General features: G+C 40.0%; 56 protein-coding genes and 2 tRNA genes. 13 read left to right on the top strand and 45 right to left on the bottom strand.

The window, feature by feature from the left end; all coding sequences use genetic code 11:
* Window positions 1–151 precede the first annotated feature (151 nt).
* The 4 genes from trxB to LS71_RS07425 all read right to left on the bottom strand — a co-directional run bounded on the left by trxB (window position 152) and on the right by LS71_RS07425 (window position 3006).
* Window positions 152–1087: a thioredoxin-disulfide reductase gene (gene trxB, locus LS71_RS07440; RefSeq protein ID WP_034355174.1), complete on the bottom strand. Its 936-nt coding sequence runs from the start codon at window positions 1085–1087 to the stop codon at window positions 152–154.
* 74 nt (window positions 1088–1161) lie between these two features.
* Window positions 1162–1800 (bottom strand): imidazole glycerol phosphate synthase subunit HisH, encoded by a 639-nt coding sequence (gene hisH / locus LS71_RS07435; RefSeq protein ID WP_034355171.1) that lies wholly within the window; start codon window positions 1798–1800, stop codon window positions 1162–1164.
* Window positions 1793–2029, bottom strand: a complete 237-nt coding sequence (locus LS71_RS07430; RefSeq protein ID WP_034355167.1) for a hypothetical protein — start codon at window positions 2027–2029, stop codon at window positions 1793–1795. Before LS71_RS07430 ends, hisH begins: the two co-directional genes overlap by 8 nt.
* Window positions 2030–2037: 8 nt before the next feature.
* Entirely contained in the window at window positions 2038–3006 is a 969-nt protein-coding gene (locus LS71_RS07425; protein WP_052058054.1) for a 3'-5' exonuclease, read from the bottom strand.
* A gap of 61 nt (window positions 3007–3067) precedes the next feature.
* On the opposite strand from LS71_RS07425, the gene purH reads away from it, so the two are divergent.
* Window positions 3068–4603: a bifunctional phosphoribosylaminoimidazolecarboxamide formyltransferase/IMP cyclohydrolase gene (purH, locus tag LS71_RS07420; protein ID WP_034355165.1), complete on the top strand. Its 1536-nt coding sequence runs from the start codon at window positions 3068–3070 to the stop codon at window positions 4601–4603.
* Between the two features lie 90 nt (window positions 4604–4693).
* Here purH and LS71_RS07415 read toward each other — a convergent pair whose 3' ends face one another.
* The 4 genes from LS71_RS07415 to LS71_RS07400 all read right to left on the bottom strand — a co-directional run bounded on the left by LS71_RS07415 (window position 4694) and on the right by LS71_RS07400 (window position 9698).
* Window positions 4694–5431, bottom strand: a complete 738-nt coding sequence (locus LS71_RS07415; RefSeq protein ID WP_034355161.1) for a hypothetical protein — start codon at window positions 5429–5431, stop codon at window positions 4694–4696.
* Between the two features lie 54 nt (window positions 5432–5485).
* Complete coding sequence (locus LS71_RS07410; RefSeq protein WP_138109889.1) at window positions 5486–7492, bottom strand: TonB-dependent receptor; 2007 nt, start codon at window positions 7490–7492, stop codon at window positions 5486–5488.
* Between the two features lie 233 nt (window positions 7493–7725).
* Window positions 7726–9342 carry a hypothetical protein gene (locus LS71_RS07405; protein WP_138109888.1) on the bottom strand — a complete coding sequence of 539 codons (1617 nt, stop codon included), beginning with the start codon at window positions 9340–9342 and terminating at the stop codon, window positions 7726–7728.
* 281 nt (window positions 9343–9623) lie between these two features.
* Window positions 9624–9698, bottom strand: a tRNA-Asn gene (locus LS71_RS07400).
* Window positions 9699–9885: 187 nt separating this feature from the next.
* On the opposite strand from LS71_RS07400, the gene LS71_RS07395 reads away from it, so the two are divergent.
* The gene (locus LS71_RS07395) at window positions 9886–11238 is read left to right on the top strand and encodes a GNAT family N-acetyltransferase (protein WP_034353594.1); all 1353 of its coding nucleotides are present in this window, start codon (window positions 9886–9888) and stop codon (window positions 11236–11238) included.
* 19 nt (window positions 11239–11257) lie between these two features.
* On the opposite strand, the gene LS71_RS07390 is transcribed toward LS71_RS07395, so the two are convergent.
* The 5 genes from LS71_RS07390 to LS71_RS07370 form a co-directional block, all read right to left on the bottom strand.
* Window positions 11258–11749 carry a hypothetical protein gene (locus tag LS71_RS07390; RefSeq protein WP_034353591.1) on the bottom strand — a complete coding sequence of 164 codons (492 nt, stop codon included), beginning with the start codon at window positions 11747–11749 and terminating at the stop codon, window positions 11258–11260.
* 100 nt (window positions 11750–11849) lie between these two features.
* Entirely contained in the window at window positions 11850–12542 is a 693-nt protein-coding gene (locus LS71_RS07385; RefSeq protein ID WP_034353609.1) for a CheB methylesterase domain-containing protein, read from the bottom strand.
* A 5-nt stretch (window positions 12543–12547) separates the two neighbouring features.
* Entirely contained in the window at window positions 12548–13378 is an 831-nt protein-coding gene (locus tag LS71_RS07380; protein WP_238700380.1) for a CheR family methyltransferase, read from the bottom strand.
* A 17-nt stretch (window positions 13379–13395) separates the two neighbouring features.
* Window positions 13396–14853: a Do family serine endopeptidase gene (locus LS71_RS07375; RefSeq protein ID WP_052057903.1), complete on the bottom strand. Its 1458-nt coding sequence runs from the start codon at window positions 14851–14853 to the stop codon at window positions 13396–13398.
* Window positions 14854–14925: 72 nt separating this feature from the next.
* Complete coding sequence (locus LS71_RS07370; RefSeq protein WP_034353587.1) at window positions 14926–18024, bottom strand: DNA translocase FtsK; 3099 nt, start codon at window positions 18022–18024, stop codon at window positions 14926–14928.
* Window positions 18025–18317: 293 nt separating this feature from the next.
* On the opposite strand from LS71_RS07370, the gene LS71_RS07365 reads away from it, so the two are divergent.
* Genes LS71_RS07365 through LS71_RS07340 form a run of 6 tightly spaced genes read left to right on the top strand, consistent with a single transcriptional unit; the run spans window position 18318 to window position 25294 of the window.
* Complete coding sequence (locus LS71_RS07365; protein ID WP_034353584.1) at window positions 18318–19790, top strand: hypothetical protein; 1473 nt, start codon at window positions 18318–18320, stop codon at window positions 19788–19790.
* The gene (gene abc-f / locus LS71_RS07360) at window positions 19787–21757 is read left to right on the top strand and encodes a ribosomal protection-like ABC-F family protein (protein WP_138109886.1); all 1971 of its coding nucleotides are present in this window, start codon (window positions 19787–19789) and stop codon (window positions 21755–21757) included. The genes LS71_RS07365 and abc-f overlap by 4 nt, the downstream gene beginning before the upstream one ends.
* Window positions 21758–21813: 56 nt before the next feature.
* Window positions 21814–22746: a branched-chain amino acid transaminase gene (locus tag LS71_RS07355; protein WP_034353582.1), complete on the top strand. Its 933-nt coding sequence runs from the start codon at window positions 21814–21816 to the stop codon at window positions 22744–22746.
* Between the two features lies 1 nt (window position 22747).
* Window positions 22748–23842 (top strand): prohibitin family protein, encoded by a 1095-nt coding sequence (locus LS71_RS07350; protein WP_034353580.1) that lies wholly within the window; start codon window positions 22748–22750, stop codon window positions 23840–23842.
* Between the two features lie 3 nt (window positions 23843–23845).
* A complete protein-coding gene (gene hisIE, locus LS71_RS07345; protein WP_034353578.1) occupies window positions 23846–24541 on the top strand; it encodes a bifunctional phosphoribosyl-AMP cyclohydrolase/phosphoribosyl-ATP diphosphatase HisIE in 696 nt (231 codons plus the stop codon).
* 9 nt (window positions 24542–24550) lie between these two features.
* Window positions 24551–25294: a DUF2393 domain-containing protein gene (locus tag LS71_RS07340; protein ID WP_052057901.1), complete on the top strand. Its 744-nt coding sequence runs from the start codon at window positions 24551–24553 to the stop codon at window positions 25292–25294.
* Here the strand turns inward: LS71_RS07340 and LS71_RS07335 are convergent.
* The 31 genes from LS71_RS07335 to LS71_RS07190 all read right to left on the bottom strand — a co-directional run bounded on the left by LS71_RS07335 (window position 25263) and on the right by LS71_RS07190 (window position 50439).
* Window positions 25263–26420: a metallophosphoesterase gene (locus LS71_RS07335; RefSeq protein ID WP_034353575.1), complete on the bottom strand. Its 1158-nt coding sequence runs from the start codon at window positions 26418–26420 to the stop codon at window positions 25263–25265. The two genes, LS71_RS07340 and LS71_RS07335, sit on opposite strands and share 32 nt — an antisense overlap.
* Window positions 26421–26795: 375 nt before the next feature.
* Complete coding sequence (rplT, locus tag LS71_RS07330) at window positions 26796–27149, bottom strand: 50S ribosomal protein L20 (protein WP_034353572.1); 354 nt, start codon at window positions 27147–27149, stop codon at window positions 26796–26798.
* Window positions 27150–27220: 71 nt separating this feature from the next.
* Entirely contained in the window at window positions 27221–27415 is a 195-nt protein-coding gene (gene rpmI, locus LS71_RS07325; protein WP_034353570.1) for a 50S ribosomal protein L35, read from the bottom strand.
* Window positions 27416–27435: 20 nt separating this feature from the next.
* Window positions 27436–27960: a translation initiation factor IF-3 gene (gene infC / locus LS71_RS07320; RefSeq protein ID WP_034353568.1), complete on the bottom strand. Its 525-nt coding sequence runs from the start codon at window positions 27958–27960 to the stop codon at window positions 27436–27438.
* Window positions 27957–29771 (bottom strand): threonine--tRNA ligase, encoded by a 1815-nt coding sequence (gene thrS, locus LS71_RS07315; protein ID WP_034353566.1) that lies wholly within the window; start codon window positions 29769–29771, stop codon window positions 27957–27959. The genes infC and thrS overlap by 4 nt, the downstream gene beginning before the upstream one ends.
* On the bottom strand, window positions 29772–30329 hold the full coding sequence (gene frr, locus LS71_RS07310; protein ID WP_034353563.1) for a ribosome recycling factor: 558 nt from the start codon (window positions 30327–30329) through the stop codon (window positions 29772–29774).
* A 9-nt stretch (window positions 30330–30338) separates the two neighbouring features.
* Window positions 30339–30740, bottom strand: a complete 402-nt coding sequence (secG, locus tag LS71_RS07305; protein WP_034353560.1) for a preprotein translocase subunit SecG — start codon at window positions 30738–30740, stop codon at window positions 30339–30341.
* Window positions 30741–31011: 271 nt separating this feature from the next.
* Window positions 31012–31815, bottom strand: coding sequence for a UDP-N-acetylmuramate dehydrogenase (locus LS71_RS07300; protein WP_034353557.1), 804 nt, complete (start codon window positions 31813–31815; stop codon window positions 31012–31014).
* The gene (fliQ, locus tag LS71_RS07295; RefSeq protein ID WP_034353555.1) at window positions 31815–32081 is read right to left on the bottom strand and encodes a flagellar biosynthesis protein FliQ; all 267 of its coding nucleotides are present in this window, start codon (window positions 32079–32081) and stop codon (window positions 31815–31817) included. The genes LS71_RS07300 and fliQ overlap by 1 nt, the downstream gene beginning before the upstream one ends.
* A 40-nt stretch (window positions 32082–32121) precedes the next feature.
* Window positions 32122–32220 (bottom strand) — tRNA-Sec (locus LS71_RS09400).
* A gap of 112 nt (window positions 32221–32332) precedes the next feature.
* Complete coding sequence (locus LS71_RS07290) at window positions 32333–32899, bottom strand: FKBP-type peptidyl-prolyl cis-trans isomerase (RefSeq protein ID WP_034353552.1); 567 nt, start codon at window positions 32897–32899, stop codon at window positions 32333–32335.
* Entirely contained in the window at window positions 32896–33747 is an 852-nt protein-coding gene (locus LS71_RS07285; RefSeq protein ID WP_034353601.1) for a tol-pal system YbgF family protein, read from the bottom strand. Before LS71_RS07285 ends, LS71_RS07290 begins: the two co-directional genes overlap by 4 nt.
* Before the next feature lie 23 nt (window positions 33748–33770).
* Window positions 33771–34247 carry an OmpA family protein gene (locus LS71_RS07280; RefSeq protein WP_034353550.1) on the bottom strand — a complete coding sequence of 159 codons (477 nt, stop codon included), beginning with the start codon at window positions 34245–34247 and terminating at the stop codon, window positions 33771–33773.
* A 61-nt stretch (window positions 34248–34308) separates the two neighbouring features.
* Window positions 34309–35565 carry a Tol-Pal system protein TolB gene (tolB, locus tag LS71_RS07275; protein WP_034353548.1) on the bottom strand — a complete coding sequence of 419 codons (1257 nt, stop codon included), beginning with the start codon at window positions 35563–35565 and terminating at the stop codon, window positions 34309–34311.
* Window positions 35566–35574: 9 nt separating this feature from the next.
* The gene (locus LS71_RS07270) at window positions 35575–36270 is read right to left on the bottom strand and encodes an energy transducer TonB (RefSeq protein ID WP_034353545.1); all 696 of its coding nucleotides are present in this window, start codon (window positions 36268–36270) and stop codon (window positions 35575–35577) included.
* Between the two features lies 1 nt (window position 36271).
* On the bottom strand, window positions 36272–36673 hold the full coding sequence (locus LS71_RS07265; protein ID WP_034353543.1) for an ExbD/TolR family protein: 402 nt from the start codon (window positions 36671–36673) through the stop codon (window positions 36272–36274).
* A gap of 22 nt (window positions 36674–36695) precedes the next feature.
* The gene (locus LS71_RS07260; RefSeq protein ID WP_034353541.1) at window positions 36696–37259 is read right to left on the bottom strand and encodes a MotA/TolQ/ExbB proton channel family protein; all 564 of its coding nucleotides are present in this window, start codon (window positions 37257–37259) and stop codon (window positions 36696–36698) included.
* 5 nt (window positions 37260–37264) lie between these two features.
* Complete coding sequence (gene atpC, locus LS71_RS07255) at window positions 37265–37657, bottom strand: ATP synthase F1 subunit epsilon (protein WP_034353538.1); 393 nt, start codon at window positions 37655–37657, stop codon at window positions 37265–37267.
* A gap of 9 nt (window positions 37658–37666) precedes the next feature.
* Entirely contained in the window at window positions 37667–39067 is a 1401-nt protein-coding gene (atpD, locus tag LS71_RS07250; RefSeq protein WP_034353535.1) for a F0F1 ATP synthase subunit beta, read from the bottom strand.
* 18 nt (window positions 39068–39085) lie between these two features.
* Complete coding sequence (gene atpG / locus LS71_RS07245; protein ID WP_034353532.1) at window positions 39086–39982, bottom strand: ATP synthase F1 subunit gamma; 897 nt, start codon at window positions 39980–39982, stop codon at window positions 39086–39088.
* A 13-nt stretch (window positions 39983–39995) separates the two neighbouring features.
* The gene (gene atpA, locus LS71_RS07240; RefSeq protein WP_034353529.1) at window positions 39996–41510 is read right to left on the bottom strand and encodes a F0F1 ATP synthase subunit alpha; all 1515 of its coding nucleotides are present in this window, start codon (window positions 41508–41510) and stop codon (window positions 39996–39998) included.
* A gap of 20 nt (window positions 41511–41530) precedes the next feature.
* Complete coding sequence (locus LS71_RS07235; protein ID WP_034353528.1) at window positions 41531–42052, bottom strand: F0F1 ATP synthase subunit delta; 522 nt, start codon at window positions 42050–42052, stop codon at window positions 41531–41533.
* Window positions 42052–42570, bottom strand: a complete 519-nt coding sequence (locus LS71_RS07230) for a F0F1 ATP synthase subunit B (protein WP_034353525.1) — start codon at window positions 42568–42570, stop codon at window positions 42052–42054. The genes LS71_RS07235 and LS71_RS07230 overlap by 1 nt, the downstream gene beginning before the upstream one ends.
* Window positions 42571–42579: 9 nt before the next feature.
* Window positions 42580–43005: a FoF1 ATP synthase subunit B' gene (locus LS71_RS07225; RefSeq protein WP_034353522.1), complete on the bottom strand. Its 426-nt coding sequence runs from the start codon at window positions 43003–43005 to the stop codon at window positions 42580–42582.
* A 76-nt stretch (window positions 43006–43081) separates the two neighbouring features.
* Window positions 43082–43942, bottom strand: coding sequence for a ParB/RepB/Spo0J family partition protein (locus LS71_RS07220; protein ID WP_034353519.1), 861 nt, complete (start codon window positions 43940–43942; stop codon window positions 43082–43084).
* Window positions 43943–43947: 5 nt separating this feature from the next.
* On the bottom strand, window positions 43948–44733 hold the full coding sequence (locus LS71_RS07215; protein ID WP_034353599.1) for a ParA family protein: 786 nt from the start codon (window positions 44731–44733) through the stop codon (window positions 43948–43950).
* A gap of 14 nt (window positions 44734–44747) precedes the next feature.
* Window positions 44748–45428, bottom strand: coding sequence for a biotin--[acetyl-CoA-carboxylase] ligase (locus tag LS71_RS07210; RefSeq protein ID WP_034353515.1), 681 nt, complete (start codon window positions 45426–45428; stop codon window positions 44748–44750).
* On the bottom strand, window positions 45422–46336 hold the full coding sequence (locus LS71_RS07205) for a methionyl-tRNA formyltransferase (RefSeq protein ID WP_034353512.1): 915 nt from the start codon (window positions 46334–46336) through the stop codon (window positions 45422–45424). The genes LS71_RS07210 and LS71_RS07205 overlap by 7 nt, the downstream gene beginning before the upstream one ends.
* Complete coding sequence (gene proB / locus LS71_RS07200; RefSeq protein WP_034353509.1) at window positions 46333–47127, bottom strand: glutamate 5-kinase; 795 nt, start codon at window positions 47125–47127, stop codon at window positions 46333–46335. The genes LS71_RS07205 and proB overlap by 4 nt, the downstream gene beginning before the upstream one ends.
* 17 nt (window positions 47128–47144) lie before the next feature.
* Window positions 47145–48197 (bottom strand): GDP-L-fucose synthase family protein, encoded by a 1053-nt coding sequence (locus tag LS71_RS07195; protein WP_034353506.1) that lies wholly within the window; start codon window positions 48195–48197, stop codon window positions 47145–47147.
* A 79-nt stretch (window positions 48198–48276) separates the two neighbouring features.
* The gene (locus tag LS71_RS07190; RefSeq protein ID WP_034353503.1) at window positions 48277–50439 is read right to left on the bottom strand and encodes a TonB-dependent receptor; all 2163 of its coding nucleotides are present in this window, start codon (window positions 50437–50439) and stop codon (window positions 48277–48279) included.
* Between the two features lie 119 nt (window positions 50440–50558).
* On the opposite strand from LS71_RS07190, the gene LS71_RS07185 reads away from it, so the two are divergent.
* Entirely contained in the window at window positions 50559–52163 is a 1605-nt protein-coding gene (locus LS71_RS07185; protein WP_238700379.1) for a nickel ABC transporter substrate-binding protein, read from the top strand.
* 75 nt (window positions 52164–52238) lie between these two features.
* Here LS71_RS07185 and LS71_RS07180 read toward each other — a convergent pair whose 3' ends face one another.
* Window positions 52239–52739: a DUF4149 domain-containing protein gene (locus tag LS71_RS07180; protein ID WP_034353498.1), complete on the bottom strand. Its 501-nt coding sequence runs from the start codon at window positions 52737–52739 to the stop codon at window positions 52239–52241.
* A 346-nt stretch (window positions 52740–53085) separates the two neighbouring features.
* Between LS71_RS07180 and LS71_RS07175 the strand changes: the two genes are divergently transcribed.
* From LS71_RS07175 to LS71_RS07160, 4 genes are all read left to right on the top strand, one after another.
* Window positions 53086–55113, top strand: a complete 2028-nt coding sequence (locus tag LS71_RS07175) for a sulfatase-like hydrolase/transferase (RefSeq protein ID WP_238700378.1) — start codon at window positions 53086–53088, stop codon at window positions 55111–55113.
* Between the two features lie 123 nt (window positions 55114–55236).
* The gene (locus LS71_RS07170) at window positions 55237–55542 is read left to right on the top strand and encodes a hypothetical protein (protein ID WP_138109883.1); all 306 of its coding nucleotides are present in this window, start codon (window positions 55237–55239) and stop codon (window positions 55540–55542) included.
* 146 nt (window positions 55543–55688) lie between these two features.
* On the top strand, window positions 55689–56645 hold the full coding sequence (locus tag LS71_RS07165; protein WP_238700377.1) for a CDP-glycerol glycerophosphotransferase family protein: 957 nt from the start codon (window positions 55689–55691) through the stop codon (window positions 56643–56645).
* The coding region (locus tag LS71_RS07160; protein WP_138109881.1) for a YidC/Oxa1 family membrane protein insertase at window positions 56638–57671 on the top strand (1034 nt) is incomplete at its 3' end. The genes LS71_RS07165 and LS71_RS07160, both read left to right, overlap by 8 nt.

The raw sequence follows: 57671 nt of genomic DNA, 5'->3' as shown, positions 1-57671 counted from the left end.
CGGTGTTTATAGAATCTAACCTCAAAAACTAAGTTGATAGATTAGCTAAAGCTAAGCTATAACTTTATCCTTTAGGCGCAATGAGCGGCTCTGCCGTGAAATTGTAAGACCGCACAGCGCGTAAGCGCAATAAGTGCGGACATGATAGAATCTATTTATGTTCTAAATACGCAATTGCTTGCAATGCAGCTGTTGCGCCATCACCTGCGGCGCATACGACTTGTTTTGCCGCCTGCGTGCGCACATCACCTGCGGCAAATAGCCCACTTACACTTGTTCTCATTGATAAATCAACCTTGATACTTCCCCACTCATCGCACTCACAGAGCATAGAGCCATCATCTTGTTTGAGTGTGGCAGTATTCACATCATAGCCCACAAAGATAAAAACGCCCATTACATTAATTTCTTGTGTCGTATTAGAATCTGTATGCTTAATAAGCACGCCTGTAACGCCTGCCTTATCGCCTTTAATCTCCTCAATCACCGCAGGAGTGATAATTTCAATTTTGCTATTACTTCTCACATGCTCAATCGTGCTTGGCGCGGCGCGGAATTCATTTCTTCTGTGGATTAAATACACTTTAGAGCAAATGCGACTTAAATACACAGCCTCTTCAAGCGCAGTATCGCCGCCACCTAGCACGACCACTTCTTGGTCTTTGTAAAAAAAGCCATCGCAAGTAGCGCAAGTGCTAATGCCTCTTCCCCAAAATTCGCTCTCTCCTTTGAGGTTTGCCCTCTTTGGGCTACCACCTGCGGCAAAAATGACTGCCCTTGCTTCATCTACACTGCCATCACTTAGGTGGATTCTAAAAATCTTATCTTGCTTTGTGATTTGGCTTACCTCGCTCATTTTGTGCTGCAATCCGAAGCGAAAACACTGCTCCTGCCAAGGCTCCATAAACTCCATACCGCTCACAATGTCCTTGACACCGGGATAATTTTCTATCTCACTGCTGCCTGTGATTTGCCCACCGGGCATACCTTTTTCAAAAAGCACTACATTTTTAATTCCGCCGCGTGTTGCGTATAAACCTGCGCTAAGCCCAGCTGGACCACCACCAATAATTGCTAAATCAATCATCTTTACTCCTTAATTTATAAAAATTATCCATTATTAAATCTTATTAAAATTATCCAAAAGTAAATGTATTACCTTTAGAGTTCAAGAAAGTTTTTAAGCAAGCAAAGCCCTACATTATGGCTTTTCTCCGGGTGAGGTTGAATACCAAAGAGATTATCTTTATTCACTATCGCTCCAAAGGGGTAGCCATACTCGCAATAAGCTAAGATAAATGCCTCGCTAGTTTTAATATGAAAGCTATGCACAAAATAAAAAAAACTCCCATCTTTAATGTCCCGCAAAAGTGGCGATTGCTTGCCAAGTGTGGTAAAATAGCAATTATTCCAGCCGATATGCGGCACTTTAAGCCCTGTATTGTTAAAGCCCACTACTTCACCGCTTATAAGCCCAAGCCCCTTGTGCTCGCCAAATTCAAAGCTTTTTTCAAAAAGAAGTTGCAAGCCTAGACAGATGCCTAGTATGAATTTGCCACTTTGTGCAAACTCACAAATAGCCTCGCTTAGCGAAGTGCTATGAAGTGCATTCATCGCACTACCAAATGCGCCAACGCCGGGCAAAATAAGTTTATCATACAATTTTAATCGCTCTGGGCTAGATTCTATACATACCTCAAAAGGCGGCATACTAGGCATTTGATTTTGTATGAAAGCAAGGGCGTTTTTCACGCTGCCAAGATTGCCCGCGCCATAATTGATAATACCAATTTTATTCATGCGCTAAACCTATGAGCCACTGCTGATTGCGCGCGATAATGTCTTTTTGCTTAGATAAAAGCCCATCGCGCACATTTTCTAAATCCCTGCAGCTCATCACGCTCATAACCGATATTGAAAGGGTAGTGGGGGATTTTGCAGGCAGCTGATTAAGCAATGCCTCAATTTCTTGTATTAAATCTTCTTTGGTGGTGATTTCGCCATTTTTTGTGGTGTAGGGTGTGTGCATACATAGCCTTATATAGAATCTAGCGTTATAGAATCTGTGTGCTGTGCGTTTGTGCGTGCATAATCTGCAATATGCCTTTTAAGCGTGGCAGTAAAAATCTGCGAATAGGGCTTATCTTTAGGTAGTCTTTCATGCAAAATTTCTAAAAGCGCGTAATAATCGCTCTCAAGTAGCACGCCCCTTAGCACCTCGTATTTAAGATAGAGCCAATAAGTATTAAGCACATCGCTATGGCAGTAGTGATTAATCACCTCAAGGGCTGCTTTTTTAGATTCTATGTCTGTAGATTCTGTATTTTTATCGCTTATACTCTCGCCCAAATAGGTTTCATACACTTGCGCGCCGCTCATATCGTATTTGCCCACTAAATCAAGCATTTTGCATAGCGCGTCTAAATTAAGATTGCGCGCCGCGCCAAAATGCCCCAAACTCTCATATAAATCCGTATGGAAATCCTCACAATATCGCACGCGGTAGTTATCCCATTTGCTCTTATTAAGCGCTGGATTTTTCTGCTCAAAATACGCCCACGCACCTATATTATACCGCATAGCGCGTAAGAGCATAGTAGGTATGTCAAACCCCCTGCCATTAAAGCTTACAAGCTTTGGATTATTTTTATTGATAAATTGCCAAAATTCGCTTAGAAGGGTAGATTCTAAAGTATCTAAAAATGTCCTTGAAGTAGGCTCATTTATAGAATCTACGCCCTCAGATGGTGTAGATTCTATAAAAGCAGATTCTATAAATGCATTGCCAAAATTGCCCACTTTCACAAATCTGCCATATTCATCACAAATTACACTCGCAATGCTTATCACGCGATGAAAGCAAATAGGCAAAAACTCACTCCCGCTTTTTTCATATTGGGCTTTGAATGCTGCTTGCGCGATTTGCAAGGGAGTGCCTTCATAGCCAAAAGTGCTGCTTAACAGGTGAAAATCAGGGATAGTCTCAATATCAAAGACACAAGTCATTTTATTGCCTTCTTAAAAAATATGGTTAAAATACTACCAAAATTTCCCAACAAGGACAGGTATGTATGCGTTATTAAGCGTGAGCGACAAAGAGGGCATTGTAGAATTTGCACAAGATTTAAGTGATTTGGGCTTTGAGATTTTAAGCACAGGAGGGACATTAGAGACACTTACAAAAGCTAGCATAAAAGCCATTGATATAAGCCACTATACACAGAGTGAGGAGATGTTTGATGGGCGCGTGAAGACTTTACACCCCAAAATCCATGGGGGGATTCTCTATCGCAGGGGGCTAGATAAAGATGAAAAGATAGCTAAAGAAAAGGGCATTGGCGCTATTAATCTTGTGTGCGTTAATCTCTATCCTTTTAAGCAAACTATTGAGGCAACTGAGGATTTAGAGCAGATTATTGAAAATATTGATATTGGCGGTCCAACGCTTGTGCGCGCCGCGGCAAAAAATTATAATGATGTGCTGGTGGTTACACACAAAGATGATTATGCTAAAATTATATATGCCTTGCGTAATGGAGAAAATACGCTAGCCTTGCGCCAAGAGATGATGATTAAAGCCTATGAGCATACGGCAAATTATGATGTGATGATTGCAAATTATATGAATAAGCGTTTTAATGGAGGCTTTGGCGCGTATCATTTTATCGCAGGCAGGCAGGTTATGCAAACGCGCTATGGGGAGAATCCACATCAAAAAGGCGCGCTATATGAATATGACAGATTCTATAATACGCATTTTGTGATTAAAAAAGGCGAGCCAAGCTTTAATAACATCGCAGATATGAATGCAGCCATTAAGATTGCTACAAGCTTTGGGGAGCAGGCAAAGGCTGTGTGCATTGTAAAGCATGGTAATCCCTGTGGCTTTGCGCTTAAGGAGGATTTATTACAATCTTATATCCACGCGCTAGCTTGCGATAATGTGAGCGCGTATGGCGGCGTGGTAGCGTGTAATGGCGTGGTGGATATTAAGCTAGCAGAGGAGATAAATAAGATTTTTGTAGAAGTGCTTGTAGCCGGAGATATTACAAGCGAGGCTTTAGCAGTGTTTCAATCTAAAAAGCGTATGAAAATTTTTACGCAAAATAGCGCTTTTTTAAGCCTGCCTTGCGATGAATATGACTTTAAGCATGTGCAGGGGGGATTTTTACTCCAAGATAGTGATAAGTTTCAAGCAAATGAGGTCCAAAACGCTACATTAGTCACACAAATTGCCGCTACAAAGGAGCAAATGCTAGATTTAAAGATTGCCTATATCATTGCTGCGCTTACTAAGTCAAATAGTGTGGCTTATGTCAAAAATGGCGCACTTGTGGGCATTGGTATGGGTATGACAAGCCGCGTTGATGCCACAAAGGCAGCCATTGCAAAGGCAAAGGATATGGGGCTAGATTTGCAAGGCTGTGTATGCGCTTCGGAGGCGTTTTTCCCATTTAGAGACAGCATAGATATGGCGCATAGCATAGGTGTAAGCGCGATTATCCAGCCCGGTGGGAGTATCCGCGATGATGAAGTGATAGCGGCTTGTAATGAATATAATATGGCGATGTATTTTACGCACATAAGGCACTTTTTGCATTAAGTGCGTATAGAATCTAGCGAGATTCTATAACACAATCGCTGCACAGCATGGGCGGTCTGCAGGCATTAAAATGGACATTTAAAGAAGTTGCTAAAAATACAGCCCATATACGCCAAGTGTAGTAGTAACAAGTAGCCCAACAAACATCGCTAAAAAATACTTTTTACCATTTTTCTTAAAATCACACATCAAAAGCCCTGTGACATAAGTAATAAACATAAACACCACAAAGCTAAAGGCAAGCACATTAAACGCCACGCCCGCACGCGCAAAATGTAGCGCGACAAGATTACCTAGCCAATCGTTTGTGTAGAGTTTGACTTTGGGCGGATTATTTAGCTCAAGCTCGATTCTATACGCAGGACTACCTAGCGTGTAGCCATTTTTATGCCTAGCCTTTTGGAAATTCGTGCTAGCGGGGAGTTTAATCTCATTATCGATAAGAAATTTTATAAACTGATTTTTGAGGCGCTCCACATCAAAGCCGCTAGGCTCTTGGAGCTTTATCTCTTGTAAATTTGCTTTTTGTGTATTTTTGCTTTCTTGCGCGCCTGTAGATTCTGTGGTAGATTCTATAAAATCACTATTTTGCTTAGCTGCTGTGCTTGCAGTCGTAGCATTTATAGAATCTATCTTGCTAGATTCTATAATCTCTGTAAGTGCTGCTTTTTGCGCACTACTCAAAGCAACTTCATACACTTTATTATCACCAAAATAGCCTAGAATCCCCACAATACCTGTGATTTTATACATAAGCGCCATAGGGATAAAAAAGAGGCTAATATACAAATGCCACGCCAAATAATTTTTTCTTTTAAAAAGTTTCACTTTTATCCTTTTGTATTGGCTTTATGCTGCATTGTGCCTTAAGTATTTATAGCATTAGAATCTATAGCTAAGCGTTAGGCTGTAGTTTCTTAAGCGTCCGATTCTGTGCTGATTGCCACCCTCTGCTGGTCGATTATACCCATAAGTATCATAAAGCGTATTTAGCACATTTTCTGCCTTAAAAGCAAGGCTTAGATTATTACTAAACTCCGCACGCAAGCCTAAATCCCATAGTGTATAGGGCTTTTGACTAAATTCAAGCGTTGTGCCTGTGGTGCTAAACCATACTTGACTTTTGTGTGATACAAGGGTGTTAAAGTAAAGATTTGCCACGCTGTTACGCCATAAAATCATATCAAGGCTGGCGTTAAGATTAAACTTTGGCGTATAAAACACGCGTTGAGAATCTAGCACCTCTCCGGTAAAGGGATTAGTTGCTTTTTTGTAATCTGCATTAATGTAAGCGAAATTTAGCATAAAAAAGCTATCGCGCAAAAATTGGAATTTACTCTCAAGCTCAAAGCCATGTGAGACCATATCGCCCATATTGCCAATAATACTCGTGGTCTCATCAATCATCATATATTCTTGGCGATTTTGTGCGTAGATATAAAAATAATCTGCGTTTATGTAGATTCTATCCTGCCAAAATAGCCCTTTATAGCCAAACTCTGTGGTGTAGGTGTATTCTGGCTTGTAGTAGCGTAAAAACGCTTGATTATTTATTACATTGGGGAAGCCACCAGCTTTAAAATCTCTAGCTGCTGAAGTGTAGAGCTTATGTGCGTCTGCAAGTGTGTAAGATAGCGTAATGCGTGGCGATAATTGATGTTTGTCTGTATTGTCTGCAAAGCTTGGAATTGCGCTATTGCCTTGTGTGTAGTCAATAAAACTTTTATAATAGCTATATCTTAAGCCTAATCCCACATCAAAGTGTGCGGGCAAAGCGATTTTGTGGTCAGTAAAAAGGGCAGCATTTAGGGTGCTTAAGTTATTTTTATCATTTTGTCTGTTGGCGTGTTTAATGTGATTGTGTATGTAGTCATTATATGAGATATACGCGCCATAGAGCGAGCTTGAGCCATTTTCATAAGTTTGTGTAGCCTTTAGCTCGTTGGCAAAACTGCGTTGATTTTGGTCGATGATAAAATTATTATTATTAACAGATAATGCCCTATCTTGCACACTAAAAACATTTTTAATATTAAAATTATCTGTGTAGTAGCCGCCCTTTATAGCTGCGGTTTGTATAGTGCGATTAAGCGTAGGGATAGGGCTAGTGCCAAAGTTATGCACGATATTGTTTTTGTCATTGCGCTCGTTATCAGTAAGGTATATTAAATCATGCAATGTGCTTTTGTCTAAATAATAATCCGCTCCTAAAAACCACTTGCCATCATCATAGAGCAGTGAAACGCGCGCGAGATTAACATCTTGCGTATCGGCTAGCTTGTTGGTGCTTAAATCTTTAATCTGCCCTAAATAATCTGCATGCTTAAAGCTCACTTTGGCATATAATTTATCTTGCACAATGGCTCCACTCGCACTGCCGCTGATTGACCTATCTAGCTGCCCCATAGTAAAAGTAGCACGAGCGCGTGGAGTGTTGGTTGCCATATTTGAGTTAATGGATAACACGCCTGCTTGTGCGTTTTCACCAAAGAGCGTGCCGCTCATGCCTTTAAATAATTCTACAGAATCTACATCAAGCAATTCTTGGGAGATAAAAAATATATCTTGAGGCACGCCATCAATATAAAGTCGCACGCTAGGATTATAAAAATATCCTGTATTAAGCCCACGCAGGCTTATTTGAGGCACAGAATCGCTCCCTTCGCTTGATATATAAAGCCCTGAAAATACCGAAGCTAAATCTTTAGAATTAGTAATTCTAAGCTTTTCTAATGCCTCGCCATTAATGGAGGAAATATTATCATTTTCATAAAATATTTCTCTTTGGGTTTTGGTATCACTTACAATAGAAGTGCCAAGATTTACACTTTTAGCAACCTTTGTATCTACCTCTTTTCTCTCTGCCCCCCCCCCCATTAGTTTGCTCATCAGCTATTAAAAATGAACAAACTAAGGAGAGGAATAATCCCACTAAAGGGATTTTATAAATTTTATTTACACGCACAGCCAGCTCCTTAACAAATTAAAAATAAAAATTAATGCAAATTTAAAGCCAAAAAAACGCGCGAATTATTAAAATTTTTGACTTAAAAAACCATAAAATAAAATATATTCTTACTTTTAGATTTTATATTGTGGGTAGATTCTATAAGCCCCAAAAGTTAAAGTGCAAGATTTTGCACTTTAAAGACATAGGTTTCTAACGGCAGATGAAACATATTTGCATTGCCTAATAGTGCGCTTTGAGCACCGATAAATTTAAAATTTATCCCCTTAATCACAGAGCGGATACTGATGTAGGGAATGCTTGAAAATGTGCTTGTGAATATAAGGGAGTGCGATGAGGCAAGCTGCGCAATATAAGCACTATCAGCATAAATGCTTGTGGTGTTATTAAGGATAAGTAAATCGCCTACTTGCGGCTTGGTGATTGTAAGGTTATTATAATAACTATAAGGGCTTATAGAATCTAGCACGATATCTTTGCCATTTGGCATAGCGCTCATTACATCAAAATCTTTTACATTGTAGATTCTATTAAGGTATTCAATAAAGTAGCGCACATACCAGTCTGGGTAAATATCTCGCCCCCTGCCCGTGCCATCAAAATATATACGCGTGTGTGGGTTTTGGGCGATGTATTTGGCGCTAAAATCAAGAAGCTCATTAAACTGCACAGCCATTGCTTTAAGATTTATCATCGTATAAAATCCCATAGGCAACGAGCTGCTAAAAAATCCAAGCAGTCCAAATGCGATGCAAAGTTTCATCACAAGGCGCTTAATATAGCCTTGCGTAAATAAATAATACATAATCGCCACGCCGCTCCATATATAGCAAGGCAGCAAATAATATACTTCAAAAATCCCAAGCGCAAAATATACAAGCATATACGCCAAACACGCGCACAAAAGCCCATCAAAAAGCGCCCTAATCTTATCGCGCCCGCGTAAAATAAGGTAGATTCTATAGCACACAATCGCTAGAGTAAGAGCGATGATTAGCCCATCATTAAGGATAAAATTTATCCAGCCTTGTATTTTTACCACAAGGGTATTAGTAAATGGCGTGGCTCTGTTATAAACCTTTGTCATTTGCGGGAGGATAAATAGGGCATATATTAAAGCATAAAGAGCCGCGCTACTCATAATGCCTAGCGCATAGAAGCGCAGCGCTTTTTTGTGGGAATTTATAGAATCTGCTTGAATGGGCGATACATTTGGAGAGTGTGTAGATTCTGTGTTTATAGAATCTACGAAGCTTATGCGCAGCGTGGAGATAAAGAGCATAAAGCCAAAGACAAATGCTGCAATAAACATTGGTTCTTTAAGATAAATGCATAGATTAATCATCAAAATGCCTAGCATAAAAAGGCTTAGCGTAGGAGCGCGCAGGTAGAGCATTGAAGTTATAATAAAAATGCTTAAAAACACGACAAGCAGCCGCTCAGGATAGCAAATCCCAAAAGTAACTATCACAAATCCCATGCTTAGCATAAAAAATGCGATAAGTAGGATATTAAGCCAAATTTTTTGGCTTACAAAAGAGAGCATATAAAACCAAGTGAGCGCAAATATAAGCGCTAGTAGTGCATTAAAAGCAAAAAATATATAAGGCGAGGTAGAGAATTGCATAAGCACATTAAGGTCAAGGCTTGCAAGTGGGAAAAAGCGCCCCATGCTAGGATTGTAGCCATTCCATACGGGTTTATGTTCATAAATTTCAAGCCACATCCAAATATCATCAAGATTAAATCCATAGCGGCTAAAGGACACCAAAAACACGCAATAAGCGCATACAAAAAGTAAAAATAAAATAACACTAAGTCTGCGAGTGGAGCAGAGCTTCTTTAGATTATCCCCCCCCCCCGTTAAAATGCCTATTCATACATACTCCTTTATAGTCAGATGCGCGATTATAGCATATCTTATCATTTTTGAACACAAGGCAGGGTTTAAGTGCTTTAAAGTGCGTGGTTAGGTCGGGAAGTTCAGTAAAACTAGTAAAAGGGTTGTGTGATGTGTAGAAAATGCGAGATGACATGCTTTGTAGGCTTCTATGGCTCCGGATGCAGGATTCGAACCTGCGACCAAGTGGTTAACAGCCACCTACTCTACCGCTGAGCTAATCCGGAATATATAAAGCTGGTGATTATATAGAAAAAATTGCCTCTTGTCAAGCCTTGTGGGCTTTAGCTCTTTAAAATCGCGCATATATTTGTAATTTATATGTGAGTATGGATTATACTTCTAGCATTGCTTCTTGCCATACTTTGCCTTGCTATCGCATTGCGCTTTTAAAACATTTACAAAGGATAAAATATGAAAAAGTCTCAAATTAGGCAAAGATTAGTTATGAAAATGCTTGATACTAGCCATATTGAGCAGTTTAATGAATTGCTTAGATATGCCTTTCAGGTCACTGATAGCGATTTGCTTTTCACAGGCTGGAGTGATGATTCTATTAAACGTTCAAAGTATCCCATTTTGCAGCACGCAAAAGTGCTAGGCTGGTTTGATAAGGGGCAAGATTCTAAAAAAGTTACAGATTCTCCAAACTCACAGAATCTAGATTCCAAAAAACTCACAGAATCTCCAAACGACAAGCTCGTCTCCCAAATCGCGCTATATCCTATGAAAATGAATATCTACAATCAAATCTATGCGATGGGCGGCATCACGGGCGTGGCGACTTACCCGGAGTATTCGGGCATTGGGCTTATGGCGGATTTGATGAAAGAGATACTAAAGATTATGCGTGATAGCAGGCAGAGTATCGCGTGTCTGTATCCGTATTCGATACCATATTATCGTTCGCGCGGCTTTGAGATTGTGAGCGACAAAATGACTTTTAGCATTAAGGATAATCAGTTCCCAAAGCCGCCTGCGGTAAATGGCATGATGCAGCGTGTGTGCGAAAATCACCCCGATTTGATTGCGCTGCATAATGAGTTTGCAAGTAAGACGCATGGCTGCCTTGTGCGCGATAGTCTGGCGTGGAATGAATACTGGCGATGGGATGTCGAGGATACGATTGTGGCGATTTATTATGATGAGAGTGATAAGCCCACGGGCTATATCGTCTATTTGCTGGAGAATGATATTTTTAAGATTAAGGAGATGATTTACTTGAATGAGGAGGCGCGGCATGGGCTTTGGGGCTATATCGAGGCGCATAAGAGTATGTTTGAGCGAATTGAAGGCGCGAATTATAGCAATCATAGCCTTGCGTTTCTGCTTGAAGATGGGCATATTAAGGAGAGCATTAGCCCGTATATTATGGCGCGCATTGTCGATGTGACGCAGTTTTTGGAGCGCTATCCTTTTGATAGTGTGGAGAGCAGTTTCACGCTCTGCCTTGTGGTAAGCGACCCGCTTTTAGAGTGGAATAATATGGCTTTTGTGCTGCATTTTAGCGCGCAGGGCTTTAAGGTGGAGATGGTAGAAAGGGGGTTTATAGAATCTTTAGAATTTATGGAATCTAAAAAGGCAGATTCTATAAAATCCGCAGAGATTATAAAACTAGACATTCAAACGCTAAGTGCAATGCTACTTGGCTACAAACGCCCTTTGTATTTGCGTAGCATAGGACGCCTAGAAGCAAGCGATAACGCCATTAACAAACTAGAAGAAATCCTGCCAGAAGGCAAAGCCTACTTTAGTGATTATTTTTAGATTCTGTGATTAAACAAAATTAATGTGCTAGGAGGCGAGCTAAAATCACGGCTATAAGACATATTATCAATGCTAAATGATGATAAAATCTACGCATTGGGTCAGCCTTTTTTAGCACTAAAATATAAAAAAATGATATAGGTGTGAAAATAAATAGCAGTGAAATAGTTAGCAATTTTAGCGTTAATATGCCATAAAAATTCAAATTTTTAGAATCTATTAAGAAATCTTTAATCTCTAAAAGCCCCTCTTTAAATACCATAAATATTCCTTGCAAGATTCCATTACTTGTATCAATATAAAAGCTAGCAAGTCCCGCCCCGCTAAGCATTAAGCCTAAAAACGCACTCCCTAGCAAAATCACGCTAGGCTTTAGAATCTCACGCTTTAATGACTTAAATTCGCTCTCATTTCGATTTTTTTTAAAAAAGCTAAACACAAGCACATCATACGCCAAATAGCCCACCACCACGCACGCACACAGCAGATGAATAATCCCTAATATTGTCATTTTGCTAACCATTTTTTAGAATCTAGATTCTAATATACTCAATGCAAGTCATACTTTAGCAATTATTTTAAAATTTTAGAATTTTCAAGATTAAAATAGACTATTTCTGTGGCAAGATAGCAGGCTCTTCATCATCTTTAAGTAGCGCTTTAAGCGGCTTTTGCGCGTAATCAATAATGCGGTGAATAATCATATCAAGGCTTAGAATCTCACTCACAGCTCCCATTTCAATAGCCTTTTTGGGCATACCGAACACCACGCAATCTTCCTCATTTTCTGCGAGTGTATGCGCGCCATTATCGTGCAGCTCCTTTAAGCCTATACAGCCATCATCGCCCATTCCTGTGAGTATGATGCCTAGTGCAGAGCGCCCTGCGGCGTTATTAGCACTGCGGAATAAAATATCCACGCTAGGCTTATGCCGCGATATACGCTTTTCCTCATCAAGCGAGCGCGCATAGTATGACCCCATAGCAAAATCAATCACCATATGCTTATTCCCACCTGCTACATACACATGATTATCCTTAAGCGGCACTTTGCTTGTAACCTCACAGATACTAAGCTCAGAGAGTGTATCTAGTCTTTTAACAAATGAAGAACCAAAAGTGGGAGGGATATGCTGCACCACCGCTATGGGAGGGAGCTTTGCCGGCAGGCGAGAAAAAATATAAGAGAGCGCATCAACTCCGCCTGTAGAAGCGCCAATCACCACAAGCTTGCCGCGTATGATTTTGCAAGGATTACTTTTTAAAATAGTGTCTGGGTGATATTTAGTCGTTTCCATAAGCAGCATTATCACGCCTTTATTTTCACAAAAGTTTTATTGCCAAGCTTTTCAAATTTATCCACAAAATGATAGAGACTTTCTGAATGCCCTAGATAAAATGTCCCATCAATGCGAAGCGTGTCAATAAGGCGCGCTAGAATATCTTGCTGGTCTTGCTGCTTAAAATAAATAAGCACATTGCGGCAAAATAATATATCAAACTCATCTCGCATAAAAGGATAGCGCTTATCAAAGAGATTAACTTGCTTAAAAGTAATCATTGACCTTAGTTTATCTTTTACTTTTAAAATCCGCACAGCTTGCGTCTTGCCCTCATCTACTGCGTCAAAATACTCATTCACATCACACCAATTTGGGAATTTTTCTACATTAAAGTCAATAGTATAAACGCCCTCCATAGCCTCTTGCAGTACATCTGTATCAATATCTGTAGCAATAATACTCACAGGTGTAGAAGCTGAATATAATTTCTTAGCATACAGCACGCTCATAGCAATAGAATATGGCTCTTGCCCTGTGGAGGAGGCACAACAATAGATTTTAATGGGTTTATTGAGTTTAAAAAGTAGTGGCAAAGAGCGGTCAATCATATCTTGAAAGTGAAAATCCTCGCGAAAAAAATCTGTTTTATTAGTGGTAAAGCTATTAATAAATTGCTGTCTAATTTTAGTATTGCTTTCAATTTGAGAAAGTAGCGTATCAATATCGTGGATTTGCGTCTCCCGCATAAGGCGGTAGATTCTATTTTTTATCATTGTAAGCTTTGAATCGCTCAAAAACACACCACAATATTTATAAAGCCGCTCTTTTATAAGCGTGAGCTGCCTATTATCAAGCATTACCACTTGCGCACTCCTTATTTGATGAGAATGGTTTTTGTGCCATTAGCGCTATAGACAAGGATTCTTTTATTTTTATCTTTAAAGCGCGTGAAAGCAGTGCTTAAATCCGCAGGCTTTCTAATGGGCATACTCTCAACTTGCGCGATAACATCGCCTATTTCAAATCCTGCCTCTTGTGCTTTTGAGTTAGGGCTAACGCGTGTAACCACCACGCCATCAACGCCATTTGGGATTCTATAGCGTTGGCGCGTGCTGTTATTAAGCTCGGCTACTTCTAAGCCTTGTAGATTAAGTGAGGAGTTGCTTTGATTGTCTTGGGCTGCAGGGTTTTGCTTGCCTTGCTGCGTGTTTGGCTGCTCTGTGAGTGTGATTTGCGTTACGCGCTCTTGCTTGTCGCGGATAAATTTTACCACCACTTTTTCATTGGGAGAAAGCATACCGATGAGGTTTTTAAGTTCAGCCGCACTTGAGACTTTTTTGCCATTGATGTGCGTGATTAAGTCCCATACCATAAGCCCAGCTTTTGCCGCAGGGGATTGAGGCTCAAGGCTAATGACCACCGCGCCGGTATTATCATTATAACTATCTTTTAAATCACTGCTTACATCTTGGATACCCACGCCTAAAAATCCACGCTTAATGCTGCCTTTTTCGATAAGCTCTTTGGCAATCTTTTTTACCATATCTGAAGGAATGGCAAACCCCACGCCGTGATTTCCACCTGTGCGCGACAAAATGGCTGTATTAATGCCAATAAGCGCACCGCGTGAATCTACCAGCGCACCGCCAGAGTTGCCCGGATTTATAGAAGCATCAGTTTGTATAAAGTTTTCATAATCATTAATGCCTATGCCTGTTTTATTAAGTGCGGAGACAATACCTTGCGTAACAGTTTCGCCCACGCCAAAGGGATTGCCTATCGCAAAAGCCACATCGCCCACAAGCACATTAGCACTTTGGGCAAAAGCAATAGGTGAAAGATTTGTTTGCTCAATTTTAATAACAGCTAAATCACTTCTTGCATCTGTGCCAATGATTTTTGCGGCGTATTCTTTGGGATTATCAGCTAGCGATACAAGCACTTTGCTCGCATCTTCAATCACATGATAGTTAGTAATAATATAGCCATCGTTTGAGATAATTACACCACTTCCAAGTGAGCGTTCAAAGCGTTCTCTAGGCACCTGCCCATAAATATCGCCAAAAAATTGTTGGAAAAATGGGTCGCTAAACATAGGGTGAGAGAGTTGATTATTAATAGTTTTTTGCGCAGAGATATTCACCACTGCTTTTTTGGCGTCCTCAATGGAAGAGTTGTAAGAATAAATGCTATCGTTGCCCTCTTGCGGATTAATGCGCTTTTGCGCCTTTGGGGCTTCTTTGAAATCAATGGCAAATGCGCTATTTAAAAGCAAAAATCCTAAAAAAAATATGTGAAATACGCAAATGGTTTTTAATGTGTTAGATTGCATCTAAATGCTCCTAATATCTTAAATTTTTAACAAACTAAGATTCTATAAACTTAAATTAAACACTTATTAACGCTACTGCCCAAGTATTTCGCGCACACCTTTAATATTTGGCGCGGAGAGAAAGCCCTCATTTTCAAGCTGCTCGACCAAGTTTGCCGCCTTATTGTAGCCTATAGATAATCGCCTTTGTAGATAACTTGCCGAAGTCTTTCTATCTTGCAAAATAATATTTTTTGCCTCGCTTAGTAAATCGCTATTCTCGCCATTTTGGCTATCTGCGTTGCTACTTACTAAATTATCTCGCTCATCAAGCATAAAATGTTTATCGTATTGAGCCACTTGTTGGGCTTTTAAAAATTCTGCCACTTTTTCAATTTCTTCTTCAGTATTCCATGGCGCGTGCAAGCGCATAACGCCACCTAATCCCGGCGGGGTAAATAGCATATCGCCTTTGCCTAGCAAAGATTCTGCGCCAAAGGTATCAAGGATAACTTTAGAATCTATCTTGCTGCCCACCTTGTAGCTAATGCGCGAGGGGAGATTGGTTTTGATTAGTCCTGTTACCACATCAACGCTTGGGCGCTGCGTAGCTACGATAATGTGAATGCCGCACGCGCGCCCCATTTGAGCAATACGCGCTAGCGCAAATTCCACTTCTTTGCCTCCTGTCATCATTAAATCCGCTAATTCATCAATAATAATCACCAAATATGCAAATTTTTCTCCGCCCTCACTTAGCACTTTGCGGTTGTAGCTATCAATATCTTTGGTGCGCATTTCACTCATTAAATCATATCGTCTATCCATTTCAGCCATAGCGCTATTTAAGCCTACAATCGCCTTTTTGGGCTGCGTAATAATGGGCGTGATGAGATGAGGGATATCCGCATAAATGCTAAATTCCACCTTTTTGGGGTCAATCATTAAAAGCTTTAAATTATCTGGTGAATTTTTATAGAGCAGGGATAAAATCATCGCATTAATGCCCACACTTTTCCCGCTGCCTGTTGTGCCTGCGATGAGCAAATGCGGCAGTTTTTTTAAATCTGTGATAAAGGGATTGCCTACAATGTCCTTGCCAAGCGCAAGCGTGAGCGGCGAAGTGGAGGTTTTAAACAAATCAGATTCTAATACTTCGCGCAGATAGATAGTTTGCGTATGGTTATTGGGTATTTCAATGCCTACCACATCTTTGCCCGGGATAGGCGCTTGAATGCGGATTGAATGCGCGCGCAAAGCCATAGCCAAGTCATCTTCAAGGGTAAGAATTTTGCTCACTTTCACATTGGGCGCGGGACGAAATTCAAATGTAGTAACAATAGGACCTGAATATGTGCGCGCTATATCGCCCTCCACACGGAACATCTTAAGCTTTGAGAGCAAATCCTCAATCTTTCTATCAATCTCGCTGCCATCAATTTCTACTTTCTCGCCTAGAGGTTGGTTAAGCAGGCTTGTAGAGGGAAGTTTAAAATTAAGAGGCTTATTCACTTTGCCATATTCAAGGTTATTTAAAAGTGCTTTATTTTCAGCAAGCTCTGTTACACGAGTATGGGTGGGCTTGTGATTTGGCTCTTGCGCGTGGGGTGCTTGCGGAGGGATTTTTTGCGTAGGGACTTCTTTTGTGGGAATTTCTTGCACGATAGAATCTACCCACTGCGTGGGATTAGATTCTGTAATTTCTTTAATATCAAGTTCAAGGGTTTGTGGCATAGGCGTGCTTTGCGCGCTATTTTGCGCTAGGGTGGTGGATTGCGTATTTGTAGATTCTGTGTGGGCAGATTCTGTGTTTGTAGAATCTACTCTTATAGAATCTGTGGCAGATTCTGTATTTGCAAAATGTGGCGCGCGCTCTTGTTTAGGCGTTTGTTGAAGCGGTGGAATGGGAATAAATGGCATCTCTTTAGCAAAAAGATTATCATCATATGTCGTTTTGTTTTCAGGCACTTGCGTATCTGCTTGCGTGCTTTGCACACTTTTTTTATCCTGCATAGAATCTAGCATTTGCCCATATTCTTTAGTGTGCGATGCGGCTTTGATATTCTCCTCTTTAATACTTGCCTGTGTGCTAGATGCCGCAATGGAGGTAGATTCTGTATTTGTAGATACAGTATGTTGCGCAGATTGCAAAAATACATCTGGGTTAATGGGGCGCGGTGGGGGCGTGGGAATGGATTTAGATGATGTAGATTCTTGTGAGATATTGGCTTGAGTGTGCTTAAGGGATTCTGTAAGCTCTATAGCGGGCTGAGATAGGGCAGTGTGCGGCTGGTTTTTAAGATTTTTAAGCATATCTTGATGTTTTATTCTTTGTGTTTTGAAAAACTCCTCTAAATTCATATCGCTTTGTGAGGATTCTACAATCTCTAAAAGTGGCGCACTTGCGCTTGTATCGGCATTAGTTTGGATATTTGTGTTTATAGAATCTGCTTGAGTGGGCGATACATTTTGAGAGTCTGTAGATTCTGTATTTATAGAATCTACAGCAGGCATGGGAGTGTGCGTTATATTAGTAGCATTAGGAGCAGCATTAGGACTTTGTGCCATTTCATCAAATGCCCTCTCCACAAGCACATCTTTAAAATCATAGCTTGGAGCCTTGGTGCGCTCTTGCGCAGCGGATTGCAAGTCAAGGACATCTTGCGTTTTTTTGGCAAAGAGATTATGTATATGCGGACGGATAAAGGCAAGAAAGCTTTTTGTGAGTTTTACACCTAAGGCGTAGAGCAATAAACTTATGTGTTTAATGACATCAAACGCCACAAGGCACTTGTTTTTTGTCTGTTTTAAAAGCACATCAATATTGCGCTGCGTGAAAATAAGCCAAGCAAATATAAAAAAGAATACATCAAGCACCCACACGCCAACATAGCCGATATAATTTTTTAAAAAAAGCACTATTGCGTTGCCAAATGCGCCTTGTTGCAGGCTAAGGGATTGCAAGATTAAAAGCGCTATGAAAAAAAGCGAGCATGATACGATGAGTTCAAGCCGCCTAAAGGTGATAGTGGGGCTTTTATAGAATCTAAAAAGCGGGTAGAGCAATAAGGGCAAATACACATAAGCGATATAGCCAAAAATGTTAAGATTAAGCGTGGCAAAGTATATGCCAAAGTTCCCTACAAGCCCATAATCGCCTATGATAGTCGCAATGGATAAAAAAAGCAAAATGATATTAAGCGCGATGTAAAGATATAGTTTTTTTATGAGATGTCCTTTTGTGTTGCTTTAAAAATTTATAGAATCTAGCCTGTTTAGATTCTATAAAAGCACTAAAGATACGCCCAAAAACTGCGCGTGTGCTGTAAATTTATGTAAAAGCATTTGGATTTAAAAAGCGCGCATTATATCATAAAGAATTTTAGAAATTCATAATGATTTTTTTATTTTTAATTAGCTAGAATGTGCATTTTTGTTGTGAGCTTAAATCTTAAAGAAATATTAAATAATATAGGAGCATAAAGGTGCATGGCAAGATATTAAGATATTCTAATCAAACAAAAAATGGCGTTGTGGTGAATGCTTCAAAAAAGATTTTTGAATTACGCAATACAAGCTGGCATGACCAACGAATGATGCCAAGTGCGGGTATGCTTGTAGAATTTAGGCTTGATGATGGCGGGTATGTCATCACAGATTGCAAGGCTTCGCGCTATCAAAGTTTCCCTGAAGGTGGGCTGATACGCGAGATTGACTTTTGGCGCACTAATACTGATGATGAGCTAAAAAGTAAAGAGGCTGATGCTAAAGCGGCTATTGCTAAGCAGATTTTTGCAGAGACAAATTATTTAAAATTAAATAGTATCCAGCTTAGCACGCCTATTCCTGAAAGTATAAAGGAGTATTTCCAAGAGGAGTTTAACGCCCTAAATTCTATTGCGGGAATGGACGATGGCGAAGAGCCGCAAAAAAAGATTAATTACATTGTGATTAAGCCTTATTTGTCAAAGGCGATTGATTATTTGGTGTTTAATGATAGGCACATTACTATGGATAATTTTGCCGATGATATGCAGGTGCTTAAAAAATTAGAATACTCTTATCGACATTTTCAAACTAATACTAATCTTACGCCCGATAAAATTTATCAAGAATGCTTCCTTGATGTGCAGTATCATTATAAGGGCGTGCTAAGAGCGATTGAGACCTTTAATGAAAAAAAGCTCTCCTTGCAAAATAAAATCCGCGTAGGCTCTATGGAGCTGCGCTCGATTAAATCTAAGCTTGATGCCAAAAAGGGCGACCCAAAGGCTTTAGAGGAGCGTGCTATAAGGACTAGAGCGATTATTACTAAGGCTGAATCTGATATTAAGATTCTAAGTGCGACTATTGATAGGCTAAAGGCACTCTCTGATAATTTTAAGAAAGAAAATTTAGTGAAATTTGAAGAGGTATTCCACAAAATGTATGAGATTCTTATTAGCAAAACTAAAGAGGCTATGGATATTTGTGCTACGCATATTGATAATAAATTATGGCATTTGGGTATGAGTTCTTTAGCGATTAAAAATGTATTTTTTAAGCATAATATTAATAGCCCATTTTGCGCGATGACATTTTTGGGCAATCATGTAAAAATGCTCGATAAAGGCAAGCTGCGTGATAATGAATATGCAGTGTATCAGTATTACAATAAGTATATGTCAAAAAATGCTAAGCACTTTTTAATTTTTACAGATAATCCAAACTTTGGGCTAGATTTAAAAATTAAGATTATGTCTGCGAGCAAATTTTATAATGTGGTGATTTATCATAAAGAAATTGAGTATTTTAGCGCGGTTAATCGTCAAGCCTTTGAGCTTATCTACATAGATTCTGAACTGAAATTTCAAACGCCTGCTTCTATCATCAAAATTGGTAAAGAATCTAAACGCAATAAAAATACGAATTTTGCCCTTTTATCTTTGGCTCAAATTAAGACCTTTGAGGTGCAATGAATCTCCTCTCCCTGCAAGAAGTAAGCAAGCAGTATGAACATAGAATCTTACTTAAAAATATCTCTCTTAATATCGCTCAAGGTGAGCGTATTGCTGTTATTGGTAAAAATGGCTCTGGTAAGTCAAGCTTATTAAATATCATCGCTGGAAAGCTTAGTTTTGATAGCGGCGAGCGTATGGGATTAAAGCATTTACATATTTTATCTTTAGCACAAAAGCCTATTTTTAAACCTCAAGCAAGCGTGATTAGCGTGCTTATAGAAAGTATGGGCAAGCTTAAAAGCGCGTATGAAAGATTGGAGCTTTTACAAACGCAAATGGCGCAAACTAGCGCGCCTAGCAAAGATATGCTAGAAGAGTATGCAAAGCTTAGCGCGTATCTTGATGAGCATAGGGGCTGGGATTTGCAAAGTAGGGCGGAGGAGATTTTAGCATACTTTGAGCTAGAAGGCTTTAAAGATAGGCTAGCTAATTCTCTAAGTGGGGGTGAGCAAAAGCGCGTAGCATTAGCAAGTCTGCTGCTAGAGCCTTGCGATATTTTGCTCCTTGATGAGCCAACCAATCACCTTGATGTAGAAATGGTGGCATTTTTAGAAAATTATTTGTTGCAATCTCATAAGACTTTAGTTTTTATTAGCCATGATAGGTATTTTATTGATAAAGTTGCTACGCGCATTGTTGAGATTGATGAGGGGCAATTGCGCAGTTTTGAGGGTGGATATTTACAATATTTGAGCAAAAAAGAGGAGATTTTAAAGCATTTAAGCAAAGCGCATGAAAAACTTCTAAAACTTTTAAAAAATGAGGAGCAGTGGCTAAGGCAGGGCGTTAAGGCACGATTAAAGCGTAATGAGGGACGAAAAAATAAAATTTTGCAAATGCGTGAGGAAGCAAAGAAAAATCCCTCCACCATACGCAAAATGCGTCTTGAACTCGAGCGCGAGCAAAAAGCGTTTAATAGAGAAGAGGGGATAAATAATCAAAAATGCTTGTTTGAGATTGAGCATTTGCATAAAAGCATTGCGGGCAAGGTGTTGTTTAAAGATTTAAATTTGAGAATCTTGCGGGGCGATAGGATAGCTATTGTGGGTAAAAATGGCTCTGGCAAGTCAAGTTTATTAAAAATTCTGCTAGGCGAGCAGAGTGCAGATTCTGGAGTGGTAAAAAAGGGCGACATACGCATAGGATACTTTGAGCAGCATACCAATATGCTTGATGATAAAAAGGATTTATTAGAGACTTTTTGCCCAAATGGCGGTGAGCATATTGAGGTGCGCGGCAAGCATATGCACATATATGGGTATTTGAAAAATTTTCTTTTCCCTAAAGAGTTTCTCACACATAAAATTGGCTCGCTTAGCGGCGGGGAAAAAAACCGTGTGGCGTTAGCATTGCTTTTTACTAAGGAAGTAGATGTGTTTATCCTTGATGAGCCTACAAATGATTTAGATATACAAACTATTAATATCATTGAGGAATATCTCCTAAGCCTTTCAAACGCGGTCATTTTTGTAAGTCATGATAGGTATTTTGTGGATAAACTCGCGCATAAATTGCTTGTCTTTGAGGGCGATGGTGAGGTGGTGCAAAGCCATATTTTGTATAGTCAATATTTAGAGATTGCACAGAATCTACGCGAGATTAGCGAGTTTGAGCAGACATTATCCCAAAATATAGAATCTAAAAAGCTAGATTCTATAAAACACAAGCCAGATGCGCCAAAGAAGCCTCAAAAGCTAAGCTATAAGCAAAAGCTTGCCCTGCAGTCTCTACCCCTTGAAATTGAGGAATTAGAGCAAAAGCAAAAGGCATTAAAAGAGGCTTTGAGTAATCCGCAAATTTATGAGCAACAGGGCATTAGCACGCTAGCAAAAGAGCTTGCAGATGTAGAAAATGAGTTAGAATCTAAAATCGCGCAGTATTTAGATTTGGAGGAGCAAAATATGCAATTAAGCCAAGCGACATAGAATATTACAAACTTTTGATAGAATCTAGGATTCAAAATACAACGGAGGACAACTCTATGAAAGAAGCGCAATTCATTTGGAAAGATGGCAAGCTTGTGCCGTGGGCAGAGGCTACCACGCATATCCTTACGCACACTTTACATTATGGCAATGCTGTGTTTGAAGGCACAAGGGCGTATATGACTAAGAGAGGCTTAGCGATTTTTCGCCTTGAAGCACACACAAAACGGCTCTTAGATTCTGCAAAAATTGTTTGTATTAAATCGCCCTACACACAAGCACAATTAGAATCTGCACAAATTGAGCTATTGCGCGCTAATAGGGCAGACTATAAGGGCAATGTATATATACGCCCTATTATTTATTTAGGCTATGGAGTAATGGGACTTAATCATATTAGTGCGCCTGTGAATGCGGCTATTGCGGCGTGGGAGTGGGGCGCGTATTTGGGTGAAGATGGCATTGCTAATGGCATTAAGGTAAAAACAAGCTCTTTTGTGCGCAACCCTATTAAAGCAATTATGGGCAAAGCAAAGGTAGCAGCAAATTATTTAAACTCTCAAATGGCAAAGCATGAGGCGATTTCTTGCGGATGTGATGAGGCGTTACTCCTTGATGATAATGGCTTTGTAGCAGAGGGTAGCGGAGAGTGCTTTTTTATCGTAAGAAATGGCAAGCTCATCACGCCTCCTTATGATAATACTTTAGAATCTATCACGCAGGCTACGACTATTGAGATTGCCAAAGATATGGGTATTCCTTTGGAGCAGCGGCGTATTACGCGTGATGAAGTGTATATTGCTGATGAGGCGTTTTTCACAGGCACAGCAGCGGAGATTACGCCTATTAGGGAGCTTGATGCGCGTGCAATTGGCAGCGGGAGTGCTGGGGAGATTACTAAATCTTTGCAAAAGGCATACTTTGATGTAGTGAACGGAGAAAATCCCAAATACGCGCATTACTTAACTTATATTGACGAGGAGAAATAAAATGCCCATTGATTTAAATGAACATCTTAAAAAGAAACGCGCCCAGCTTGATGAAAAGAATGCTAATAGCAAGGCTGAAGATAATAGGGGGAATGGTGGGGGTAATCGCCCAACTAATAATCGAGGCAATAACAATGGAGGGGGATTTAATATAGAATCTTTGCCCATGCCCTCTATGCCTAGTGGCAAATGGCTTGGGGTGATTATTATTGTCGCGCTGCTTTTTATTATTTTTATCGCGGCGCGTCCATTTGTGATTGTCAATGCCGGTGAAGTGGGCATCAAAGTAACCACAGGGCAGTATAATCCTGTGCCGCTTGAGCCGGGCTTGCACTTTTTTGTGCCTATTATTCAAGATGTGATTATTGTTGATGCAAAGGTGAGGACGATTAACTTTTCGCGCAGCGAGGATATGGGAAGCGTAGGCAGGGAGCAGAGTATTTTACGCAATGATGCGATTAATGTTATGGATACAAGTGGTATGACTATTTCTATAGAACTCACCGTGCAATATCAACTTGTGCGCGAGAAAGTGCCTGCAACCATTGCTGAATATGGCACACTATGGGAGCAAAAGATTATTAATCCTGTAATTCGCGATGTTGTGCGTAGTGCTGTGGGTAATTATCCCACAGAGGAGCTACCTACAAAGCGCGATGAAGTGGCAAATCTTATCTACACAGGCTTTAAAAACAAACTTGATGCAACGCCAAATCAACCTGTTAGGCTAGTATCTATCCAGCTGCGTGAAATTGTTTTGCCCGAACAAGTAAAAACGCGCATTGAGGGTGTGGAGCTTGCTAAAAGAGATGCGCAAAAGGCTAAAGAAGAGGCAAATGCACTGCGCGAGCGCGCAAAGGGTAAGGCTGACGCGCTAGAGATTGAGGCAAAAGGGCAGAGCGAGGCAAATAAGTTAGTGAATGAAAGCCTCTCGCAACGCTTACTTGAGTTGCGACAGATTGAAACACAAGGCAAATTTAATGAGGCATTAAAAGACAATGCAAATGCGCAGATTTTCCTAACACCCGGCGGGGCAGTGCCAAATATCTGGGTAGATTCTAAAAGCAAGCAGAAAAATGCAATTGTAGGGCAGTAGTGTATGCAAGATGGCTTTGAGCGCATTGAGTGGGAGCGGTATGAGCTTATCCCCACTATCGTGCAGGAATACCAAACTCACAAAGTGCTTATGCTCGCATACTCTTCAAAGCAATCTCTTGAGCTTACATTGCAAACGCACTTAGCGCATTATTTTTCTCGCTCCAAACATAGAATCTGGCAAAAGGGTGAGCAAAGCGGACATATACAGCGCATCAAAGAAATACGCCTTGATTGCGATAATGATAGCTTGCTTTTTATTGTGGAGCAAGTGGGCGTAGCGTGCCACACAGGAGAAAAAAGCTGCTTTTTTCAATCATATTTGCCAACACTAGGCGCACAGCCTACAAATTTAGCTTCCCAACCCCAAAAATTACCTATTTATCATATTTTAGATGAGTTGTATCATACCATTGAGCAAAGGCGCGGGGAGAGTGTGGAGCGCTCATATACGGCTTCTTTGCTAGCAAAAGGCGCAAATGGAGTGGGCAAAAAAATTATTGAAGAGGCAGGGGAGCTAAGCTTCGCGCTAAAAGATGGGCAAAAAGAGGAAATTATCTATGAATGCGCGGATTTATTTTATCATATCCTTGTAGGCTTAGCCTTAGAGCATATTTCGCCTGAATTGGTTTTACAAGAATTGCGCAGACGCACTGCGCAAAGTGGCATAGACGAAAAAGCCTCGCGCAAAAATAAATAAAGAGTATAAATGTTTGAAAATATCAAAGCACTTCTTTTGCAAATGGTCTCGTATTTGTCTGTGTATGAAATAGGCGCGCTGCTTGCGGGATTTTTTGTATTTATTATGATTTTTACGCTGGGGTTATTGCTCAGAGGTTGGCGATTTCTGGCGCGATTTTGTTTTTTGCTTTCTATGGCGGTGATTTTTGCTATGCCTTTTGTGCTGCATTTTGTTATGCGCGATATTTTGTATAAAATTGATGTAAATATTACAAGTGCGCACGCTATGCAATATACAAAGGGCTTTTTTGTTAGTGGGAGCATTACCCATAAAGGCAAGGTTGCCATTAATGAATGCCATATTGCTGTAAATGAGGTGCGAGATGAAAAGGGTAGCGTGGCGCTTGGCGTGTTAAATAGCATTTTGCCTAAACATTCATCATATATTACCATTGATATTGACATTGAAGTAGGGGAGAGCAAGGATTTTGCTGTGATAGTGCCTAAGGTAGAGGGGAAAGAGCCATTTTTGTATAGAATCTATGTCGATTGCTATTTGTCTAATAAATTTGCACAAAAAATGCAGAGCAAGCACGTAAAGGGCATTTCATCACATAATCCACAAGCGCCCACACAGCCTACAATGCCCACACATACGCAAAATACTGCCACGCTTATCGATAAGAAAGATGATATAGAATCTACGCCAAATAACACACAAGATTCTATAAAAGATAGCACTACTGCGGGGGCACAAGCTCAAGCAGAGTGATTTCGCATTCGCTTCCAATGCGCATAGGTGGTCCCCAAAATCCTGTGCCTTGCGAGACATACACTTTTGTCTTATGGAGATTTTCAAGCGTGTGCAAGCCTGAAATATAGGGCTGCTGCAAAAGCATAGCAAGTGAAAAAGGAAAGATTTGCCCTCCATGTGTATGTCCGCTTAGCACTAAATCAATTTTGTCAAATGGCGCTTGAAGGGAGTAAATGATTTTGGGCTGATGGGCTAGGAGAATGGTGGGCACATTTGGATTAATATGCTGTAATGCCTGCTTTATATCAGGCTGCAAATAGCCCACGCGCAGCCCCATAAAATCAGCCAAGCCTACGATATTAAGCGTATCAGCAATGGTGTAGCTTTCATTGATAAGCACATGAAAGCCTAGCCCTTTAAGCTTCTCAATAATATTATAAATATCGTGAAAATACTCATGATTGCCTAGGATATAAAAAACTCCCTCGCGCGCTTTAAGATGTTGCAGCTCATTAACGGCTAGCTCCACATGCTTTAGCGGTGCATCGACAATATCGCCCGTGAGAAAAATCATATCCGCATCAAGCTCATTTGTCATTTCTACTATTTGTTTTACCCTGTTTTGCTCTATAAGCCCGCCGATATGCACATCGCTAAGCACTGCTACTCTAAAAGGCGTGCTTAGACCCTCAATCTCTAGTGTCTTATGCACGATAGTGGGCTTTTTTACGCCATTGTAAGTGCCAATGCCAAGCATTATAAGGCTTAGGATAAAGATACTCACTTTTGCCCTATGGCGTGCGCGTGAGCGGGCAGATTTGGAACGAAAGGTCATAATAATAAGGGAGCAGCATTGATAGAGCAGGGCTGCCATTGTAAGCAAGAAAGTTATACCCAAAGAAAGTGAAAGCAGAAAATATATGGCTTGTGGGACTTGCGCACTATCGCGCAAAAATAAATAAGCAATGCAGCATAGGGCGTTTATGGCGGTAAGCGCTTTCCACACGAGGCGAACAAATGGCTTAGTGGATAGGGATTTAAGCAGGGCTTTATACATATAAATATGTAGCAAAATAAATAGCACAGAGCCTAAAAATGGAAAGGCGGCATTTTGCATTTGCGCAAATTGTGGAATATCCTGCATAAATCACTCTCCTTTCATATGTGGCGCGCTAGATTCTATAATATTTTGTAATATGTGAGTGTTTATAGAATCTAACCTTAAAAAATAAGTTAATAGATGTGCAAGCAGCTATAACTTTATACTTTAGGCGTTTGATGGCAATTCACTTGCCAGCAAACAAGACCGCGCGGCTTTATGAAAAAGCAACAGCGCGGCATTATAGAATCTAGCCTTTAAATGTGAAATTGATGAGCGTGTAGTAATCATCAATTTTATACTTTGTTATGCGGCAGCGCCTAAATGCCCCTAGATTCTGTAATGTATAGAATCTAGAGCAGTTTTTAAGATTCTATACATTACGGCTCTATTTGCCAAAGTGAGGGGTAGCCCCCACTTTTATTTTAATTTATCTTTGACACTGCCTAGAATCGCATTAAACGCATGAGCATCATTCATCGCCATATCCGCTAGCACTTTTCTATCAAGCTCGATATTAGCTAGCTTTAACGCGTGCATAAAGCGCGAATAGCTCGTGCCATTGATTTTGCAAGCCGCATTAATACGCGTAATCCACAATCGCCTAAAATCACGCTTCTTTTGCTTCCTATCGCGGAACGCATAGCACATGCTGCGCTCAAGCTGCTCTTTTGCCTTTCTAAAATGCTTATGACGCCCGCTATAAAAGCCTCGAGCAAGTTTTAGAATCTTTTTATGTCTTCTTCGTCGAACAACGCCTGTTTTTACTCTCATTTTTTCTCCTTTACCATATAAGGTGTAAGCTTACGCTTCTCTTGCCCACAAATGCTGTGGGGAGCTAGATTCTATGCCATACAAAGTAGGCTTTTTACAGAATCAACATTAGTGCTGTGAACATATTTTGGTGCGTTAAGATGTGCTTTGCGCTTAGGCGATTTTTTTGTCAAGATATGACTTTTAAACGCGCTGCCGCGCTTGATGGCATTTTTTTTAAGCTTAAAGCGTTTAGCTGCACCACGATTTGTTTTCATCTTTGGCATTATTGTCTCCTTTCATAAGATTAATGTTTGTCTTTTTTCTTTGGCACATAGAGGATATTGAGGTATTTGCCCTCTAGCTTTGGCTCTTTTTCCGCTACTGCAATATCTTCAAGCATAAGCGCGACTTTATGCAATGTCTCCATACCTGCTTGAGGAATGCTTAGCTCACGCTGTTTTAGAAATACTTTAAACCTCACATGCTTGCCTGCTTGCAAAAATTCAATGGCGTGCTTGACTTTATAGTTAATGTCATTTTGCGCAATTTGCGTAGAAAGCTTGATTTCTTTAATTTCGATTTGCTTTTGCTTCTTGCGCGCCTCTTTTTGCTTTTTTTCAGCATGATAGCGGAATTTGCCATAGTCCATTATCTTACACACAGGCGGATTTGCATTGGGCGAAATAAGCACTAAATCAAGCCCCGCTTTTTGAGCCAAGCTCAAAGCCTCTTTAGAGGAAATAACGCCATACATCTCCCCATCATCGCTCACGCAACGCACTTCTTTAAAGTTTATCTCTTCATTGAGTAATACATCTTCTTTGCTCAAAAGGCAACCTCTCCTATTTTTGTTTTAAGTATGGTGAGAAACTCACCTTCAGGGAGTTCATATTGTGATTTCTCCCGCCTGTCACGGATTGAGAGTATTTTACTCTCCACCTCTTTTGCTCCTAAGACAATAATCAAAGGCACGCGCTGCTTTTCAGCTAGGCGAATCTTCTTGCTTAGACTTTCATTTTTATCCATAACTTCAGCATACGCGCCGCTTTGCGTAATAATTTTATCACGCAAAGCCCTTGCATACTCAAGTTGCGCATCACCGATGGGGACAAGAATTACTTGTGTAGGAGCAATAAAAAGTGGGAATTCACCCCCAAAATGCTCTGTCAAAATCGCCACAAATCGTTCAAATGAGCCAAGTATAGCACGATGAATCATCACCGGCTGCACTTGCGCATTATGCTCATCAGTATAGCTTAGCTCAAAGCGTTCAGGGAGATTCATATCAATTTGTATCGTGCCGCACTGCCATTTGCGCCCTATGGCGTCAGTAATTTTAATATCAATCTTTGGACCATAAAATGCCCCGCCACCTTCATCAATCTCATAATGTATCTTATTTTGCTCCAAAGCTTTCTTTAGCGCGTTCGTGGCATTTTCCCACACTTCATCGCTGCCTATTGATTTGCTTGGGCGCGTGGATAGCTCCATTTCATATTTAAAACTAAAGGCATGCATTATGCTTTTTGTGAAAGCAATGATATGATTAACTTCCTCCTCAATCTGCTCTGCTCTGCAAAAAATATGCGCATCATCTTGCGTAAATTCCCTCACACGCAATAAACCATGCAGCACGCCACTTCGCTCATGTCTATGCACAATGCCATATTCATAGAATCTAAGCGGTAATTCCCTGTAGCTGCGCGGAGAGCTTTGATAGACTTTGATATGCCCTACACAATTCATAGGCTTAATGCCATACTCTTGCTCATCAATGGTAGTAAAATACATATTTTCCTTGTAGTTGGCGTAATGCCCGCTTTTTTTCCATACATCACTTTTTAGTATTTCAGGTCCCCTAACAGGCTCATACCCTCGCTCATTAAGCGCTGTGGTGAGCAAACGCTCGATATTTTGGCGCAGCCTAGCACCCTTTGGCAGCCATATAGGCAGCCCTGCTCCAATTTCCTCATCGAAAGTGAAAAGTCCCATTTCTTGCCCAAGTTTGCGATGGTCACGCTTCTTTGCCTCCTCCATAGCAAAGAGATAATCTTTAAGCGATTGTTTATCCGCAAAAGCAATGCCATAGATTCTCACAAGCATTTGTGCGTGTTCATCGCCACCAAGATACGCACCTGCGACTTTTGTGAGCTTAAAATGTTGTAAAAATTTTGTATTTGGCAAATGAGGTCCCCTGCATAAATCCTCAAAATCCCCTTGCGCGTAGATACTAAGATTATCATCTGGTATGCGGCTCATTACAGCCAACTTTAGCTCATCGTTGCCAAATTTTATTTGCGCCTCTTGTCGTGAAAGGGTGTATTTATTGATAGGATAGGCATTTTGAGCAATTTCTTTCATTTTAGATTCTATGGTAGGCAAGTCCTCCTCGCTAATTTTAGAATCTACTTTAAAATCATAATAAAATCCCTCATCAACCACCGGTCCTACAAAAAATTGTGCCTCTGGATACAGCGCCTTAATAGCTTGCGCCATAAGGTGTGCGCAGGAGTGACGGATAATAGACAAAGATTCTTTAGAATTATTAAAAAGAATATTATCCCCGCTAATGCCAAGCTCTTTTGCCGTGCAAATATCATAAATAGATTGATTGTGCTTAATGCCTATAACTTCGCTCATTTATACTTTCATAACCTCTTCTTCTTTGTGCTTGACCATATCATCGCATTTTTTCACAAATTCATCAGTGTATTTTTGTATCTCATCAAGTGCTTTTTTGCCCTCATCTTCTGTGATAGTCTTATCTTTTTCAAGCTTTTTAATGGCATTATTAGCATCTTGACGAATATTGCGAATGGCAACTTTTGCCTTTTCTCCCATAGATTTAGCATTTTTGGCAATTTCTTTGCGCTGCTCTTGCGTCATAGGGGGGAAAAAGAGCTTCACGCACTCACTATCGCTGTTTGGATTAACGCCTATATTAGCCTCTTGGATAGATTTTTCAATATCTTTAATGAGTGGCTTCTCCCATGGCGTGATGATGATAGTTGTGGCATCTTGGGCAATCACAGAGCCAACTTGATTGAGCGGGGTTGGCGTGCCATAATAATCTATGCGGATATTATCCAAAATACTTACACTTACTTTACCACTGCGCAGTGTGCTAAAATCTCTACGCAATGAATCTATCGTCTTGTCCATGTGCGATTTTGCATTTTGGTAAATCTCGCCTAACATAACGCTCCTTTATTTATTATCTGCTTTGTTTGCTTCATTGCTTGCTGCATCGTTGAGTAGCGGCGCGGAGGGAATATTCTCATCAACAATAAAAGCATTGGCACTCTCATCTGTATTTACGCTAGGAGCAGGCGAAGTGCTATTTTGTGAAGTAGTCTGCATAGAATCTAGCACGCTTTTTTGACTTTGTTTATTATACGCATAGCTTAAGGCAATGGTATTAAGCACAAAAAGCAAGCCCAAAACCATTGTAGATTTTGCTAAAAATCCTGCAGGACCCTTCGCCCCAAAGACAGATTCATTACTTCCGCTATACGCGCCAAGCCCGATACTTGAGCTTTTTTGCAAAAGCACGGCAATGGTAATAATCACTGCTAAAACAATTTGTGTGATAAGAAAAAAGGTAGTCATTGACACTCCAAAATATACGCAAAATCTAAAATAAGCGCACGATTATAGCAAAAAATCCTTATAGTAAGCTTGCATCGTGCTTTAAGCTCCATACACAAAAGCAGTTTTTAAGGACTAGATTCTGTAAATAGATTTTGTGGAATGTATCTTTATAGAATCTGGATTTGATAAGTGAGGGATAAAGGGACAAAAGTGCCAAAACATACTGCACAATGCTATAAATGCGCAAAATGGCGCTATTGTAGTGGTGTATAATAGTGGTGCGCATATTTTACTGCACAATGCACACTTCACACGCTAGAGTAATGCCGCTTGCCTCAAACACACGCTTTTTTGCAAGCTCAATAAGGCTTATAGCATCTGCAAAAGTCGCGTTGCCTTTATTGATAAGAAAGTTAGCATGTTTTTGACTAAAGGCAGCATCGCCGATACTATAGCCCTTTAAGCCTACAGATTCTAAAAGTCTGCCAGCAAAATCGCCCTTAGGATTTTTAAAACAGCTCCCGCAGCTTGGCTCCTTTGGGTGAGCTTTACGCAGGACATTAAACATCTTTTGCAGCTCATCATTAAAGCCTATATTTTTATAGAATCTAGCCGCGAGGATAACGCCATTTATCCCACTATCGCGGTAATTCATAGGGATAGATTCTATATTATGCCACTCTCCATTAATATTGACAGAATGAATGAGCTGCTTGATTTCATATCGCTTCATACCTGCATTCATTTTTACTAGCCCTCCAAGACTCCCCGGTAGCGCCTGCAAAAACTCCGCTCCAGAGAGATTGTGCGCCTTAAAATAATGAAAAATACGCCCAGAGCTATATGCGCCGCCAATTTCGATGAGATGTTGAGAATCTTCATAGCAGTCTTTAATATACGCAAAGTTTTTGTCAAGCATAGCCAAATGCTGTGCAGTGGGGGAGATGAGGAGATTATTCGCCTGCCCTATGATAGTTAGATTCTGTAAATGAGCAAAAGTAGCATCTTGTAGAGTTTGAATGAGTGAGACTTCAAGCGTAGAGCCGATTTTAAGACTTGAATAGGTCGCAAAATTAATAAGGCGCGTTTGCATTAGAAATTAATATTAGCAATCATCGTAAGCAGCATACGCGTGTAATCAGTAATCATATTAATCATCCAAGGCATAGCAAAAATAATCACCGCCACAACGGCTAGAATCTTTGGCACAAAGGTGAGTGTCATTTCATTAATCTGCGTAGTGGCTTGAAAAATACTCACAAGCAAACCCACAATCAGCCCAGCTAAAAGCATAGGGAGGGACAAAATAAGTGTAAGTTTATAAGTTTGAACTGCCAGTGCCATAAGTTGCGCTTCCATAGCAATACCTTTAAGTTAAAGTCTTTTTAGTCGTCATTAATGGCAGGAAGACGAGAGAATCGAACTCCCCAAGGATTAGACACCTAACCCTTCAATGGGTTTGAAGCCCACGGCGCCCACCAGGGACACTAGTCCTCCAAAAGTGCAGATTCTATAAAATTTATAGAATCTAGCAATTAAATCACAAAATCATCATTTATAGAATCTAATTATAGAATCTAAGTTGCCCTAGATTCTATAAACACTAATGCCTAATGTCCGCAGCCACAGCCCCCGCCACCATGAGCGTGTCCGCCACCACCGCAGCAACCACCGCCACCATGGTGATGCCCTTCGCCACTGCCACAGCCACAGCCCCCGCCAACGCCACCTTGTAAAATCTCCATTTCTGTTGGTTCGCGCACATCAAGCACTTTTACATCAAAATCTAGCGTTTTGCCAGCTAGGGGGTGATTGTAGTCAATAATTACAAATTTATCGTTAAAATCTTTCACGCTCACTTGCGTTACTTGCCCATCTTCACTCTGTCCAAAAACCGTCATTCCAGCCTTTAAATCAATATTCTCAAACTGTTCACGTGGCACTTCCTGCACAAAATCGCTTTGATAAGTGCCATAAGCATCTTCTGGCTGAATGGTAGCCTTGATATTATCTCCTACATTTGCGCCTATGAGGGCATTCTCAAGTCCGCTAATAATCTGCCCTGAACCGACAAGAAATTCTAGTGGTGAGCCGCCCTTGTTAGAATCAAGCAGTGCATTATCGGCTTGATTGAATACCTCATATTCGATACTTACAACTTTATTTGGTGCAATCATTTTTTGTCCTTGTGTTGATTTTTTAGCTTTTTCGCTTCTTGGGCTTCTTTGCTCGTAGGATAGTTACTTACTAAAGAATCCAAAAGCTTATTATAATTATTTGTATCTTTGATAGCGTTGAAACATTTGGCAGAATGTAGCAAAAGTGTAGGCATATATTTTGCCTTATCATTTATAAGCGCACTTTCTTTGTAGTGGTAAATAGCGGTGTTGTATGATTTACTTTTGAGAGCAATCTCGCCAAGGTAAAAATGGCTTTGAGCTTTTTTGTAATTAATTTCTACAAACCATTCAAGGCGTGCTTTTGCAGGCTCATATTCGGCCTTATTGAACATTTCTTGTGCTTGAGTGAAAATTTCTGCTTTTTTATTTTTATCTTTGATAAAATCTATAGTGGGAGTGGCTGGCTTAGAATCTTTATTTGCTTGATTTGCAGGGTTTGGATTGCTTAGGGCTTTGAGTTCGTTAAGGATAGTTTGATTGAGGGTAGAGAGCGTTTGATTAATCTCTTGAATCTGCGCTTTAAGCGTTTGAATATCTTGCGTGTTGGTATCAACTTGTTGCTTAAGATTCTCATAAAGCGCGCTTTGCGTTTTTAGCTCCTCTATATCTTTTGCTTGCTGCGTGGTTTGTATGATTTGCTGTTGAAGTTTGGAGCTTTGAGATTCATAAAGGCTTGATATGCCCTCTTGGGCTTGTTGAATAGTATCAACTCTTTGCTGAAGACTAGTAATAAGACTTTGGAGGGTTTTTATGTCGTTTTTGGTGACTCCGCTTTGTTTTTCAAAAGCGGAGGGTTCATTGGCACACAGGAGAATGGGTATAGCGAAAAGTAGAAGCCGCTTCACCAAACTCTATGCCTTAAAATGTGTTACTGTGCGAGTTTGAATTCAACGCGTCTATTTTCTTGATTACACTCAGGTGTATCGCTTGTGCAAGTAGGCTTGCTTTCGCCATAGCTCACAGTCTTAATTTGAGAAGCATTTACACCGCGTGTTGTAAGGGCATTTTTTACCGCATTGGCTCTTTTTGTACCAAGCGCATAATTGTAAGCGTCTGAACCATAAGAGTCTGTATGTCCTTCAAGAACAACCTTTGCTCCTGTGTTTTTGAGTGCAGTAGCACTTTTTTCTACGCGGTCTTCCATGTCGGTGCGAATGTCGTATTTATCAAAATCAAATAATACCTTTGCATAGCCAGCAGCAGTATCTGTAGTTAAATCTACGAAATTATCCCCATTGCTAGGCTTGTTTGCGGCAGTACCAGAACCAGAATCCGCTGCTTCAGGCTCTGAACAACCAGCACAAATAAGCGCGACTAGAACACCTGTTACGATGTATTTTTTCATCTTGTCTCCTTTAAAAGTAAATATGGGCTATTCTATGCAACAAAAGTAAATAGTGCAAATTCTACCAATCAAAAGCTTGGATTTTCATTCTAGTGAGTGGAAAAAAGTAATTTGTATTGTAATCTATACGAATAATGCCTAGCGCACTTTGGGCTTTATAATGCTTAAGATACATAATAGTCCCGCCATCGTGAGAATATTTAGGCATTTGATTTTTGCCACTTGCTGTAAGTCGGCGAATATAATTTGAGCCCGGAGCAAGCGAGATAAGATAAAGATTGAAAGTATTGCTTCCAAACTCGTTATTTGTTTCTCGACTTGTATAGACGGCATATTTTCCATTTGATGTAACAGCGCTATTGTTCCTGCCATGCAACACAACCTGTTCCGTGCCACCACCATCAATGCGCATCATAAATATGTTAGGATATCCTAGTCTATCGGATACAAAAATAATCTCTTTTTCATCATTTACAAATTTACCATCAACATCTATCCCCGAATAATTGGTGAGTCTGCGCATATTGGTGCTTTTTGTATTATAAATATACAAATCAGAAAGCGCGGTGGGTGAGAGGCTAAGGATAAGATTCTCTCCATTTTTGCTGACATCAGAAACGATAGCGACACCCTCGCTGCTTACCAGCCTTTCAATTTGCCCACTCACTAAATTATGCTTAACAATAGTTGGCACATCAAGGTATTTTGTGTAGTAAATGCTTTCTTGTTTAGAATCTGCCCACTTTGGAAATATGTTAAGTCCTCCTCTAACCACTACTTTTTGGTATGTAAGTGTATAATCTGCGATGAGAATTTCACTGCTACCCGAAGTAGTGTATTGTGAAAGCACGACGAGGCGCTGCATCCATTGTATGCTTGGGGCTTGTATATAACTATTAACATCTATGGTCATATTGTGGGCAATGAAAGGGAAGCGCTTTAAGTCATTTTCTGTATATTCTTTGGTGTAGGCGAGCTTTGAACGATTAATATCATAAAGCAATATTGTGCCTGTTATGGCATTTGAGGATTTGCTCACTTTAATTTGTGCGAGTAAGTCAATTTTTTTGTCTGCATAGTCTTTATAGGTGATTGTTTGAGCCTTACTCACGCCACCATCATAGACTTGAAAATGCCCGCTTACTTTTAAATCTGCCACTAGCATTTTAAGCACTTTTGCGCCAAAATCAGCATTCTCACTATCTAGTCTTTCAACTACAATATATGGAATCTTGTTGGTATTTTTGACAATTTCTAAGGTCGCATCAACGGCAAAAAGCTGAATGCCTAGCAATAATATAAGTCCAATTAGTCTCATAAGTCTCCTTTAATTTTTAAAAGTAGTGGCAATCTCCCTTGCTCCCTTAGGGTGTGGCGGAAAGTGCATTTGCGTGCATGCCTCAAGCATGGCTTTAAGAGAATCATCAAAAGCCACATTGCCAGAGTATTTTACAATTTTATAGCTAAAAACTCCATTGTCTGCAATGCGAATATTTACCAATGCTTGCATTTTATCTTCAACATAAAAAGTCTGTTGCCATTGCTGGAGTATCATTTTTTCAATTTGAGCATACCACTCATCATATTCTCCTTCACTTTGATTGCTCTGCGTACTGATGGTTAGATTATTTAGGGCGTTAAGTTTGTTTTGTAACTCTTGTGTGGCTGATTGCAAATCTTTGAGCTTTTGCTCTTTTGCATTTTGCTCAATTTTTTCTCGATTATCGCCTATAGGGGCATTTTGTGAGGGCTGATTACTATCTATATTGTTAAATATATCTTTGATGCCAGAGCCAGCAAGTGGATTATTGCTTGTGGCGGGCTTTTGACTTGGGCTAGGAGTGGGCTTGTCATCAATGATTGCCTCAATGCTTATGGCGTGAAGGGATAGGGCAGATTCTCTAAGGGAGGCATAATGTGTAGGCGCTTGGCGAAAGAGAGTAAAAACAAGCGCGATGATAATAAGACAATAAGTACAAAAGGAAATAATACCGCTTGCAATAAATAAAAGAGCGTTATTCATCTTAGCTGCTAGTGATAAGGGATACTTTAAGGAAGCCAGATTCTTTAGCGGTTTTAAGAATATATATCACATCTTCATATTTAAGATTCTTATCTGCGCGGATAAAAATATTTATGTCCTTATCAAAATTTTTACTAAATAGCACAAAAGAATCCGCAAAATTTTGAAATTCATATATTTTATCACGAATGTGAATTTTTCTATCTGCGCTTATACGGATTTCGAGCATAGAATCTTGAGCGACTTTTTTTGATTTAGAACCTTTGGGGAGAGTGATATCCTCTTGATAAGTAATCGTAGGCGTGCTTACCATAAGGATAGCTAAGAGGACTAGCATAATATCCACAAGTGGCGTGATATTTAGCTCTGGCTTTTCCTCCCAATCAAATTCATCATTATTCATAGAATCTGCTCACTTATAGAATCTACTTGCTCGCAAGGATAAGGTCAATTTGCATTTGAATGCATGTAGCGATTTGATAGCATTTGCGTTTAATGAGCAAATGGAATGAGTAAGCTGGAATCGCTACAAGAATGCCTGCTGCAGTTGCTACAAGGGCTTTTGAGATAACTGGCGCTATCACATCAAAGGAGACATTGCCCCCGCCTAATACGCTAAAGGTTTCTAAAATTTCAACCACTGTGCCAAATAATCCTATAAATGGTGCTGTAGAAGCAACAAGGCTTAAAAACACAAGCGAGGAGGTAGCACTCTGAGTAGCCTTAAGTTTCCATACTTGCAATAATTCCCTTGAAACACGCCCTTCATTTTTTTCAAGCAGGGCGTTAAGGAAAGTATTTTTTGGAATAAGAATGCTTTTAGCAAGGAGCATTTCAAGGTGATATTTCTCTGTGGAGAGCCAATCGCTCAAAGTAAAGCTTTTATAAATATAAATCCAAAGTGTGATAAGAAAGTAAAAAGAGAGCCATACAAGCACGACAATAGTAGTTATCGTGCTTTCATCAAAAAAATGCCTTAGTGTTCCCATGTGACTTAGATTCTGCTTTTTGCCACATTTTCAATGCGAGAAACTACAGCACCAAGTAAGGCATTATCGCTAGTGGCTTGCTTAAGGAGCGTTTTGGCATTATCAAGGGCTAGAGCAATTTCAGATTCTGCACTACCACCAATGGCTACAGCCCCATCGGCGATGACTTTAATATCAGCAGATGAGACTTCGGCATATCCCCAATTAATTGCTACAAGCTCCTTTTTGTTTTTGGGAGTTTCAAACTCAATCACACCCACCTTAAGGAGTGCAAAAAGATTGCAGTGTCCGGGGAAAACACCAAATTCCCCCTCACTACCGGGCATAACAACATATTTAACCTCGCCATTATAAATACTGCCGTAAGGAGTAACAATGCTGAGTGTGAGATTATCCATAATTAACACCTACGCGTTTTTCATTTTTTGAGCTTTTTCTAGGGCTTCTTGAATGTTGCCCACCATATAGAAAGCATTTTCAGGAATATCATCATACTTTCCTTCTAAAATACCCTTAAAGCCCTCCAATGTTTCTTCAAGCGTTACATATTTGCCAGGACTTCCTGTAAAAATCTCTGCCACAAAGAAAGGTTGAGACAAGAACTTTTCAATCTTTCTAGCCCTATCAACCACTCGTTTATCCTCCTCACTTAGCTCGTCCATTCCTAAGATTGCAATAATGTCTTGTAAATCTTTATATTTTTGCAATACTTGTTGAATACCTGTAGCAATTTTATAATGCTCCTCCCCAACAACTTGTGGGTCTAAGATTCTAGAAGTTGAATCTAGTGGGTCGACGGCTGGATAAATACCTTTTTCAGATATTTTTCTATTAAGCACAGTTGTCGCATCAAGGTGTGAGAATACTGAAGCAGGAGCTGGGTCTGTCAAGTCATCAGCTGGTACATACACAGCTTGCACAGATGTGATAGAGCCTTTTTTGGTCGAAGTGATACGCTCTTGGAGCTTGCCCATTTCTCCTGCGAGTGTAGGTTGATAACCAACAGCAGAGGGAATTCTGCCAAGAAGTGCGGACATTTCAGAACCTGATTGGGCATAGCGGAAAATATTGTCGATAAACATAAGCACATCAAGTCCCTTTTCATCGCGGAAATACTCCGCCATAGTTAAACCCGTGAAAGCAATGCGATTTCTAGCTCCTGGTGGCTCATTCATTTGTCCATAGCAAAGGGCAACTTTATCCAAGACGCCACCTTCTTTCATTTCATTATAGAGGTCATTTCCCTCTCTTGTCCTCTCACCAACACCCGCGAACACAGAATATCCGCTATGTTTGTAGGCAACATTATGGATAAGCTCCATAATAACCACAGTTTTGCCTACACCTGCGCCGCCAAATAAGCCAACTTTCCCTCCTTTAGAGTATGGTGCTAGCAAATCGACAACTTTAATGCCTGTTTCAAACATCTCTGTCCTCGTGCTTTGATTTTCAAAGCTTGGTGCTTCACGATGGATAGGCCATTTAACATCGCTCTTAAGTGCCTCACCACCATCAATAATATCACCTGTTACATTGAAGATTCTGCCTAGCACAGCTTCACCTACAGGCACTTCAATCATTTTGCCGCGCGCCTTGACTTCTTGTCCGCGTGTGAGCCCTTCTGTCATATCCATAGCAATAGTGCGAACGCGATTATCCCCTAAATGAGCAGCAACCTCTAGCACGAGCTTGCTTTGTCGTCCTTCAACATCATATAAAACATCAATGGCTTCATTGATTAACGGCAGATATGAACTAAATTCAACATCTACCACCGGACCCATGACTTGCGTAATTTTACCTTGCATTTATTCTCCTTTATAAATTTATTTAATAGCCTCAACGCCGGCATTAATCTCCACAAGCTCTGTTGTGATAGCCTCCTGCCTTGCCTTATTAAGAGATATAGTAAGGCTTTTAACCAAATCCCCTGCATTATTTGTAGCAGCGTCCATAGCTTGGATTCTAGCGCTATGCTCCGCAGCTAGAGAATCTACTAAAGCATAATACATGTTGTATTGTATATACTTTTTGGCTAGCTCATCAAGTATGATGTCCTCCTCATCTTCTGGCTCAATATTGATAATCGCCGCAGCGTGAGTATCTTGCTCCACATTAATAGTGAGCGGTAAGATTGCGCGAGATTCTAATTCTTGTGAAATCATATTTTTAAATCCATTATGGACTATTATCACTTCATCAGTTGCGCCGCTTAGAAAATCTTCCACCACATTATCAATAAACTCTACAGCTTTTTCAAAAGTAGGCATAGCACTTAAACCTACGACTTTATCAAGCACCTCAATGTCGTTAAAAGCAAAAAATAAAATACCTTTTTTGCCAATACCTCTTAGGCGCACTTTAACACCTTGCTGCTTGTATAGTGTCATAAGCCGCATAACTTCCTTGATAGTAGCGATATTAAAGCCACCGCATAAACCCTTATCGGCAGTGATAAAGATAATATCTAGCTTCTTAATTTGCCTATCTTTAGATTTTGCAAAATAACGACTATTTATGCTATCAAGTCCTCGCAAGCGTATTTTTGCTATCACATCATCAAACATCTCATTGAGTTGTGTTGCATACGCTTTAGAGCGGCGTGCTAGCTCTTCGGCTTTTTTTAGCTTGGAGCTTGAGACAAGCTTCATAGCTTTAGTCGTCTTTTGTGTGTTCTTAACACTTGTTATCTGCTTTCTTATATCTTTGAGGTTGCCACCCATAAAAGCTCCTTACCTACGCTCCAAAATTTGCTTTAAATTCTTCAAGCACCCTATTAAGCTCAGATTCTATATCCTTGTCAAGCGCTTTTTTCACACTAATATCCTCAAAAATTTTAGGATACTTTGCTTCTAGGAATGGGTAAAGTTCGGCTTCAAACTCTACCACCTTGCTTGCAGGAATACTATCAAGGAAACCATTCGCGCCAGCGTAGATAATAATTACTTGTTTTTCAATGGCTAGAGGAGAGTAGGGAGGCTGCTTAAGAATCTCAACCATTCTTTGCCCTCTTTCAAGCTGTTTGCGACTAAGTTCATCAAGGTCGGAGGCAAATTGCGAGAATGCTTGCAGCTCTCTAAATTGAGCCAAGTCAAGGCGCAATGTCCCTGCCACTTGCTTAGTAGCTTTAATTTGTGCCGCGCCACCAACTCTTGAAACAGATAGACCGACATTAATTGCTGGGCGGATACCAGAGTTAAATAAATCCGTTTCAAGGAAAATCTGCCCATCGGTGATAGAGATAACATTAGTAGGAATATAGGCAGCCACATCGCCCGCTTGCGTTTCAATAATTGGCAACGCTGTCAAAGAGCCAGCACCAAGCTCATCATTGAGTTTTGCAGCGCGCTCAAGCAAACGAGAGTGTAGATAAAAGACATCTCCGGGGAAAGCCTCGCGTCCGGGTGGTCGTCTCAAAATAAGTGACATTTCACGATACGCCACAGCATGCTTACTCAAATCATCGTAGATGATAAGCGCATGGCGAGCATTATCTCTAAAATACTCACCAATGGTAACTCCAGTATATGGAGCTAGAAATTGCATAGCAGCGGAGAAAGAAGCAGGCGCATTAACTACAACAGTGTATTCCATAGCTCCATGTTCTTCAAGCTTGCGCACTACTTGAGCTACAGTTGATTCCTTTTGCCCCACAGCGACGTAGATACATACAACATCTTGCCCTTTTTGATTAATGATAGTATCAACTGCCACGGTGGTTTTACCAGTTTGTCTATCACCAATAATCAACTCTCTTTGCCCGCGACCAATAGGCACGAGGGCATCAATAGCCTTGATACCTGTTTGAAGTGGTTGATGAACGGATTTACGCGCCATAATACCCGGAGCTTTCTCCTCCACGAAACGATATTCGCTTGCCTCAATGGCTCCTTTGCCATCAATAGGCTCACCTAGTGTATTAATCACACGCCCAACAACCGCATCACCCACAGGGACTTTCATAAGTTTTTTCAAACGCTTAACAGAAGTACCTTCCTTGATAGTGCGCCCAGCACCAAGCACAACAACCCCCACGCTACTTTCCTCAAGGTTAAAGGCAATGCCTGTATCACCAGTATCAAACTCCACCATTTCATAATACATCACATTATTTAAGCCATACACTTTAGCAACGCCATCAGCATATGCAATAACCTTGCCTGTCTCGCTAATATCGATGTTAATGTTGAAATTCTCAATTCTTTCTTTGATGATTGAGCTAATTTCTTCTGCTTTGATTTTTGTGCTCACTTTTTTCTCCTTTTAATAAATTAAAGTGCTTTAAGGATATGATTTTTCAAATCATTGCTAAAACGCTCTCTAGAAAAAGACACCTCAATGCCTAAATCCTCCACACTTAGCCTTATTCCATCTGTTCCGCTTATTTTTTGTTTAATACTTAGCTTCACACCAAGCTTTTTTGCTAGTGAGGCTTGTATCTTATCAAGCGTTTTTGAATCTAACTCCTCCTTGCTCACAAGTGTAGCGGCATATTCTTTCTTGCGTGCCAATAAGCATTTTTCAAGCTCTTGAGCAATGTAGGGAATGAGCTGGATTCTATCCTCTTCAACTAAGAGGCGAAAGAAATTTTGAATTTTCACATCGACATTGCCTATAGATTCTAATAAAAGCTGCTCTTTTTGTGTTTTATTTAAAAAAGGCGAAGCAATAATGCTCATAACTTTTTTATCCTGTAGTGAGCTTGATAAATCTTTAAGGATATTCAGCATTTCATCTAGTTTAATACTCGAATTTATAAGGGCTTGAGTGTATTTTTTTGCAATGCTTAGCATTATGAAATCCTTTTTGTGATGATATTAACATAATCATCTTTATTGAGCTGCACTTGAGAATCCTGCATAAGCTCATTGAGCAAGGCACTCACACTCTCTTGTATAGCCCTTCTTTTCTCAAGCTCCATATTAGCTTCAAGCGCGTATTTAAACATTTCTATATCTTTTTTAATTTGCTCATTATATTTTTGCTCAACCAAATACGCCTCTTGCTTGGCAGCATTTACAATCTCTTTTGCTCTTTCTTTGCTTTCCTCTAAACGCTTTTGAGCTAATTCCTTTTCTTGTTTAGCCTTGTGGAGGGTGTCCTGCACTTCTTGTAAGCGCGCGGCAATAGCATTTCGCCTATTCACAAAGATACCCTTTATAGAATCAAAGGCAAAATACCAAAGTATGGCTGCAAAAATTACAAAGTTGATTACGCGCTGGATAAAATCGCTATCTTGAATGCTTACAGAAGCGGCAAGCAAAAACGAAGGAGAGGCGATAAGGATTACATAGGCAAATATCTTTCTCATCAAAACTCCTTAAATTTGGTGCAATTTGGCACTTAAGCTATTTCTAAAAATAGGCAATTGCTCGCGCAGCTCATTAGAAAGCTGTGCTTTTTGCTCTTGCAATTCTTGCTTAAATAATGCAAGTTTCTTGTCATTCTCAGCCTTTTTGGCATTTATGTTTTGCTCATAAGCATGTTTAGCCTCTTTTGTAGCAGTTTCCAGAATCTGCGCAGCTTCTTTCCTCGCAAGAGCAAGCGTTTGTGCTATCTCATCATCAATATGTTGAGTTTGCTCCTTGTGGCTTTGAGCATTTGACAAATCACGCGCAATAGCATTATCCCTTGCATTCATAAAGGCAAACATAGGCTTAAAAAGCCATTGATTGAGTACATAGATGAGAAACATAAAGGTGATAAAAACAAGTAGCATAAGATAGGGATTGAGGGTAATGCTCATCGCATCTCCTTATGAAAAATTTAAAAACTCCAAATATTCTAACAAGTTAAAATATATTAAACCTTAAAAGTATAGTTTATTTTGAAATTTTTTTTATTAAAGTGGTAATTTCAGCATCACTTTGAAAATTAATGCTCACTTTTGAAGCATTAATTTGACTTTTTATGCCTATAGATTTAAGTTTATTTTGGAGTGTTTGCAATAGGTGATTATCAAGTGTTTTTGTGTATGCTTTTAGATTATTCTTAGTATGTTTATCTTTTATTTTTTTGATGAGTGTTTCAGTATCGCGCACATTTAGTTTCTGCCCTATGATAGAATCTGCAAGCAGTTTTTGCTCCTTTTCATCAAGCGTAACAAGCATTTTTGCATGCCCTTGAGTGATTTTATCTTCTGCAATCATTTGTTGAATTTCAGGACTTAATTGCAGGAGTCGCAGCGTATTTGTGATATGCGCGCGCGATTTATTCACGCGTTTGGAGAGCTCCTCATGCGTTATGCCATATTCCTCAAGCAGTTCTTGATATGAAAGAGCAAGCTCAATGGCATTTAAATCCTCGCGCTGAATGTTTTCAATAATGGCTAATTCGCGCAGATGCTTTTTATTAACTTCTGCTACAATCGCTCTAATACTGCTTAATCCCGCAAGCCTAGAAGCCCTTAGCCTACGCTCCCCAGCGATAAGAATATAATCGCCATCGCCATTATCATAGACAATAACAGGTTGAAGCAACCCATGCTCTTTTATAGATTCTGAAAGTTCCTGCAAAGCTTGAGAATTGAAAGTCTTGCGCGGTTGATGTGGATTTACCTTAATGACATCAATATCAAGCTCTAGCACGAGCGATGAATTATCGCTAAGGCTTTGCTCATAAGCTTCTGCTGTTTCGGAGAGAATGGCGCCCAACCCTCTGCCTAGTGCCTTCTTTTTTGCCATTATGCTTACGCCCCTTGTAGGATTGCTCTAGCGAGATTTTCATAGGCGATACTGCCATTTGAACGCGTATCATACAGCATTATAGGCTTTCCAAAGCTTGGAGATTCTGCGAGCTTCACGCTGCGCGGCACAATGATAAACTCATCTTCATCTTTAAAAAGCTCTTTACTAAAATGCTGTTTAAGCTCGTTAAACACCTGCCTTGAGAGATTATGCTGCCCTGAATACATAGTAGGCAAAAAGCCTTTGATGTAAAGATTTGGATTAATCGTATCTTTTAAAAGCTTTATAGTTTGCAAAAGTTGCGCCAAGCCCTCAAGGGCGAAAAATTCACATTGAATAGGCACGATTACAGAATCTGCAGCCGCTAGCGCATTGACTGTAAGCGAGCCAAGCGCTGGCGGAGAGTCAATAATGATAAAGTCATACTGCTCTTTGACTTCTTCAATTTTTTTACTTAAAAGTAGCTCGCGCCCTTTGGCGTTATTCTTATTATAAAATTCTTTCTCAATACCTGCTAGCCCGATATTTGATGGCGCAATATCAAGGTTTTGCACATCAGTTTTAAGTATGATTTGGGAGAGTTTTTTAGAGCCTGTAAGCACATGATAAATATCAGATTCTATCTCATTGCGGCGGATACCAAAGTTTGTGGTCGCATTCGCCTGCGGGTCATAATCAATCACAAGCACGCGCTTTTTTGCCGATGCCAAAAAGGCTGCTAGATTCACTGTAGTGGTCGTTTTACCTACACCACCTTTTTGATTGGCTATGGTTATAATTTCACACATTTCTAAAACCTCCATCATCGTAAGCTATAAAAATTTTCTCCATTAATGTTAAGCGAGCCGTCTTCATTGAGTGTAGCGTCTTTGAGGCAGATTCGCTGTTGATGAAAATGAAAAAAATAGGATTTGTTTTTGTGAAATTCTAACTTATAAATACTAAAAATCTGCTTCCAAGAATGAAAATTTTTAAAGCTTTCAAAAAAATCATTCAAAAAGGTTTGTGGCTTTAAATTTGCGCTTATCAAATCTTCTAAACTACCATATTTTGAGGGCTGTGGGCTACTAAGATTAATGCCAATGCCACATATAAGAGCATTTTTAACCTTTTGCGTGAGAATCCCCCCCATTTTGCGCTTTTTAATATATAAATCATTAGGGTATTTAAGCCATACTTGCGAGCCAAGCGAGGCGAGGAATTGCTGCATTATCACACCAAAAAAAATGGAGCTAGATTCTATCTTTAAATCCCTAGGCAAACTCTCACAAGAGAGCGCAAAAGAGAATGCCATAGCTCTTTTTACGCTCTCCCATTGATTGCCTCTGCTGCCTATGGCGTGGCTTTGGTGCGCAGCGTATATGCAAAAAGGCGGCTTGTAGGTATTATCTTTAAGTGCGCTAAGAGCGTAAGTCTGCGTGGATGGCAGCGTGTCAAAATAATAGATATGGTTTTTAAGCGTAGCAATATCTGCCTCTAGCACAGCACATCTCCTACATTTAAGCGTTTCCCACGCACATAAAGTGCTGCGTGAAGCTTGTTTTTACCTTCTTGCTGTAAGGTTTTAATGCGCAGGCTTCCTCGCGCGCAGCCTATGATAATATCTTGTGATTCTATAGCTAGGATTTCACCTGCTTTGTGTGACTGCGTAGATTCTATAAGTGTAGTGTCAAAAAATTTAAGCGTATAGCCATTTGGGCTTTGTATGAAAATATGGGGCCACTCACAATAAGCTAAATACGCACTATACACATCTTTTGCAGAATCTAGCCGCACGCAGCCATCGCTTTTTTTAATTTTCGCACAATAGCTTGCATCTGCATCACTCTGGGCTAAAGGCTCAATATCATCTAAATGCGTAAGCACATATTGGATAAGCCTTGCTCCGCGTGCTGAAAGTTGCGCGCCTAACTCACTAATATTTTGTCCTGTATTGGCCATATAAGAGAGTGCTAGAATCTCGCCACTATCAAGCCTTTGCGTCATTTTCATAGCTGTTATGCCAAAATATTTATCATTATGCACAATCATTTGCTGCATAGGGCTTGCTCCGCGCCAATGCGGTAAAATAGAGGCATGCAGGTTAATGCAAGGCGCAATATCCAAAAATGCTTGAGGGAGTATCACGCCATAGGCGACAACAACAATCGCATGAGGCTTAAGCGCGCTTATTTGGGCGATAAATGCGTCATCAATGCGTGCGGGTTGAAAGATAGGCACACCTGTATGGGCAAGGCTTTGCTTTGTGTGAGGAGGCTTTAGCTCTCCTTTGCGTCCAAATGGTTTATCGGGCTGACAAATAAGCCCTATAATCTTAAAATCTTCACAATCAAAAAGAGGCATAAAAACATTCGTGGCAAAAGCAGGACTGCCCGCTAGAATTAGCCTCATACTAATGCCTTTAAGCCCCGAGAATCTAGAGGGCAAAAAAGTGTGCCAGAGCGCTGCAAGCCATGCAGAAGCAAATCCCTTAGAATATCAAGCTTGCGCCCATGGCTTAAAAACATCATACCATTGCGCTTAAGTAAAAAATCCGCTGCCATAAGTTTAGTTACAATCCCACCTGTGGCAAAGTGGCTATGTGGCGTGTGGGATTCTTGCAGGGCAGATTCTGAAATGCTATGCACAATGGGCAAAATCTTCGCATCAGGGTATTGATGAGGATTTTTATCAAAGTAGCCATCAATATCGCTTAAAATCACAAGCAATTTTGCATCAAAATAATGCGCCACATGCGCGCTTAGCCTATCATTATCGCCAAAGATAAGCTCGCTTGTAGCCGTAGCGTCATTTTCATTAATAATAGGCAGCACATTATGAGCGAGCAGCACATCAATGGTATTGCGCGCAAAATGCGTGCTTTTGCGCGAGTCAAAATCACCTCCAGTGAGCAAAAGTTGTGCGCTAAGGATATTGCATTGCTCCAATGCCACGCGATAAGATTCCATAAGCAAGGGCTGCCCGATACTTGCTAGGGCTTGCCTATTTTGCACACAATCTCTTGGAATTTGTAGCTTTGTGTATCCGCTAGCCATAGCACCAGAGCTTACTAATATCACATCAAAGCGCACTTTAAGCTCGCTTATAATCTGTGCCAAATTTAGAATCTGCCCCTTATCAATTTCCTCTCCATTGCATAAATTTGAAGTGCCAACTTTTAAAACAATCCTTACTTTTTGCATAATTATCTCCGTAGATTCTATATGAGTTTATGTGTGCGTAAATAATGCTCATAAACGCTTTGTATGCCCTCTTTTAGAGGAATTTTAGGCTGCCAGCCAAGCGCATTTAGTTTATGAGAATCCATAAGCTTTTGGGGCGTGCCATTAGGCTTTGTGGTGTCAAAAATAAGCTCCCCATTAAAGCCTATTATGTCTTTAATGAGTAGTGCAAGCTCTGCAATGCTCACATCAGAGCCATAGCCGACATTTAGATGTGTATTTCGCACTTCTGTGTGCTGTTTTTTGAGCATATCAAATGAAATATGTTGCATCACAAATACACAAGCCGCCGCCATATCATCAACATGCAATAACTCCCTTCGAGGTGTGCCATCACCCCATATTTGCACGCTTTTAGATGTTATACCATACTTTTGTAGGTAGTCTTTTAATGCTTCGCCTTTAAGATTTGTATCAAGCTCAACTTGCGTATATTGCTCTTGTGATAAGAGTTTGGCTAAGTGAATTTTGCGCAGCAGGGCGGGGAGGACATGAGAGGTTTCAAGGTTAAAATTATCATTATTCCCATAAAGATTAGTAGGCATAACCGACACAAAATCGCAGCCATACTGCAATCCAAAGCTTTCGCACATCTTAATACCCGCAATTTTAGCAATCGCATAAGGCTCATTAGTGTATTCTAGCTCACTTGTAAGCAATGAATCTTCTCTAATTGGCTGTGGAGCGTGCTTAGGATAAATACATGAGCTGCCCAAAAATAGCAGTTTTTTCACTCCATATTTGTAGGCATTAAAAATAATGTGATTTTGTATGGCTAGATTTTCGTAAATAAAATCCGCGCGGTAAGTGTTATTTGCGGCAATGCCTCCCACCTTTGCCGCGCTTAAAAACACATATTCTGGGCGATGTGCGCTAAAAAAATCCTCTGTAGCGGCAAATGAGAGGAGATTAAGTTCATCGCGCGTTTTGGTAAGCAGTTGCGTGTAGCCCTGCTTTTGTAATAATGCAAGTATGCTTGAGCCTACTAGTCCTCTATGCCCGGCAATAAAGATTTTAGAATCTTTGTGCATGCACTCCCCTTAAATATGAGCTTCTATCAATGCAAAAAGGGGGTATTATATTAAGCCTTATATTAAAACTGCTTAAAAGCTAGTATTTATATCGTATTTGCGCATAGTAGTTGCGCCCCGCTACGAGGTAAAAATCATAGTAGCGATTATCTGTGAGATTATTTAGGCTTAGCGATATATCAATGCCATTTTTAAACATATAGCCGCATTTGGAATTTAGGCTAAATTGCGTATCATAATTGCCAAAAGTATTGCTAAGCGGTGTCGTATTTAAATCACTAGCATAAAAAGCAGGGACATAATGCGCCCATATTGAGCCATAAAAGCCACTTTGGGACAGATAGTTTAGGCTTATATTTGCCATATGTTTGGGCGTGGCAGCGAGTTGATTGCCCTCTGTTTGCGGATTTGCATCATTTTTGACAATGCTTGCAAGTGTAAGTGTATAGTTTCCTTCAAGGCTAAGATTTTCTAGTAATGATAAAGCCGCGCTTAACTCCACGCCCTGAATGCGTCCACGCGCAGTATTGATATTTTTATAAGGGCTAGCCTGTGTGCCAGAGCCAGAGCGATAAATCATATTCCACAACTCTATATTGTAAAAATAGAGGCTTGTTTGTAGCCATTTATTTGTGTATTCTGCGCCTATGTCAAAGCTTATGGCATTTTCTTGCGTGAGGTCGGGATTACTCTCCCAGAATGTCCTATACTGATACATATCGCGTATAGTTGGCATTCTAAAGCCACTGCCCACAGAGCTTTTGAATAAAAGTCCGGGCATAGATTCTATAAGGTAGTTTATGCCCGCTTTTGGGCTTATGTGCGAAATTACGATGCTTTGATTAGTGCGATTAGTAGCAGGATTATTATTATCTGTGAAATAGCCTGCAAAATTTTGCCAATAATCATAGCGCGCACCAAGGCTAGTTGAGAGATTATTAAGCCATTGTGAATCTAGGCTCACATAGCCAGAAGCCACAAATGCCTTTCCCCCATAGCTGCGAAAAGTATCTGTGCGGGAGTTATAATCACGCCAATTTGTCATATTTTTATTAAGTTGCGTGAAATCATAGTGGCGAAATTGCAAAGCGGTGTTGAGCGCGTGCTTTGGACTTATATCAATATGGTAGAGTATATCAAAGTAATTGCTTGATGAGTTTATATCTTGCGTTGTGCCTACTCCGCCATTTCTATCGCTCACGCCTTGCGTTGCATCTTGCCAGAGGCTAAATAAATTAAGCGAGGAGTAGGAGAGCTTGAGGGTAGATTCTGTAAAATTATGCTGATAGGAGATATTTCCCAGTAAATGTGAGTATGTCCCCATACCGCCCCATCCAGAGCCTACAAAATAGTCTTTATTATTTACCAAATCTGTGGGATTGCCCTGCAAATCTGTGATGTTGCTCTTAAAATTTTTAAAGTCATAGGTGTTATTTGAAAAGCTTATCATACTTGAAAGTGTGCCAGATTCACTCACATCATATTCAGCCCTCAAGCGAATATCATAGATTCTGTTTTGGCGATTTCCTCCGCTACCGATAATGCGATTGCCTGCTTTGTCAGTAATTACGCCTAAGATAGAATCTGTATTCTCACCACTTGGCAAAGTAGCGGGGAAGCTTGCATATCCATCAGTGCTTGCAAAGCCAGCGCTTAGCTTTATGCGCAAACTTTTATCAAAAAACGCATCGCCTATACTCGCATAGGCGCGGATTACATTTTTATCCGCACTATCTTGCTTAAATCCATTGCCATAGCCGATGAGAACTTGTGATTGAAATTGCGTAGGCATAGCAGTGATGAAATTTACCACCCCGCCGATGGCTCCTGCACCATAGAGGCTAGAAAAGCTCCCGCGTGCCACCTCCACACGCTCCACATCATAGAGTGAAATTTGATTTAAGATTCTAGCCTCGCCCTCTAAATCGCTTAAAATCACGCCATCAAGCATTACAAGCGTGCCATAGTTAATGCCGCGTATTTTGATTTTTGGACGAGGATTGAAGCCACCATCATTATCTATACGCACACCGGGAAGTTTTTTGATAATATCTGTAATTTTACTATTGGGCGAACTCTCGATGGTTTTAGAATCTACCACACTCACATTGCCCGGGATTTTTTCCACATCAGTAGCAAGCGCATTTCCTGTCACCACGGATTTGCTTAAGGTATGTGTATTCTCCGCATGAGCGATACAAAATATGCATATGAAAATATAAAATATACAAATCTTTTTCATACTTGCTCCTCATTTTATGATTAATATATTACTATTATAATAAAAAATGCTAAATAAATATTACTATTTAACTCATTTGCATATTATTGATTTAATAACTATAAATTTTGATGTAATTTTTGAAATATTTTTGGTCTAAAAATAACTTTTTGGAGCTAGATTCTATGTGTGGAATATTAAAAAGTTTGTGGTGTGTAGGGGCTGTATGCGCATGCTTTGTAGGCATTATGTGGGGTGAGCATAGGCTTATTATGGCAGTGTCTGAAAATATTGGCGCTATGAACCCACAAGGCTATCGTGGCAACGCGATGTTTGCCCAAAATAGCATTTATGAAGGCTTAGTGCGGGTGGATAAAAATGGCAAGATTGTGCCTAGCCTTGCTACTTCGTGGAGTATAAGCGAAGATGGGCTACGCTATACATTTTATCTGCGCAAAGGTGTGCAGTTTTCAAACGGAGAGGCATTTAACGCTAAGGCTGCGGTAATTAATTTCCAAAGCATTCTTAAAAATAGGGCGCGACATTCTTGGAGTGCGCTGGTTGCCAATCTAGCAGATGTGCAAATTGTAGATGAATACACTATCTTGCTCATTCTTAAAAAGCCATATAGTCCCGCGCTTAATGAGCTAGCCACGCCGCGCCCATTTCGCTTCCTCGCTCCTAGCGCATTTCCTAAAGATTTAGATTTATTAAAAACTAATCCAAAGCCCATAGGCACAGGCGTGTATATGCTTGTAGATTCTAAATTGGGCATAAGCGATACACTGCGCAAAAATCCGCACTATTGGGATAAAGCGGTGAATGACAAGCTCTACTATGATGAGGTGGTGTTAAAAGTTATTTTTGATGCAAATGCTAAAATTGCAGCCCTTAGGAGCGGGCAGATTGATTTAATTTATGGGTATGACCAAATTCCAATAGCCATTTTTAATAATCTGCATGAAAAAAGTAAGGAATTTGCCACATATCTTAGCCCGCCGCTGTATAGTGTGAGTCTTGTGCTTAATTCCGCTTCGCCTAATCTTACAGGCAAAAATGAGCAAGAAAGTAAGCAGCTGCGCACTTTTATTGCTCAAAGTATTGATAAAGTCCAACTAATAAAGGCAGTGTATGCGCAAACACAAGAAGTGGCGGATTGTCTCCTTGCATGTCATAGCAAGGAGGCTGTGCGTATGGAGCCACTTACGCCAAATATAGAATCTAGCCCTAATAAGCCGCATTTAGCGCATATACCCACAAAAAGCATAGAAATCCTCTTTAGCGGCGATAATCCAGCGCATAAAATGATGGCTGAAATCATACAGAATGATTTAAAAAATGTAGGCATTAGCGTGCGATTAAGCGCGAGTGAGCCAACTATATATCGCAATCGCCTAATTAATGGGGCTTTTGATATGGCTTTTGGCGAGACTTGGGGTGCGCCTTATGAGCCTTTGAGCGTGCTGCACTCTATGCTTATTCCTAGCCATATTGATTTTAGCGCGCAAAAAGGGCTAAGTGCCAAACCTCACATTGATAAGCGCATTAAGCATCTCATAAGCCTTAGCCCCACATCGCCTATTTTTTATAAAACTTTGCAGGAAGTGATGGGCTTACTCTATGATAGTGGCGTGTATGTGCCGCTTACTTATCAAAAAAATAAAGCCATTGCGCATAAAAAAATTAAGGGCATACAAATGGGCGTGGTAGGCTATGAAGTGCCATTTTGGGAAATGTATGAGTAGATTCTATAAAATATAGAATCTAGACGCAGAGTTGCAAGCTAGATTCTATAAATGTTAGGCTAGATTCTATGTAGCCTATTTGCTGCGTGGCGTGCTGCCGACAATGGCGCGCCAAAGTATGCTAAGTATCAAAGTGAAAAATAAAATTTTAAAAACAAGCTCACTTTGTTTATGCATAGCATTAAACTCCTCTGTGCCTACCGTGCCAAGACTTTGAGCCTCCATAATGTAGGGCATATAATAGAGCGTAAAAAGAAAAATCATAATGACATTAATCCCTCCAACAAGCAGCCACAAGCGGCGTTGATTGCTGCGGGTAAAGGCTTGCGCGCTAAAAAATGTAAGCAGTTCATACAAAATAATTACTATGGCTAAAACATAGAAAAACATACTACTTTTTACGAAAATTTCGCCCATAAGCAAGCCGCTATCACTAATTGAGAGCTGCGGTAAGAATGCAGAAGCCTTAAAAATGGTCGAGGCAGCCATTGCCAAAGTCATAATGCAGCCCGCACCCATACCAAGCAAAAGCAAATAAAGCGCATCAAGCGCACGAATGGTTTTATAAAATCGCATTAAATTCTCCTTGCAGTGTGATAAAGGCGCATTATAAGCAAATATGAATTTATAACATCTTAAGTAGTGCTTTTGTAAAATTTTAGTTTTCACTTTGCATTTGATTTACAAAAAGTTTGCTGGAGGCTTGTTTATGGGATTTTTACAATATGGCTCTTATAGCTGCATTTATAAGCATTTTGCATTAGTGCGTTTGGTGCGCGCTAGCGCAATGCCTCTGCGGGGGGGGGGGGGCAGTCTTATAGTTATTTAATCTCCTTTTACTTTTACGCTCTATTTTTTTCCTTTTATTTTTACTTCTTTTTATATTTTGTAGGCGATTTACTTTGCGCGCAGGGCTTTGGCGATGTTTAGTGGCTTTGGCAAAAATCTATGCACAAAAAAGCCCGTGCAATCCCAAAAAGAGCCACTCGCTAAGGATTCTAGTACTTGTGGCGATGCTTTGTGCAAAGGTCATATTGCTAGGCTTATTCACACTCTATTCCCTCCCCACACCTCCCTTACTCCTAAAGAATATTTAAATTATCGCAATATTTCAATCCTTGCAATTATTAATATTTATTTTATGATTTGTGTATTTACTCCCTATGCTATTTATAGCAGTGATGTATCTCAATTTGATGTAAGCCAAACATACCAAACACTAAGCGCACTCTTTGGTATATGCTTATTCCTTTGTCTTATCACGATTTACATTACAAGCTTTTTTTATCACACAAGATTACTAAAACTAGGCAGTTATGGTGTGAGTGTGATACTTTGCATCGGGTTGGTTTATACTTTTGTATTGGCTGGGAATTATGGGGCGATGAATCATTTTGTGATACAAAATCCCGCCTTTTTAGATATGCAGTTTCGCACGCAGCGATTTACTTATTTTTTTCTATCTGTTGGGCTATCTTGCTTAGTTGTGTTAGTATTTTTTAAATGGCTTAAACATATCTTTGGCATTATTTTTATTACTTTAAGCATACTTACTTGCGTGTCTTTTGTGCAGATTCTATATTCTACGCCAAAAAATACAGAATCTAGCTCTCAAAGTATTGCGCCTTATGAAAATGAGTTATTTTCGTATTCAAAAACGCATAAAAATATTGTCATTTTTGTGCTTGATATGTTTAGCGGCTCACATACGCCCTATATTTTTGCGCAGTTTCCATATTTAAAAGACAATCTCTCAGGCTTTGTGCTTTTTGATAATACGCTATCTACTACAGATTCTACTATCCATAGTATTGCTACACTTATTGGCGGTGAGTATTATGCCGCGTATAATATGAATGCAAGGGGTGATAATCTTAAAGAGAGTATCACAAAAGCCTTTGATGATATGGGAGCGCATTTTGTGCAAAATGGCTATGATGTGGCTTATTCGCTTGCTGTGAGTGCGCAGGGTATCAAAGCCCTTAAGCAATATCAGCAAAGCGGTATTTTTGCCATTGAAAATTTAGGCAGATTCCAAAGTTATTATCTTTATGAGCAAAATTTACAAGAGCAGGTTGAGCGTATTTACAAAAACACTTATAAAGATTATCAAATCGTGCAGCTTTTTAGTGTCGGACTATTTCGCTTCGCACCAGAGCTTTATTTCCGCCCTAGAATCTATCGCAATGGCATGTGGCTTTTAAGGGATACAGAGCATAAAAATAGCGATACACTCGCAAGTATCACGGCTTCTTCATCATTTTACGCCTATACGCATATTGGCAATACAAATGCAACTAAGCCCACATTTAAATATCTGCATTCGTTAATGACACATGTGCCTTATAGAATGTATTTTCACAACAAAAAATGTCAATTTTTTAGTGATAAAAGCGCGTGGAATGATTATGAGCATAACGCGCAAATGATAGAGACAAATGAGGCAATACGCGCATATTATTATCAGCACTATGATACGGAGGCGTGTGCGTTGTTGTATTTAAATGATTATGTGCAATGGCTTAAGGATAATGATATTTATGATAACACACAAATTTTTGTAGTGAGCGACCATAGCGGATTTGATAGTATTGATATACCTATTTATTCGCGCCCTGATGCTTTGTTTTTGTTTAAGGATTTCAATGCACAAGGTGCGTTGGAGGTAGATTCTCGCCTCATGGCAAACTATGACATAGTGAGTATTTTTTGTGAGAATCTACCCAAAGGTTGCCCAAATGTCGCGCCAAATGTGCTTAAAAATTATCCTAAAAATCGCAAAGTTATCCATACTTTGCCTATTTCGTGGATAATTGACTTGCACAAGACAAACCAATGGATTTTTAATGCCGCATACAGCGTGGAGGGCGATATGCACAACAAAGAGCATTGGAGAAGCATTCCTCTGCAGGATAATCAAATCCCAAGCGAGTTGCTCCATGCACATTAATTTATATCACCTTAAGCACTTTTTGCCTACAATACGCGATTTTATTAGCGTTCTTGGCTTTTTAACCTTAGCCTTAGTGGCAAAAGTAGCCAAGTTTGTATCACACTTTGAAAGGTTTTTAGCGTGAAAAGATGGTGTTTTTTAGTTTTCCTGCTTTGTATGGCGCCAAACGCGGCGTTTGCTTATCTTGACCCGGGCAGTGGCTCGCTGTTACTCTCCTCTGCAGTGGCACTCTTTGCCTCTGCGGTGTTTTTTGTTAAAAATCTTTTTTATAAAATCACTTCTTTTAGCTTTGGCGCAAACCCCATAATTATCGGGGGGGGGGGGGTAAGCCCAGCCAAACCTACCAGAGCAACGCTAGTGGGATTGTCTTTTATTGCGAGGGAGACCAGTATTATGGCACTTTTAAGCCCGTTCTTGATGCGCTAGATTCTCTTAAGCACCCTTATACTTATTACACTTCAAGCACTACTGACCCAGCACTAAAGCGCACAGAATCTAGCACTCGCGGCACTTTTCTTTACATAGGGCAGGGGAACAAAGCATATAGCTTCTTAAATCGTTTGCGCGCCGATGTGTTTGTGCTAACAACGCCCGGACTAGATGTGTTACACATTAAGCGTAATCGCGGTGTGGCGCACTATTGCCATATTGTGCATTCGCTCTCTCCTATGACTTATCGCGTGTTTGGCGTGGATTATTTTGATTCTGTATTGGTAGCAAATGCTGTGCAGCGCGATTTTGTGCGCGATATAGAATCTGCACATAATGTGCGCGCCAAATACATTGCCATCACGGGTTCAACTTATCTTGATGAGCTAAGTAATGCTGCCTCGCACATAAAGCAAGATATAAATTCTAGCGCAAAATCTCAAGCGCCCACCATTCTAGTCGCGCCATCATGGGGAAAGGAGACCTTGCTTAGCAAATATGGCTTAGAGCTATTACTTCCACTTGCGCAAACGCAATATAATATCATCATTCGCCCTCACCCACAGAGCTTCATTAGCCCACGTGAGCGGGAGAATATCCACACGCTTCAAAATACTCTAAAAAGCTACGACAATGTGCAATGGGACGAGGGGACGCCTAATATTTTAGCTTTTGCGCGCGCAGATATGATGATTTCGGATTTTTCTAGTGTGATATTTGATTTTGTGTGCTTGGAAGGCAAGCCTGTGATAACTATCGATAACGATATGGATTTAAGCGGCTATGATATGGCGGATATAAATCGAGATTCTATATGGACTTTTAAGGCGCTAGATAGGATTGGCGGGCGGATTAAGGCTGTAGATTTCCCGCGCATAAAGGAGTTAGTAGATAGTGCGCTGTATTCACACGCACAAAGCATTGATGAGATAAAAGCACTTTTATGGCAGCACCCTCATCATGCAGGAATGGTGTCTGCGCTTGAGCTTTTGAAAATTGAGCGCGAAGTGATAGAATCTAGGCTTAAAGCCTATATACAGCCTATCTCGCGCCTAAGAGAGCTAGATAAGATGATAGAGCAGGGGGTGGCGTATGCTTGAGATACTCTATTACATTTTTATTTATCCCTTGCAAAGTGCTTTGGGCTTTGTGTTTGAGGGAATTTTTGCGCTCTGTGGCAGCCTCCCCCTCTCTATTATCTTTCTAAGCTTTGGCATTAATATATTTTTACTAAAGCTCACTAATCTAAGCGATAAACAGGCTTTAAAATTTAATATCTTGCAATCTAGGCTTAATCTTAAAATCAAAGAATTTAAAAAAGTCTTTAAAGGAGCAGAACTCCAAAGCTATATCCGCACACTTTATAAACAACACCACTTCCACCCCATCTATGCCCTATTCTCTCTAGGAGGATTACTTTTACAAATCCCATTCTTTATAAGTGTGTGGATATTATTTAATCATTTAGAATCTCTAAAGGGTGCTAGCTTTTTATGGATAGATGATTTAAGCAAAGCAGATTCTATACATTTCTTAGGAGATAGCTTTAGTTTTATTCATATATTGCCTATACTTATGCTTATTTTTACCTTGCTTAATGTGTATTATACGCGCACAGATAATACAAATATGGTATTAAAAGGCAAGATTTCAGCAGGCAAAATACAAGGCATATGTATAGCCTTTATCTTTTTTATCTTACTTTATGATATGCCTAGTAGTTTGGTATTGTATTGGACAAGTAATACTCTATTTGCTTTGTGCAAGACACTTTGTAAGAGGGTAAGAGAATCTAAGGAGGAGACAGATTCTGCAAATACACACAATCTAGATTCTATAAAAATTACAGAATCTAATAATAACCCCAAATCAAATACTACGCAATCCTCCTCTTTTGTTACAAATCTTTTTTCTAAAATCTTTACTCCCCACACCTCCCTTACTCCTAAAGAATATTTAAATTATCGCAATATTTCAATCCTTGCTATTATTAATATTTATTTTATGATTTGTGTATTTACTCCCTATGCTATTTATAGCAGTGATGTATCTCAATTTGATGTAAGCCAAACATACCAAACACTAAGCGCACTCTTTGGTATATGCTTATTCCTTTGTCTTATCAC

It is taken from the genome of Helicobacter jaachi (assembly GCF_000763135.2).
In the GTDB taxonomy this organism is placed as follows: Bacteria; Campylobacterota; Campylobacteria; order Campylobacterales; family Helicobacteraceae; genus Helicobacter_C; species Helicobacter_C jaachi.
Note: the sequence above shows the minus strand (reverse complement) of the source record. Positions and strands in the feature narration are given on the sequence as shown.

Bases quoted from the DNA above. Each gene is read 5' to 3' on its own strand.
- LS71_RS07220 (WP_034353519.1), bottom strand. From the start codon at position 43,942: ATGGCAAAAAAGAAGGCACTAGGCAGAGGGTTGGGCGCCATTCTCTCC.
- trxB (WP_034355174.1), bottom strand. From the start codon at position 1,087: ATGATTGATTTAGCAATTATTGGTGGTGGTCCAGCTGGGCTTAGCGCA.
- hisH (WP_034355171.1), bottom strand. From the start codon at position 1,800: ATGAATAAAATTGGTATTATCAATTATGGCGCGGGCAATCTTGGCAGC.
- atpC (WP_034353538.1), bottom strand. From the start codon at position 37,657: ATGGATAATCTCACACTCAGCATTGTTACTCCTTACGGCAGTATTTAT.
- LS71_RS07230 (WP_034353525.1), bottom strand. From the start codon at position 42,570: ATGAGAAAGATATTTGCCTATGTAATCCTTATCGCCTCTCCTTCGTTT.
- LS71_RS07265 (WP_034353543.1), bottom strand. From the start codon at position 36,673: ATGAATAATGATGAATTTGATTGGGAGGAAAAGCCAGAGCTAAATATC.
- LS71_RS07380 (WP_238700380.1), bottom strand. From the start codon at position 13,378: ATGCTTGATAATAGGCAGCTCACGCTTATAAAAGAGCGGCTTTATAAA.
- LS71_RS07340 (WP_052057901.1), top strand. From the start codon at position 24,551: ATGTTTGAAAATATCAAAGCACTTCTTTTGCAAATGGTCTCGTATTTG.
- fliQ (WP_034353555.1), bottom strand. From the start codon at position 32,081: ATGGAAGCGCAACTTATGGCACTGGCAGTTCAAACTTATAAACTTACA.
- atpG (WP_034353532.1), bottom strand. From the start codon at position 39,982: ATGGGTGGCAACCTCAAAGATATAAGAAAGCAGATAACAAGTGTTAAG.
- LS71_RS07390 (WP_034353591.1), bottom strand. From the start codon at position 11,749: ATGACAATATTAGGGATTATTCATCTGCTGTGTGCGTGCGTGGTGGTG.
- secG (WP_034353560.1), bottom strand. From the start codon at position 30,740: ATGACTACCTTTTTTCTTATCACACAAATTGTTTTAGCAGTGATTATT.
- LS71_RS07270 (WP_034353545.1), bottom strand. From the start codon at position 36,270: ATGAATAACGCTCTTTTATTTATTGCAAGCGGTATTATTTCCTTTTGT.
- LS71_RS07300 (WP_034353557.1), bottom strand. From the start codon at position 31,815: ATGCAAACGCGCCTTATTAATTTTGCGACCTATTCAAGTCTTAAAATC.
- thrS (WP_034353566.1), bottom strand. From the start codon at position 29,771: ATGAGCGAAGTTATAGGCATTAAGCACAATCAATCTATTTATGATATT.
- rplT (WP_034353572.1), bottom strand. From the start codon at position 27,149: ATGAGAGTAAAAACAGGCGTTGTTCGACGAAGAAGACATAAAAAGATT.
- LS71_RS07350 (WP_034353580.1), top strand. From the start codon at position 22,748: ATGCCCATTGATTTAAATGAACATCTTAAAAAGAAACGCGCCCAGCTT.
- LS71_RS07425 (WP_052058054.1), bottom strand. From the start codon at position 3,006: ATGACTTGTGTCTTTGATATTGAGACTATCCCTGATTTTCACCTGTTA.
- LS71_RS07395 (WP_034353594.1), top strand. From the start codon at position 9,886: ATGAAAAAGTCTCAAATTAGGCAAAGATTAGTTATGAAAATGCTTGAT.
- tolB (WP_034353548.1), bottom strand. From the start codon at position 35,565: ATGAGACTAATTGGACTTATATTATTGCTAGGCATTCAGCTTTTTGCC.
- LS71_RS07335 (WP_034353575.1), bottom strand. From the start codon at position 26,420: ATGCAGGATATTCCACAATTTGCGCAAATGCAAAATGCCGCCTTTCCA.
- LS71_RS07180 (WP_034353498.1), bottom strand. From the start codon at position 52,739: ATGCGATTTTATAAAACCATTCGTGCGCTTGATGCGCTTTATTTGCTT.
- LS71_RS07430 (WP_034355167.1), bottom strand. From the start codon at position 2,029: ATGCACACACCCTACACCACAAAAAATGGCGAAATCACCACCAAAGAA.
- LS71_RS07290 (WP_034353552.1), bottom strand. From the start codon at position 32,899: ATGATTGCACCAAATAAAGTTGTAAGTATCGAATATGAGGTATTCAAT.
- proB (WP_034353509.1), bottom strand. From the start codon at position 47,127: ATGCAAAAAGTAAGGATTGTTTTAAAAGTTGGCACTTCAAATTTATGC.
- LS71_RS07355 (WP_034353582.1), top strand. From the start codon at position 21,814: ATGAAAGAAGCGCAATTCATTTGGAAAGATGGCAAGCTTGTGCCGTGG.
- LS71_RS07410 (WP_138109889.1), bottom strand. From the start codon at position 7,492: ATGAGCAAACTAATGGGGGGGGGGGCAGAGAGAAAAGAGGTAGATACA.
- LS71_RS07235 (WP_034353528.1), bottom strand. From the start codon at position 42,052: ATGCTAAGCATTGCAAAAAAATACACTCAAGCCCTTATAAATTCGAGT.
- LS71_RS07225 (WP_034353522.1), bottom strand. From the start codon at position 43,005: ATGAGCATTACCCTCAATCCCTATCTTATGCTACTTGTTTTTATCACC.
- LS71_RS07280 (WP_034353550.1), bottom strand. From the start codon at position 34,247: ATGAAAAAATACATCGTAACAGGTGTTCTAGTCGCGCTTATTTGTGCT.
- LS71_RS07175 (WP_238700378.1), top strand. From the start codon at position 53,086: ATGTTTAGTGGCTTTGGCAAAAATCTATGCACAAAAAAGCCCGTGCAA.
- LS71_RS07375 (WP_052057903.1), bottom strand. From the start codon at position 14,853: ATGCAATCTAACACATTAAAAACCATTTGCGTATTTCACATATTTTTT.
- LS71_RS07190 (WP_034353503.1), bottom strand. From the start codon at position 50,439: ATGAAAAAGATTTGTATATTTTATATTTTCATATGCATATTTTGTATC.
- atpD (WP_034353535.1), bottom strand. From the start codon at position 39,067: ATGCAAGGTAAAATTACGCAAGTCATGGGTCCGGTGGTAGATGTTGAA.
- LS71_RS07205 (WP_034353512.1), bottom strand. From the start codon at position 46,336: ATGAGGCTAATTCTAGCGGGCAGTCCTGCTTTTGCCACGAATGTTTTT.
- frr (WP_034353563.1), bottom strand. From the start codon at position 30,329: ATGTTAGGCGAGATTTACCAAAATGCAAAATCGCACATGGACAAGACG.
- LS71_RS07195 (WP_034353506.1), bottom strand. From the start codon at position 48,197: ATGCACAAAGATTCTAAAATCTTTATTGCCGGGCATAGAGGACTAGTA.
- purH (WP_034355165.1), top strand. From the start codon at position 3,068: ATGTATGCGTTATTAAGCGTGAGCGACAAAGAGGGCATTGTAGAATTT.
- abc-f (WP_138109886.1), top strand. From the start codon at position 19,787: ATGAATCTCCTCTCCCTGCAAGAAGTAAGCAAGCAGTATGAACATAGA.
- LS71_RS07260 (WP_034353541.1), bottom strand. From the start codon at position 37,259: ATGGGAACACTAAGGCATTTTTTTGATGAAAGCACGATAACTACTATT.
- rpmI (WP_034353570.1), bottom strand. From the start codon at position 27,415: ATGCCAAAGATGAAAACAAATCGTGGTGCAGCTAAACGCTTTAAGCTT.
- hisIE (WP_034353578.1), top strand. From the start codon at position 23,846: ATGCAAGATGGCTTTGAGCGCATTGAGTGGGAGCGGTATGAGCTTATC.
- LS71_RS07215 (WP_034353599.1), bottom strand. From the start codon at position 44,733: ATGTGTGAAATTATAACCATAGCCAATCAAAAAGGTGGTGTAGGTAAA.